We start from the raw sequence: 55257 nt of genomic DNA, 5'->3' as shown, positions 1-55257 counted from the left end.
CCGCCCGACCACACTTGGCGAACCCGCTTCCCCCTTGCGACCATCGCGTCAGGTTCACAGGACGCTGACAAACAGCCCCCTCGTCTCAACGCCACGGACTGCACACCCACGCGAAGAGACCACGAACCTGCAGCGGCACCGCGCGGCAACGCGGACCGCCCCGTGAAGGGGCCGACCACCGTCGGCCCCTTCACACATCCGCTGCCCACATCGAGATCGACGGTGGGCACGGCCAGAGCGGGAAGGCGAACAGCGCGGCCGAGGACATGACGCGCAGGGCCTCCGGCAGCCCGCTGGCCATGGTCATCACTCAAGCCCAGACCGTATATTCCAGCGCATGAGCCAACAGCCGCCTGCACACAACGAGTTCAACGGAACCATCGAGGGCAACCTCGTGCAGGCGAACACCATCGGCAGCAGCCACGCGCCGTCCGAACCGGCCAACCCACCCGGAGCCCAAGCCGACGAAGCACAGGCGGCAGGCGAGCCGTCCGTACGCAACATCGCGAACGGACACTTCAGGGGCGACGTCATACAGGCTGACACCATCCACGGCCTGAACCTCTCCAGCCCGCCTGGAAACGCCCGACCGGCCGCCGAAGAACCGCAAGACACGGCCGATGAGCCCCGCTTCCGCCGCTACCTGCGCAAGCTCCGCCGCAACCACGGCTAGAACCCGGTGCCCCACGCTCGCTCACCCTCACCCTCCAGACCGTCCTCGTCCTGGTCCTCGGACTCCATCGTGGAGAAAGGGGCTCATGGCCGACCGCTACGAACTGGAGACAGCCGTGAAGAAGACCATCCGGCACCCGGGGCCGCGGGCCCCGACCGCTGCCTGACCCACGTGCCGGGGGCACCTGGACGCCTGGGCGCCACCCGTGATCCGCGCGGCCGGCGTCGTCCCCTCAAACGGGCGGGCGCCGCGTGCCGCCGCCGCTTCCATTCAGCGGGATCAGCGTCTCCAGATGCGCGCCCTTGACCCAGGAGCCCAGCAGGTCGCGGTGCAGGGCCACGATGTTCTGGCGTACCGCCAGGCCGAGCGCGGCTTTCGTGAACGTGCGGCACGTGGTGACGAACAGGGCAACGTCCGCGCCGTGCTCGGGGCGGGCGGTGCCGACGAACTTCTGCATGTCCTGTGAGGACACGCTGCGCTCGGGCGCGTACTTCTTGACCTGCACCACCAGCTTGCGGCCGTCGGAGAAGTATCCGACGACGTCGGCGCCCAGGTCGCCGCTCCTGCCGCTGACAACGACGTCTCGACAGCCGTCCCGGCGGCACAGATCGGCGACGTAGCGCTCGAAGTCCTGCCACGTCAGCGCGTCGACCTCGGCCATCGACAGCTCCCGCGCCTTCGCCACCTCCTGCACCCTCCACTGCCGGTCCTCGTCGACCGCGGACCGGTGCGCACGCAGCAGGCCCCAGCCGATCCCGCCCACCACCACGGTGACGAGCACCACCGTCAGCACGGGCCACACCGTCGCCCAGTTCCCGGCCACCCACACCGCGGCGAGGGCCACCGCCACGATGCCCCACCCCTGCACCTGTCGGCGGGTCCCCTTCCGCAGCCGCCGGCGCCGTCGCGCCGCCATCAGCCCCCACTCTCCCGTGCCCGTGAACCGCAGTGTGAAAGGGCTGCCCGGCCTGGGCAAGAGGGTCTGCCCCGCACCGGCCACCGTCGTACTCATCACCGGTCGAACCGGACCGGGCGGAACGACATGCTCGCGGGCAACGACGCACCGTGGCCATGATCGGCGCAATCAGCGGCCTCATAGGCGCCCTGGGTGGTCTCTGCGGCGGCCTGGCCGCCGTCATCATGGCGTTACGCCCCCCGCCAGACGCAACCTCTGGACTCGCCCTCCGCGCCCGACGCAACGGAGTGACAGCACACCGCCGCACTCGGGCTGTCAGCAGATGGCTGGTGATGTGTAGTGGAGTGTCGTCCCGTGATGTTCTGCAACCCGAGTGGCAGGTGGTGTTCACGGGTAGAGCGCGAGGGATAGACGCACGACGGGACAGCCTCTGGACGCCGCTGATGCCACCTGGGCATGTCGCCATCCGGCTGTCATGAACGGGACATCTGCGCATCCTCGTGATGCGCCGGAAGAAGGGCGACCACGCCATGCATAGATCCGCTACGCGGGGACCGCTCCGGATGAGCCTCGCGCTCGGCGCGGCCGTAGTGTCGACCGTGCTCTGCGCAACGGCGGGTGCGGCCGCGCCCGCGCACGCGAGAGGCGGTGCGGCACGCGGCATTGCCGGGCGGTTGGGCGTCGAACGCGCCTGCCCCGTCGTGTACTTCGACCTGGGCGAGACCCTGGTGCGCACCTCAGACGACGGCAGTACCAGCTACCTTCCCGGCGCGGCCGCCTATCTGCGTGCCCTGCGTGAACGGCACATCAAGGTCGGCCTGATCACCAACGTGCCGCCGTCCTGGGGCGCGACCGACGCCGAGCGTGCCGCCCGGCTGAGGAGCGAGGTCGATGCCACATGGCGGGGCTCGGCGCCCTTCGCCTGGAAGGACTTCGACGACCGGATCCTGACGCCTCGTACGGAAACGGAACGCAAGCCGGCGCCGGTGCTGTGGCAGCGCGCGAAGGGCCTCTCCGGCGGTTGCCGACTCGTCTACCAGGCGGAGACGGCCGAGGAGGTCGATGTCGCGGCCTCGCTCGGCTACTTGGCGTACCAGGTCGACCGGCCCCACCGGCCCGCGCATCTCCCGGTCGGGCTCATCGAGCTCCTCGGCCACCGGGCGCGCTGACGCCTACGTCATCCCCGTCGTCCCCTGCCGGATTCCGCCCCGGGGGCGGCGCGGACGACCTCGTCCTCTGCGTCCTCCGCGTCCTCCGCGTCCTCCGCGTCCTGCGCCGCCATCAGCGGGGAGCCGGAGCCCACAGTCTCCTGACTGCTCTTCACCGAGCCGCTGCGCACGACCAGGTGGAAGCCCCCGAGCAAGATCGCCGTCGCCAGCGCGCTGTGCAGCAGCAGGGCGTCCAGATGTCCGGCGGAGACGTACGCGCCCACGGCGACCGCGGCGAGTGCGCACACGGCGCGGTCCACGATGCTTTCGATCGAGAGGAGTGTCGCGCGCGGGGCGTGTGCGGGCATGGCGTCGTTCACCAGCTTGCGCTGGACCGGGTAGGCGAAGCCTGTCGCGGCGGCGAACAGGCAGAGCAACGCCACCACGGACCACGGTCCGCCGTAGGCCATGCCCGCCAGGCTGCCCGCGAGCACGAGGCTGAGCATGGAGACCCAGGCCACGGGCGTGAGGCGGCGGCTCAGCCACTGCGGGCGGGCCGAGCCCACCGCTTCCGCCACCGTCATCGCGGCAAGGACACCGCCGTGCGATGCCTCCGCAATGCCGTGGCCGAGCAGGATCGGCTGGAAGAGGTTGACCTGGCAGATGCGGGAGAGCGTGAAGACGGCCACGCCCTGGACCATGACCAGGGTCAGCCATCGTGAGGAGGCGACACAGCGCAAGGCCGCGCCCGCATCCCGTAGGAAAGCGCCGCCCCTGCGCCCACCGTCCGACCGGCCCGGCCGGTCGGCCGCCGCCGTCGCGCTGACGCGGTCCGCTCCGCCGAGCCGGGGCAGCGCAATGGCGCAGGCCAGTGAGCCCGCCGCGCTGACGGCGCTGAGCAGGTAGGGGGCCGGGTGCGCGAGCGCCATCAGCGGCCCGACCAACGGCCAGCACACCACCTTCGCCGCAAGGCCCAGGGCGCGTGCCGTGCCCTCCGCCTTCAGGTAGTGCTCATCGCACTGCTCGGCCCGCAGCCCGTCGTACAGATAGGCGCTCGCCGCGCCCGAGGTGAGCGAGCGGCCCGCGGCAATGGCGAGGAAGTGCACGAGAAAGCCGGTGTAGGAGGCGCTGAGCACCGGAGCGAGGTTGGCCGCCGTCATGACCACCGCACCGGCCCGCAGGCAGTTGCGGGCACCGATCCGGTCGGCGATCAGCCCCGTCGGAATCTCGAACAGGCAGAACGCCACGTAATAGATGCTCTGGATCCCGAAGATCTCAGCGTCCGTCAGCCCGGCCGTCTTCTGGTAGGCATAGAACACCGGCATCCACCACAGCAGGTTGAACAGAAGCTGGAAGCCATAGTTGAGCCGGATGATGCGGCGCGCGGTTTCCGTCAAGCCGCCGCCCGCGCCCGTGGCGGGACGGCGCATGCGCGGGCTCACAGCGCGTAGGGACGGATCTGGACCAGCCGGAAGTCACCCTGCTCGGTCATCAGCCACTCGATGTCCAGCGGCTTGTCCACATCTCCCCCGCCGCACCGCGAGCCGCTGAAGTGAGACTGCAGGAGCCGCCCGGTCAGGGACAAGTCCACGAGCCGGGCCCGGGTCGCGGCGGGCAGCGGCTCTCCGAAAGAGCCCAGGGCGACCGTACGGCCTCCGCCCTCCACCGTGTTGTACAGGTACTGCTGCGGCAGCACCGAGCCGTCCACCACCTGCTCCGGTGAACCCGGCGAGCAGTTGAGGTAGACGTTGCGGAAGTCCTCGCCGCGCGTCGGGTTGCAGGTGACCAGCACGCCGCCGAGGGAGGCGGGCACGTACTCCTGGATGATCACGCCCATGTATGTGTCGTCGAGGGAGATGCCGACCTGGTGGCGCAGGCGCACGCTGCGGGGCGAGAGCAGGGAGGCCCACACCTGGCGTACGGCATCCAGGAGTTCGTCGGTGTCGTGGACGGTGGTGACGGAGTCGTAGAGGCCCGCGGCGGAGAACCCGGGCAGGTCCTCGGCGTTGGAGGAGGAGCGCACCACCAGACGGCTGCCCGGGGCCGCGGCGGCGGGGAATGCGTGACTGATCTGCCGGGTGACGGACTCAGGGAGGGGCGTGTTCCGGATGAGGTGCTGGAGCTGCAGACAGAGCGCGTCCAGGACGTCGGTGGCGTCGAGTTCCAGGGCCATCTTGAGCTTGCCGATGCCCTGCTGGAGGGGAGCGCAGGAGGCGAGGAATTTCTGCTGCAGTGCGAAGGGGAGCGCCACGCCCGCCGGGGCGCTGACCGTCGAAGCCACGAACCGGGCCGCGGCGGCGCGCAGTTCGTCGGTGGCGGGCTCCTCCAGGCCCAGCCGTGCCGCGAGATGCCCGCAGAGGTTGTTACGTGGCGGGCGCGGCTGCCGGTAGAAGGCGGTCAAGTCGGCCGTGCGGCTATCGAGCACGTGGTGCAGCTCGCCGAGGTTGGCCGCCTTGGTGCCGTACCGGTCCCGGTCGGTGCCGCGGAGCCGGTGCAGGGCCAGGACGGGGGTGTCCTCCAGCAGGGGCGGTTCGAGACGGATGCGCTGCTGGTGCCAGGACGGGGTCTCAAGGACCGGTTCGTCATCCAGGCGTTTCAGGGAGATCTCGTCCTCGCACACCCGGTAGCGGACCCACGCCCCCTCCAGCGCGTCGCGCTCGACGAGTTGCGCCAGATCGCACACGATCGCGTTGGGTATCCCCCACCCGGAGGCCAGGACGTTCGTGTGGGAAAGCGGTGTGATCGGCGCGGTGTTGAGGAATCCGGCCACCCTCGGCACATCGTCCGGCAGACAGGGCATGGCGACGATGTCCCTCCAGCCGAGCCCGGCCTGGGCCGCCGCGTACTCCTCGTGCGTACGGAAGAACCGCAGCCGCCCGACGGCCTCGCCGGCGTTCAGCGGGGTCCTGGTCCTGGTGCCGAAGAGTTCGTGGCTCAGGATGCGCGGCACGCGCTGCTCGCTGATCGACGCGAGTTGCTCCTCCTGCCCGTGGTTGGCGGGCTTGAGCAGCAGCGGCAGCCGGCCGTCGACCCGCAGGCGTAGATACTCGTAGAACCAGGCCAGGAGGTCACCGTGCATGGTGTCGGCCTCGGTGGTCTCAAGGACGAGGAAGGGGCGTTCGCGGCCCTCGGCGTCCTGCTCGGCGTGCAGGGACAGCACGCCAAGGAGGAAGCGGCGTTCGGGGTCGGTGTAGACGGAGGCGTTGAACGCGTCCAGTTCGGCGTCCAGGGCGCTGAGTTCCATGCCCAGGACTCGGGTGGCGATGTAGTTGACGTGGAAGGAGTGGGCGGCGGTGTCCAGCAGATGCCAGGTGTCCTCGGAGCGGTCGACGACGACCTTGAGGTACTGGTGGCCCGCCAGGACGCCCGAGAGGGTGCGGAAGAGCGGCAGGGAGAGGTTCTCGCCGACGACGGTGCGGTCCGTGGCCGGTTCGGGTGCGCCGGTGAGCAGTTGGGCGGTCATCGGGAAACCTCCTCGGGCTGCGCGGCGGGCAGGACCCGGGGCAGGGCGTCCACCAGGGTCTCGAAGTCGCGGAGCACGGTGCGCGGGTCGGTGGCGGAGAGCAGGCACAGGGCCGCCATGGTGTTGGCGCCGGCGGCCGGGTCGTAGACCGGGACGGTGCTGCCGTCGGTGAGGGAGCTCTCGGCGACGACCGACAGACGGCTGCCCCGGCTCAGCGGCACGCGGTCCGCTACCACGGGGAAGTCCCATGCCTTGCGGCCGGGCCATGCCTCGCCCGCGCTGTCGACCGCGAGGACGACGAGCGAGCCTGCCGCCCCGCGCGCCTGCGCCGGGGTGAGGGCGCGCTCGGGCCAGTGGACCGAACGGCCCAGGAGATGGTCGACGAGCATGCCGATCAGGTCGAGGCCGAAGACCTCCTCGATCTGCGGCACCGTCATCGCGCCACCGAACCGGGCTGCCGTCTCGATCAGCCACATCCGGCCGTCCGCCCCGAGCTTGATCTCGGTGTGGGTGCCGCAGTCGCGCAAGCCGAGCGCGTCGACGGACTCCCGGGCCAGGGCCACGATCCGGCTCTGCACGTCCGGGGTCAGCTGGGCGGGGGTGATGCCCGCCCGCTCCGTGAACGGTGCGACGGTGGGCATCCGGCCGCTGACGCAGACCGGGTGGAAAACACCCCGCGCCACGGCGCCCTCGACGCTGACGTAGTCGCCCCAGCCCGCATCGTCGAACCATTCCGACGCGGTGCCGGTGACGATCTGCTCAACGACGAAGTCCGCATCCGCCTCGGCCACATGCAGCTCCGCATAGCCCAACTGGGCCGATTCGGCCATCACCTCGCGCGAACGGCACCAGGCGGCGGACACCTCGCGCGGGCAGCGGATGATCTGATGCGCGGTGGAACCCGCACTCCAGGCCGCCTTGAGGAGGAGCGGGAAGGGCAGGCGGGTGGCCGCCTCATGCAGGTCGGCCTCCGTGGTGACGGGCCTGAACTCGGGCTGGGGCAGGCCGTGTTCTTGCCAGGTGCGCCGCATCAGGCGCTTGTCACGGGCCAGCGCGGCGGCGCCGCCCACGCCCGGCAGGCCGAGCGCCTGGCACGCCTCCGCGACGGCGACGACCGCGTACTCGGAGAAGGTGAGCACCGCGTCCGCGCCAACCGCCTTCGCCCGCGTGACGATCAGGGACACCAGGTCGACGCGTTGCGCGGCGGCGGGTGTCACCACCGAGGCGCACAGCGTGCGGGCGTCACCTGCCACGGCGGGAGGAAGAGCGCTGAGCGCCAAGAGGTGCACCTGCGCCTTCGCGGCCGTCCTGGACAGGACGTGACCGAGCGGCGGACCACCCTTGGCATGCACTAACAGCACCTTGCTCACTGCGGTTCGTCTCCGTTTCATCCAGTTGGTATGTGTCGCGTACGAACCGGTGCCACGCGCCGAACGCGCACAGACACCGGGGAGATGGAGCGGGGCGTGTTCACCCGCACTTCCAAGGGGAACAGGCGCCGGACACCTGTGAGGCCATCCCGGAGGCCCGGCGTTCAGGCAAATGCCTGAGTCGGCCCCACGGCACGCGTCGCGAACACGTACGGCCCGCCCACGAACTCCCTTGCTTGCGGAGCCACTTCGGCCGAGAACCGAGCATGCGCGAGCAGAGGACGGGATACGCATCGCGTGGTGACTGTGCGTCAACCACACGTATACAGACGGAGAAACAGCTGTGGACGATTCCAGCCTCAAGGCTCTGCTCGAGGAACTTCCCGTGTTCTGGTGGGAGGCCGACCAGCCCTGGCAGGTGCGGGAGAAGGGCGGCGGAGCCTTCGCCGACACCGGTACGGCACAGCGCTTCCTGGACCGGATCCGCCAGCACGTCGCGGATCCGGGGCATCCGCCGCGGGACGGCCGCTGGCTGGCCCGGTTCGACGGCCGGACCTTCAACGTGAGCTGTCCGAGGGACGCCACCCGCGCGCACCGCCCAACCCGCGGCCTGGCCGTGGAGGTCGCCACCCACCCCCAAGCCCCGCGCCGGTACGCCGCCTTCGCCGACCTCGCCGACCTCGCCCCGGCGGCCGCATTCATCCGGGACCGGCACGGACGCTACCTCTGGGCCAACCACGCCTACGCACACCTGTACGGCACCACAGCCCAGGAGCTCACCGGCCGGTGTATCGAGGACTTCGACGCCCCTACGGAGGCCGTCCACTTCCGCGCACTCGACCAGGAGATCCTGACCCGGGGCACGCCCGTGCGCCACACCCTTCACTACCGCCGACCGGACGGCAGCGCGGGCCACGCCATCGGCCACCGCTTCCCCGTCCGGGAGAATGGGCAGACCTGCGTCGCGGGAATCTACGTGGACATCACCGACCACCTCCGGGCCATGGCCCAGCGCCAAGAGGCCGAGGAGCACCTGCAGGCGCTGCGCGACCACACCGGCCTGCCCTGCGCACTCCTCTCGGCCTGCGGTCGTGTGGTCGAGGCGAGCGCAGCGGCCGCCGAGCTGTTCGGCCTCGCCCTGCCCGACCTGGTCGGCCGCCGGGCGCACACGCTGCTTGCGCCCACTCCCGACCTGGACCGGCTGCACCGCAGATGGCGGGGGCTCATAGCCCGGCGCACCAGACGGGTCGAGACCCACGTGACCCTCGACGGTACGCAGGGGCTACAGCGCCGCGCTCGGCTCCACCTGACGACAGTGGGCCATTCCGCCGACCGGGCCCGGCACGTCTGGGCCGTCGTCACGCACCAGAGCCTCGCCCACGAGGCCCACCCGTCCCTGACCGCCGCGCAGATCCGTATCCTCACCCTCTTGGCGCAGGGCAGCAGCAACAGCGACATCGCCACCTCACTGAAGCTGTCCCGGCAGACGATCGACTACCACCTGGGCCGCCTGCGCGACCTCCTGGACGCCGCCACCCGCCCCTCCCTCGTCGCACGCGCCTACGTCCTCGGCATCCTCTCCCCCGCCGCCTGGCCCCCGCGCTCGGCCACGGCGGGGCATCCGATGAGCACGGTCTGACGTCCGGAGATTTCAACCCACGCCGCTCGCGCCGGCGATCGCCGCGCTGCAGCCGTCCGCGACGGTCGCGGCCACGCCCCGACCCGACCCGCAGCGCACAGGTCTCGCCCGTGGCCAACCCCGCCGGGCATGCCGCCGAGTTCGTCGATTCCTGGCTGCGGCGCAGCAGCCAGGACCCGGGCAGCCCGGCGCGGTTGCCTTCATGAGTCCCGAACGCCATCCACCACATGTTCAGGTCCCCTGGCGGATGAGCTCGTCCGGGGCAGTAGCGGTCCTGGGGGTGGGAGCGAGCATCGCCAACGCCTGCGTGGCAGCAGGGCGTTTGTCTGGGTCCCTTTCCAGCAGTCCGGTGATCAACCGGGTCAGTCGGCCTGCGCGGCGCGGAGGGCGGGGAGGCTCAGTCAGAGCGGCGGTGGGGTTGCCCGGCGGGAACGGGAGAACTCCTTCGACGGCCTCGTAGAGGGTCACCCCGAGCGAGAAGAGATCAGCCCGTCCGTCGGCCTCTAGCCCTTGTAGTCGCTCGGGTGCCATGTATCCCGGCGAGCCGATGACCATGCCGGTGGCCGTCAGGCTCGCATCCGTTCGGCCCACGGCGATACCGAAGTCCGCGAGCAGCACCTTGCCATCCGGAGTGAGCAACACGTCCCTGGAGCCGGATGTCGTCCTGATGGACATTCGAATGCCCCGCTCCGACGGCCTGACCGCCACGGAGCGCCTCACCCGCTCGCCCCGCCCACCGCACGTCGTCGTGCTGACCACCTTCGACCTGGACAAATACGTCCAGACAGCACTACGTCACGGGGCCGTCGGTTTCCTGCTGAAGGACGCCACCGCGGATGACATGATCGCTGCGGTGCGCAGCGCGGCCCGCGGCGACGCGATGCTCTCCCCCGAAGGTGACCCGCCGCCTCATCCGCCGCTTCACGGAGGACGACGGCCCCTCCGCCGAGCGGCGGCGCCTTCGGTCCGAGGCCCGCAGCCGCCTGGAGGCCCTGACCGAAAAGGAGCGCGAGGTCCTGATCGCTCTGAGCGGCGGCCTCTCCAACACGGGTATCGCCGAGGCCCTGCACGCGACCGAGGCCACCGCAAAGACCCACATCAGCCGGATCCTGTCGAAGCTCTCCCTCACCAACCGCGTCCAGGCGGCGATCCTGGCGCACCATGCGGGGCTCGTGGACTGAGGCATGTCCGGCGGATCAGCTCAGACGTAGGTCGATCCAGGAGACGGTGTCGCCCTCGCGCAGCAGATAGCGTTCGAGCTCGACGAAGCCGTGCTGTTCGGCGCAGCGCAGCCCGTCTGGGTTGGACGCGAGCACAACGGTCTCGATCACCTGAGCGTCCAGCGCACGGGCCTGGCCCAGGGTGCGTTCGTAGAGTCGGGTGCCGAGCCCGTGGCGGCGGTGCTCGGGCAGAACACGGGCGATGACCGTCGCCGTGGCGCCGTTGTCCTTGGTGGGCGGGCGCACGGTGGTGCAGCCGATCAGGACGTCGCCGAGGTAGGCGACCTCCATGTGGTTGCGGTTGGCGCGGGCGGGCATGGACGTCGTCGAGCGACAGCACGTCGCCGGGGACGACCCGTGGGGCATCGAATTCAACCAGCCTCAGCAGACCCGCGAGCATGACTCAAATGCGGTTTCTGAATCAACCAGTCTCCTTGTTGCGGGTGTTAGGGGCTTTTGGTGCACAGGTCGGACAGTGCAGGAGTGAACAGAGATTCCGAAACTTCGGCGGACATGAACCAGAGCGAGCCGTGTCGGCCAGCCTTTCCCAAGGGCGGTGAATATCTGCTGCCTCTTCGCAGGAAAGCCACGCTGGCCGAAGCCCTCGATCGTTGCGCCTCCAAAGTCCCCGTCGTCGCGTGCGATACCTGCGACCGCCTCAGCCCCCGGGGCCTTTCCCTTTCGCACCCGATCCGCCCGTCATATTTTCGAGGCAAGTTCCGGTCATTGCCTCTCTGTGCTCTTGACGGTTCCCTGGGCAGGCATGGAGTATTGGCACTCACCAGTGGATTGCACTGGCCGATGGGGGACTGCTCGCGCACCAAAGGAGCACCAGCGGAGTTCACTCCGCCATTTATCGCGCCGCTGAGCGGCGCCAGCCGGATTCGCCAAGGGGGCATTGTGACGTCTTCCGACATTGAAGTCGAACAGAAACAAAGGGTCGCTGATTCACTCCAGTTCATCGAGGGTCTCGAGCTCGAACTTCCGGAAATGAGCTATTTTCCCGCAGGCATGGCGCTGCAGGCGGAAGAAGAGTCGGCGGCGGTTGTCGCGGGATCCATCGTCGCTTTCACCGACGGCCTCAACGGCCAGCAGAAGTCCGATGTCCTCAACTCGACGCTGCTCGCGCAGCTCGCGGCGAACAAAAAGTTCGACAGGGAGAAGGACACCGCCAGGTGGTACGGCTTCTACCGGTCAGTGCTCGAGCAGGTCGGCTGGGTCGTGCCGTCCTTCTCGTTCGCCAGGCTCTCGGCGGCCGGCTCCCGGTTCACCGTGGACCGGGCCGCCATCGCGCTGCTCCAGGCCATCGCCACGGGCCGCGAAGTCGCTGTGGCGAAGGCCGCCATCGCGGCGCTGAACGCCCTGACGGACAGGGACCGTCGCGTGGTGCTCTTCGAGAGCAGCTCGCACAGCGCGAATCTGGGCAACTTCCAGATCGCGGCGTGCGGCGTCTCAGCCGGCGACACCGTTGTGATGAAGATCGGCGCGTTCCACTTCCAGACCAACGAACGCGTCACGCGCGTGCTGTTCTTCAGCTTCCCGCGCGCCAGTACGACGATGTACCAGGCCGGGCAGACGCTGGTGCTCAACGAGGACGTGTACGCGCAGGTCCGCGCGGCGGTCATCGCCAAGCTCGGTGACAAGGCCAATCAATTCATCGACGAATTGGAGATCTAGGGCGCCGGACGGATACCCGGAAGCTGACCTCGTGATGGACAAGTCCGAGCAGGAGCGCCTGGCGGCGCTGGATGCAGTGACGGACTGGGACCTGGGGCCTGAACCCGTAGCACCGGGCCCCTTGCTCCCGGTCCCGCGGGGCGGTGCGGGAGCCGCGGTCGACGGTGGCGCTCTAGTCGTCCTCTCGGCCGCGGTTTCCGAAGGGCACAGAAGAGATGTGCTCCATTCCGTTCTCCTGGCTCAGCTGGTGGCCAACAAGAAGTACGACCGACATGCCGACGCGGGGAATTGGTACCGCTCGTACGGGGAAACCCTCGAACGGGTCGGCTGGGTCATCAAGGAACACGAAGGGCTCACCCGATACATTCCCCGTAAATTCCCCTATCGTTTGGGTCCCGCGATCCTGGAACTGCTCGCCCGTATATCCGATGCACCGTCGATGGAACGGGTGACCACGGCGCTGAAGGTTCTTACAGCGCTCCCTGAAGAAGATCCAGCGGCGGAACTCTTCGAAAAGGAGAGCCATGCCGAACGAGCCGGGAATTTCCAGGTTGCCGCCGTAGACGAGACGGACGGTCTTGTAGTCGTGCGGCTCGCCAGATTCCGTTTCCGGGTCGAGGATGAAGCCTCAGAGATCGGGCGGCTGCTGCGTACGGAATTCTATGCCGACGCCGCATTCTTCCGCGGGTCACAGATACTTCATCTCAACGACGAAGTGTACGGGCCGCTGCGCGACGGGATCGCCGCGAAACTGGGGGCCCGCGCCGATGCGTTGATCGTGCCGGTAGGCGGGCTCATCCACTAGTCGCTCCTTGGCTTCCGTTGACCGGTGAACGGAAGATGCGGGAATGCGGCGGCACCCTCCTGGTCGGAGTGCGAACGTTAGAGCTCGTAACAGGATCTTGTGAAGGTGTCCTGGTCGGGCGTGACCGATGTGATGATCTGGCCGTTCGCGTCGTGTGACAACTCGACCGTGGATCGTCGACGACGCCTTGTGGGCGCGGATCGAACCGCTGCTCCCGCCCTGACCCGAGCGGTCACCAGGGCCGAAGCCGGTGGAGGACCGGCTGTGCCTGCAGGGCATCTTCTACGTCCTGCAGGCAGGACATCGCCTGGCAACTCCTGCCGCTGGAGCTGGGGTTCGACTCCGGACAGACATGCTGGCGGCGCTTGGACCGCTGGCAGAAGGCCGGCGTCTTCGAGCAACTGCACCACCTCCTGCTCTCGGAACTGCACGCGGCTGGCAAGCTCGACTGGAGTCGCGCCTGTGTGGACGGCTCCCACATCCACCCCGCTCCACGTCACCACGACCGCCACCAACGTCCACGACATCACCTAGACCCTCCACCCCAGATCGACCGCGCTGCACGCAGTGCTGTCGGTGAGTTGGACTGGTTCAGCCTGTCAGCCGGGCTAGGGCCAGCGCATGCGCGCGCTCGAGGCAGTCGGCAGCAGGGCAAGGGACATCCGGCTGCACACCGACGCCTTCCCAATTCGTTCCGGAGACAGGGTTGATGGCACGGCCCACTGGAATGCTGACTTCCAGGTGCGGATGCACCGTCCAACCGTCTCGCGGGTGCGCGCCGCCGCGGGTGGGCTCGCCGACGACAACGGCGCGGCCGAGTTGCTGCAGGTCGTACGCCAACTCTTCGGCGGCAGAGAACGTTTGGCTGCTGGACAGTACGTACAACGGCTTGCTGCCACCGAAGCGCGCGCCGGGTACGTGCGGCAGGGTCCAGGACTGTTCGGTGCGCTCACGCTCGCCCCAGTACATGGTGTTGAGGTGGGTGCGCTCGTCCAGTAGGTAGCTGCAGATGAAGGCGACCGTATCCGGGTCGCCGCCCAGGTTGGCGCGAAGGTCCACGATCAGTGCCCGGGCTCGGGAGGCCAGGGTGAGCGCGGCGCTCAGCGCTTGGGCGGTCCACTCCAGTGGAAACAGCATCGGTGCCAGCTCCACGACGGCGACCCCTTCGTCGAGCAATTCCACCCGGGGCACACCGCCCAGTGAGGTGTCGAAGTCCCGGCGCATGGCCCCCATGACGGCCGCTCCTTGCTTGGGAGGCACCTGGTCGGCGTGGTACTTCAGGCTCAGGTGCTGGTCGCCGTTGACCGACTGCAGGTCTGTGGTGACCAGCCCGGCCAGCTCCTCGGCTCCGTCGACGTCATAGGCGCCTTCGGCAAGGCGTCGTTGCAGCAGGCCGGCGAGCTGCCCGGCTATTTCAGGGAAAGCGTAGTGCTCCGTCACGAGCCGGGCTGTGTCGTCGATGACACAGGCCGACGCAAGCTTTGTATGAGTCGTCATGGCAGGGAGTAGAGCACCGATCTTGCGAAATCTGCAGAGGACCCGCCTGTTCCACCTAGCGGCACCAACCTCATGAGACCAGCAGACCCGGCGTACTCGGACAAGCCGCACCCATCAACACCCTACCCAATCGCCCCAGATCAGCGCGCTGCGCGCAATTCTTCCTGCTATCGAAGGACAGTTGAGCGCTGGCTTTGTCCATGAGTACGGGCTCTGGTCCACTTCTTGTGGCGCGGCTCCTGATCGTGCCCGAGCGGTCCCAGGGCCTCCGTGATCCGTTGGACTTCGTGGCGCCACTGAGCGGCGTCGGCACTGTCCACCCAGCCGGTCAGCATTTCTGATCCGTCTTGGAGCACACGCTGCAGAGCGAGCACGGCTGCTGTACGGAGAGCCGACGGCAGCTGCGGCAGAGGTTCTCTGGGGCCGTCATCAGGGTCGATCACAATCCCGCTGCCCGGGATTGTGCTGGCAACGAGAGCCGCAGCGGCCACCGCTTCGGTGCCGTCGCCGCTATCCACGTGTGCTCCGGAACCCGTGACTCGCTGGAGTGCTTGCTCGAGCACTTTGATGACCTTCTGGGGGGTTAGTCCCTCGAGTTCATCGACGAAGTCGGCAGCGAGGTCGCTGTCGAATGGACCTGTTCCCCACGTTCCCATGCACGGCTCCTGGTATCGCTCTCGCGGACGAAGCCAGCATTTCAGCAGCCACTGACAACGCTCACGTGGCCAAGAGGACTCGTTTACGGAGGAGTTCGAATCCTGCCCGGCCGAACATTTGACGCTTGAGCATCTTGATCCGGTTGACGTGGCCTTCGACGACGCCTGAGTTCCACGGCTGTGTGAGGCCGGCGATGACCGCGTCGAGGTCGCGTTCGAGGTGCTGAGCGAACCGGCTGAGGCTGGGCAGATCGGTGGCAGCGCGAGCGGACTCGATCCACTCCGGCAGTCGTTCGCCCTCCAGCTCGGTGACCATGTGGGCGAAGCTGCGGACGTGCTCGGTGAGCACCGTCAGTTCGGGACAGCTGGCCAGGACCGCCTCGAGCTGGAGCCGGTCGCGTTCTGTGAGCGCGTCGGGGTGGGTGAGGATCCAGCGGGCGACGGCGCGGGCCGACGGTGGCCGGGGCCCGATGGGCTGGGGCTCGCCCCGCAGGGTCTTCCTGACGTAGTCGCGGACGCTGCTGTAACCGTGCGGGTAGCCCTGTTCGCTGATCTCCTTCCATAGCTTCCAGGCGTTGGTGCAGCCGTCCCGCCAGCGTTGGTCGAGGTAGGGCTTGAAGGCATCGAGCCTGGTCGCGCGGTTCTGCCACTGGCCGGTGAACAGTTCCTCCGGGGTGCTGGCGCGGGAGAAGCGCACGATGGTGTTGAGGCCCGTGCCGAGCTGCCGGGCCACGGACCGTTTGCTGTGTCCGGCGGCCAGGAGTGCGTGAACGGTCGCGTGCTTGGCACGGGTTCGTTCGGCGAACCGGTGGCCCGTCGGCCAGGGTGACGACACCGTCGGCTCCGCTTCCTCTTGCGGTTCGTCCGGCGGCGCGGGCATGGGGCGCAGGCAGCCGCGGTGCCGGTAGACGCACTTCTCGGCGGCTTCGCCCAGGTTGTGCCACAGGTGCCACCGGTCGGCAATCTGGAGGGCTTGTGGGGCGCCCCGGGTCGCGCCGTCGGCGAAGAAGGGAGCACGGTCGCGGCGGATGATCTCGATGCCGGGTCGCTCGGCGAGCCAGGCCGCGAGCGTGTCCGCCTCCCGGTCCGGCAGGAGGTCGATGGGGCGTCGTGTTTCGACGTCGACGAGCACGGCCCCGTAGATACGGCCCTTGCGCTGGGCGTACTCGTCCACTCCGATGACGCGGGGCGCGGCGACGGGCGGCTCTGGGAGGGAAGTGACCAGTCTCAGCAGGGTGTTCCGGCTGACCGGCGTTTCGAAGGTATCCGTCATCCGGGCCCCGGCCCGGCCCGCGAGCGCGAGACCGACCGAGACGAGTATCGATCGCAACCGTTCCGTTCGTCGGCCGAAGCGGCGGGTGAGCCCCGGCACCTGCTCGACGAAGGTCCTGCGTGGGCAAGACTCCTCTGCGCAGACGAACCGCCGCACTCTCAACGCCACCACAACGAACTTGCCTGCTGCTGGGAGATCCTGAGGAAACCGCAGGTAGGAACCGTGTATTCGTCCTGACTGGCACCCGCACCCCGGGCAAGCCGCCTGTGGGACCGTGCTCTGGGCCCCGACCCGGACGACCGTGTCGGTCACCTCGACCGACTTCACCAACACGTTCTCCCGTGAGGAGAACAGCAACTCTTCGAGTTGCGGCCGTACTTCGTTCACGGAGCAGCCCTGTCGGCCACTCGGCACACCGGCCGGGCGATTTTCGGGCTTTCTCAGCCAGCGGCCCGAGGAGATCGACAGTCACGCTACGCACGCGACCACACCAAGTGGGCCAGAGCCTGAGTTCCGGCAACGGGTGGGCGGGCCGGTGCCGGCAATGTTGATGAGTTTCAGCAACACCGTGGGACGTCATGCCTTGCTGGCGGCCTACTTGCGAACGCGCCCCCTCACTCGGGTCGACGGACGGGCAGTCCTGCCCGAGCACGCCAGTACTCCGCGTCCCGAGGATCGGCCAGCCACCCGGTCACACGCTCGGTGCCGGATTGGAAGGCACTGACCATTGAGGTCTCGTCGTCGACGACAACTCTGACAGCGTCGATGTCATGGGTGGCGTGCTCGGTGTCGCACCAGCAGGCCACGTTGACTGCCGCATCGACGGCGAGTTGACCTTGCTCCGTCCATACGACCTGGAGTAGGAACTCCAGCTGGTCAATTCCGTCCCCATGCTCAATAACATTCAAGCCAAGGATGATGGGTGTCCCCGACTCCGGGCCCCGGAAGACCACGTGCTGCAGTTCCCATTCCCACTCTGTTCTCTCTCCACGTGCTCGAGCCCCGTCAACGGCACGGGCCGCATGCTGCAGGGACTGCACGTCAGTGGACGACAAGGCAGGGAAGAGGGTGGTCAAAGGGACGTTGTCGAAGGTGCCTCGACGCATGGGGCATGGGCCGATCATCTGTGCTCCCCGGCTCAGGCCGCAAGGCGCTTCTTTCCTCTGTCAGGTGCCAGCTGGCTGCCCGGCCTCGCCGCGGGTGTGGGCAAGGCGGTAGGAGTCGGTGCCGGTCTCTGTGCGGCGTGTTTCGCCTGGGTGTCACGCGCTGGTGCGCGCCCTGGTGACCACTTCGGCGCTCAGACGGTGACAATCATCGCGCTCAACTCGACGCTCACCCCCCAGATCGCCGGGGGATGACGGAGCCAGTTGCCGCGCTTGGTCACACCCACCCCGCTGGGCTGAACAGAGGGCACCGTCTGGTGCGAACGCTGTCACCCATCGTGACAGCCATCACTACGGACATATGCCACATGAAGGATCTTGCTGTCACACCGATGTGAACCCATATATTCATCTCAGTTGCCCCGCCTGAGAGTTGAGTATCCAGATGCCAGCCAGAGCGGTGTGACGGATGGCACCACGACGCCAGAGCACTCTCAAAGCCGTCACCAGAGCTTCATCAATCGCAGCACCTAGACAGGAAGGAACACCATGAGGATCGGCGATCTTTCTCGGCGAACCGGTGTCTCGCCTCGACTGTTGCGCTACTACGAGGAGCAGGATCTACTCCACCCGGAGAGGTCGGGCAACGGATACCGCGTATTTGGCGAGGATTTGATCAGCAGGGTGCTGCAGATCAGAGAGCTTCTGGATGCAGGGCTGTCCACCCGAGTGATCCGGATCGTTCTCCCCTGCCCGGGCGCGGCATATTTCCCTCCAGCTGAAGCTGCTGCAATAGTCCGCGTCGAGAGCGCCAATGTGCAGCGAAAGATGGAATCTCTACTCCACAGTCGCAGCATCCTATGCGCATATCTAGCCCACTCCGGCGAGTGCAAATCCTAAGGTGCCACAGAGGTCATCACCTGGTTTACGGAACGCCTGAGCATCGCCGCATGCGCACTCTGCAGCCCACACGCATCTAATCCCCCCGCAAGGCGGTTGGGTGATAAAGGTGCGGCCAGAAACGAAAGGCAATTCATGAAGAAGACCATACTGCGCGCTACCGCAACCGCAGGGGCAAGCATTCTGCTTGCATCCATATGCACAGGGGCGGCAGCGTCAGCGGAACAGGAAAACGAGCATGACACAAAACTTTGTGCTGCCATCTTCGCAGGAAAGGTGAAGACTGCGGACGAGTGGAAGAAGTGCCGTGACAGCGCAGCCCGACAAAGGGAGAATAACGAGAAGAACAACAAATCTCCTCGAAACTCCCCGAAGTCCGATGAAACGTCAACGGCTGACGGATGGCCCCTCACCGAGTACTACGGGCCGAGGGACTGGCCCTCTGCGCTCAACGATGAAAGCACGTACAAGGCCACGGGAGCTTCGACCGCTCTCATGTACTGGGCCCAGATAGACAAGAAGGAAGGGTTCAGGCCCAAGGCTAAATCCAACCTGCCCAAGGACTTCTACAGTCCGTACAGGCTTAACGAGGACTGGAACTACCTTATGAATATAGCCGTTCGGCAGCCCGCCGAATACGACGCCAAGGAGCTTCGCCTCAGGGTCAACGAGATGCTGTACTACACATACGGCACTGGAATCTACTACCTCCACGGATATAAAGGGTGGGACGACACCACCTTCCCTAGCTCACCCGGCGCAGACGGGGACCAATTCGTCAAATACATGTTTGACCAGGTTTACGCAAGTCGGCCAGCAGCTGGAGCCAACGCCAAGCTGAGGAAATACACCACCGCGATAGTCAGCGGCATCATTGATACGGACTTTGTTTCCGCACCCGATAATTACCCTGGCACCGACAAGGATAAGGGCCATGCTAACGACGTGATCAGCCACGCCCTGAACTCCACACCAGACCACAGCCGCCAGCAGCTGTGCGAGATCTATCGCGACCTCCAGAAGGACCCGATCAGCGGCGAAGGATACAAATCCGGACAGTGGGGAGCCAAGCTCGGCTCCATGATCGGGCGAGCGATATATTGCTCCTGACTAAGGCACGGCTTTAGGCGCTGCAATCGGCCGCGCCCTCCACACACCGAACACGGTACCTGTGCCCGCCATGACAACCCGCAACTACGGCGTCGTGCTGCACGCAACGCAGGCGCTACCGGGACAACACCCTGCCGAGCAGATCGGCGAGGGCTGAGGTAGAGCAACTACCCCGCCGGACACGGCGGGTGGACGAGGTCCCCGTACCTGAGCGGGGACCTCGTCCAGCAGAGCCTCCGCAAGGGCCGCGCGCGGAGGGTTCTTGCCTCAGATCGTCTGATGAGTGGCAGGGTCCTGCCCCAGACCGTCCGAGGAGCTGACCGTCCTCTGAACAGGACTACTTGACAGGGAAGACACCCGAAAACGTGCCTGCGTTTCTGCGGGTCGGTCTACCGCAGCCGGTAGCTCTTCATCGTGATCGCCATGGGCAACATCATGACGGGCGGCACTGACAACGACGACGTCCCACACAATCGCCCCTCCTGTGACTGTGAGCGATAGATGTCACCTGGGAGCGGCAACTGGCACCGTGACGCGATCCCTGAGTTCCGGCGCGGCAAGATCGCAGGATCCTGCCTGCGGCGCCCCGGGCTACTCCACCCGCCGCTGCCACTCTCCAGCCTCGGGGACCCATCGGACGATGACGGCCCGCCCATGTCGGTCAGCTGCGGCGAGGGATTCCAGGTCCGTCTCTGCGAGCTTGGCCAGAGCCTCATCCGTAGGGCGGCCGCGCATCTCCAGCCAAGTGTTGGTCTGGGGCTCCCCCACGACATACAGGGCCGCTTCCGTAGTGGTGCTCTCGGTCAGCTCCTCGCTCTCGCGCCCCACAGCGCGGCCGAAGAGCCGCCGAACCCAGGCGTAGACATCATTTCCCGCCTGCGTCGCGAGGGCCTGAACGAAGGGAACAGCGGCCGCGGTCCCCACGATCACCGCCGCATCATCCACCCCCAGATCGATGGCCACCGTGTCCGGGTCACGGTCGTCCCCCCGTGCACGGTTCCCCCTTTCCCACTCTTTTTCCTGCGCCTTCGCCGCTTCCTCCCCGGCCTGCACTGCGCGGCGAGCCCGGTCGATCAGCTCGTCATCCCCGTTCCCTTCCTGGGACAGGATGCCCAGAAGATGGTCAAGCTCGCGCCAGTCGAAGGGCGACCCCAGCTCGATGGCCAGGCAGTGCCACTGCACAGCATCCCGGGTGTCGCGACTGTAGAAAGTGCCCAGGTCGGCGGCCGCATCCGCGTCCCCCTTCTCCACGGCCAGCGTGACGAGGAGTTCGTGTGCCTCGTCTCTTCTGCCCGTCCAGGACCGCATCTCGTGAGCCAGCCGCCGGAGAAGGTTCTGGCTCCGCAGCAGAGCTTCGGCCGATGGCTGGTAACGGGAGTCGGTACGGGCGAGCGAGAGTGTCAGGTCAGTAAACTTCTTCAGGGCGCGGCCGTTTCCTGCCTTGGCCAGCGGGGCCAAGGTCTTCAGTGCCTTGCTATGGCGCCCCTTTTCGATGTGCGACTCGGCGAGTAAGAACGCTGCCCCCTCATCCCCGTTTTCCGCCAGGCGGCGCAGATCCTCCAGAGTGCGTGGCACTGCCATATGTACCCCCTTGAGTCGACTGGCGTGGTCACGGCGACCCTAACCACGGGAGGGCGTTGGCGGGCGGGGCTCCACGAAATGTTCAACGCAGGCCCCGTTCAGACCCTCCAACTCGACAGCACAGGGGCAGAGCCGTCGCTGGCTGCGGCGTTCACTAGCGGCCCCACCGAGGCGAGTTGAGTCGGGCCCGGTTTGTGGATGATCGGTGAAGCTGGGGCGTCGTAGTGTGGCCCCGTCGGGCGGCTCGATTTGGGACCGCCCGGAGGGATCGCTCGATCAGAGAGAGGGGGATGAATTGGTGCAGCAGTGGCCCGAGGGCCCCGCAGCTGATCCGGCAGCAGCACGAGAGCGGTATAGCTCCGACATGCGGACAGCTCGTGGAGCGATGCGAGAGGTGTTGCGTGCTGACCTGCCTGCCGCGCACTTCGGACTGGGGATCGTGATCGTGGTGAGTGTGGTCGCGGGCTTTGCCGGGGGAACCGTGGTCGGTGCCTGCATTGGTGGAGCGTTTGCCATGCTGTTCCCCGCGACACTGTTGGTCATGTTCCTGCGAGGCGGGCGCGGAGTGGACGCGCTGCGGCGGGCATACCTCTTCACCTTCGGGTGGGCGAACTGGATCTAGTGCCGCATCAGGCAAGGTTTGCCCTGTCGACGTGGGCGCGTAGGCACCGGTCGTCGGCGTGCCGGTTTCGCCAGATGATGTAGCGGCGGATCATGCTGCCTTGTTCCTTGTGGGTGGCGTGGTCGGTTCCGTCGAGGGTGAAGTAGCGCAGGGCGGTGAACTGGCCGTCGGCGTTGAAGTTGTGGATTACATCCCGGACCCGGTCGTCGCTGGTGAACGACACCTCGGCGATCTTCGTCACCGGCAGTTCCTGCGCGGACAGCAGCACCATCTGGGTCCGCCGCCACGTCGCCAACGCCCCGGTGCCCCTGCGGATGATCCGCAGCAGCCGCCTGCCCTCGTCATCATCGATCTCGCGTACACGTACTCGTTCCGCCACCCGGACAGGATGACGATCATGCGCCGCTCAGCGCAGCCATCCAGACTTCGCGGCTCGCAACGCCCGGTCCGTGTTCGCCGATCACCGCCATCCGCCACTACTTGGTGATACCGTATAGCGGTAGTCGGTAGTACGGAGTACCGATTGGGCTGAGGAGGAATCGCGATGGACGACCTGACGGAGATGCTGAAGGGCACCCTCGAAGGATGCGTGCTCGAAATCATCGGCAGCGAGGAAACCTACGGGTATGCCATCACCCGTCAGCTGAACGAGCTCGGCTTCACCGACGTCATCGAGGGAACGGTGTACACCATCTTGCTGCGACTGGAGAGGAACGGGCTCGTCCAGGTGACGAAGCGACCATCCGGGGTTGGCCCGCCGCGCAAGTTCTACGCACTCAACGACGCCGGACGTGACGAACTGGCGAAGTTCTGGACGAAATGGCAGTACGTCTCATCACGCATCGACAGGCTCAAGGAGGGCGGGAAATGAACTTCTGGGAGACCATCACAGGCAGCGATCTCACCAGGGAATGGAAGGCGTTCGAAGCCCGGGCTCAGGCCCTGCCAGATGAATACCGGGCGGCGTGGGAAGAGGTCAAAGCCGGCCTCTTCCCCCATGGAGACTTCACCGGCCGGAACCTGATGCCGATCCTCGACGCGGCCCTGGGGCTGCTCGAAGAAACAGCGGCGGACGGGCAGGGCGTTCACGAGGTGCTCGGCGACGACATCCCGGGCTTTTGCACGGCGCTGGCCGGTGGCGAAGGGGCTCGCACCTACCGCGACCGGTGGCGCGAGCAGTTGAACAGGAACGTCGCAAGGAAACTGAGCCGGCTGGGAGGCTGACGTGAGCATCCAAGACATCATCGAAGGCAAGAAGCAGTGGCGGGCACACGTGGCTCGGGTCAAGGCGCTTCCGCCGGACTACCAGATCGTCTACAAGGAGATGCAGAAGTACCTGTTCAAGGTCGGACCGATCGACATGATGGACGGGCCCCTGCTCCCCGGGATCGTCGACTTCTTCGAGGAGGGCGCCGCGGCGGGCAAGGGAGTCTTGGAGCTCGTCGGCAAGGACGTCGCCGCGTTCTGCGACGACCTGGTCAAGGACTCACGCACCTATGCGGACGTCTACCAGGAGTCCATCAGCGGGAAACCCGGCACGGCCGAGAAGTAGCACCCGTCGCCTCATACTCGTGGGCATAGCCCGCACACGCGGTTCGTTCACCTCGGCGCAGCGCGAACAGCCGCGGGCCGACCGGACACCAGAAGCCGCCGCCGACCCGTCCACCGAGGTGGTCGAGTCCGTCGGCGAGACCTGGCTCTGCCCCGCCAGCGCTGGCAGCGCCCCCCGGCGAGCAGGTCTCCGGCGACGGACCGCTCGACACCATTCCCCAAGACGACACGACTGACGCCAGCGCGCGCCGCGAACTCCAGGGCAAACATTGCCTGTTGCGGCACTAGCAGTGTCGGGATGCGCAGGTGCCCGTTGTTCGTCGTCGCGAACAACGGGCACCGGATCCGTCAGAGTTTCGCGAGGCCACATGCAAGGGCCGCGTGGCGCAACTTCACGTCCTCGAACTTGAGTATCCCGACACATGCCGCGTACCCGTTGGCTCCGGCGAACGTCCCCGTGAAGCACCCCCACTTCATGCCCACAGTCACGTCATAGCCCCTGACCTCCAGGTACAACGTGCACTCGTCTGCGCCCTTGGTCTGCACATCATCTGTGCCCGGCGCCGGCTGCTGCACCGTGGCCGTGTCGTCACCGGGCTCTGCGGCTTGGGCCGGCGCGGCCAGGAACATTGCGGCGACCAGGGCGACCAGTGCGACGAGCGCCGCTCCTGCCGTCTTCTTCGCGCGGGACATGCAAACACGCTCCTCTGCGTGTTGCTTATGCGGTCTCACAGAACGCTAAGGACGCACGCGACGGCATCGGAAGACGCTTCGCCCGAGCCCGAAGCACCACGTGATCGTTCCACTTTGGCCCAAGGTTTCCCGAGGGGGGGCGATGCTGGGACGAACCCCAGCCCGTCGCCGTGAACAGCTCAAATCCGCCCCCGCCTGAGCTGACTGACCTCGCTGGTCGCCACACCCCGTCTCCTGACCACTTTCAGGAGGTCAAGAGTTCGCCGCTCAGTTCACGCACACGTTGCCCCGCGCGCCCGTGACGGTGCTGCCCATCGGGGAGTTGGGCACGGCATCGCGTGCAGTGACGATCCGTCCCCCACGGAGACGCGAGCGTGGGCCCGGACCCATTGTCTGCCTCCGGCCGACCTTCTGGCTCAGACTCTGCGTCGGGTTCGTAGCGGGTGAACAGAGCGTCGCCGCCTTCGGCAAGCTGACGGCACCCATCGGCTTTCGCGGCCCAGGTGAACAACACCGTGTCATGGATAAGAGCAAGTTCCGCCTCTCCGCAGCGCCCGTGATTCGCCTCGACCCGGCGCACCAGACCCCGCCACACCGCCACGTCCTTGTCGGTGAATTCGGGCAGCCCCCCCCTCCTCCTCGCCCCCCGCCAGCACGTCCCTTGCGGGTGGCGTGGAAGCCGGTGATGATCACGGGATTGCGTACGTCGCTGTCCAGGCTGCGGAAACCGAGGTCCGCCAGGGCCCCGAGGCCGGCGGCGCGCAGGTGGGCCAGGACGTGATCCTGGCGGGCGGCGGTGTTGTCGCGGGTGCGGCCGGGCCGGGCGGCGGATATCCAGATCGATGCCGACCCCTCTCGTCGGTCAGGGCGAGGAAGTGCAGGCCGTGATGGTGGTGTTTGCCGGAGGGGTTTCGCCGGTCGGCCTTTCCGGTGCGGCGCTGGGTGGCAATGAGGGTGCCGTCGATCAAGACCACCTCCCCGCCCTGCCTGGCGCCCTTCTTCAGGGCGTGGTCCAGGCGCGGCGCCTGCGCGGCGAGCAGGGCGATCAGCTCGTCGCGCCAGCGGCGGACGGCCGCGCGGTGATCCGTTCCAGCAGCTCGGGATACAGCATGCACCGGATCCTAGAAGGCCGCCCGGTCACGGTGAGTGCGAACCGAGAAGCTGTTCCTGGAGCGAGAGATGGCGCAACCGTCTTTGCCGTGACTGGTTGCCAGGCTATTCACTGGCCTGGGCACGGATGGGGATCTTGGTGATGTCAGGGCGTAACGGGGAGGCTAGCGAGGTGCCGCGAGTACGTCCGAGAGCACGTTCTCAAGCGTGACCCGGGCCAGCTCGTGTCTCAGGGTCTCCTCGATGCCCTCGTAGATGCCCTGCATCGCCGGCTGGATGCCGTGACCCACCACGCATCCCTGGTCCGGGGTGGTGCGGTGCATCGCGAACAGCGGGCCGGGTTCCACTGCCTCGTACACGTCGAGCAGGGTCATCGACCCCAGCTCGCGCGCCAGCGACCAGCCCGCGCCCACGCCCCGCCGGGACTGCACGAGCCCGGCCCTGCGCAGCTCGCCGAGCAGCCGTCTGATCACTACGGGGTTGGTGTTCGCGCTGGTCGCGATCTGCTCGGAGGTGGCGACCTCGTGGCCCTGGCGCTGGTAGAGGCCGATCCAGGCCAGCGCGTGGGCGGCGATGGTCAGCCTGCTGTTGGCGCTCATGGTCCCTCCTGTCGGTCGCAATGCTTCATGTTACGACAGCACAGTCGTAACAGCTAAGGTTGCAACAGCCTGTCGTAACAATTAGCGTTGCGACTGCCGGGAAGGGCCAATCAACGAGGTGAGAAGAATGAGCAAGCCACTCACGGGCAAGGTCGCCCTGGTCACCGGGGGGTCGCGCGGACTCGGAGCCGCGACGGTACGACTGCTGGCCGAGCAGGGCGCCGACGTCGCCTTCACCTATGTCAGCTCCGAGAAGCAGGCGCAGGCCGTCGTCGACGAGGTGCGCGGCAAGGGAGCCAAGGCCGTCGCCTTCAAGTCCGACCAGGCGGACATGAGCCGGGCGCCGGCGCTGATCGACGACGTGGTCGCGCACTTCGGCGGCCTGGACATCCTCGTCAACAACGCGGCCATCTCCGCGGGTGGCACGGTGGACGATCCTGCCGCCGACACTGCCGCACTGGACCGGATGCACGCCACCAACTACCTCGGCGTGATCGCCGTCATCCGGGCCGCCTCCCGAGTGCTGCGCGCGGGCGGCCGCATCGTCACGGTGAGTTCCGGAGTGGGCTCCCGGGTCGGTGTCCCGGGAGCTGCCGACTACGCGGCGACCAAGTCAGGGATCGAGAGGTACACCATGGGGGTCGCACGAGACCTCGGGCCCCGGGACATCACGGCCAACGTCGTGGAGGCCGGAATCATGGAGGGCGGCATGGAAGCGCCGGACCCCGAGACCCTCAAGACCCTGGTCAGCTCGCTGTCCATGCAACGCCTGGGGCACCCCGACGAAATCGCCGCGGCGATCGCCTTTCTGGCCAGCCCCGCCGCGTCGTACGTCACGGGCGCAGTACTGGACGCCCACGGTGGCTACAACGCCTGAACCCGAACCCCTGCAGCACGCCCCGGAGGACATCGCGACTTCGGGGCGCGCGCCAAGGAGAGCGGCTCCTGACGAACGATCTTCTCCGCAGACTGCCGCCCACGACCAGGGTGAGTCCCCCGAGTACGGGTCACACCAGCCCTTCGGCCTGCCCCTTCAAGTTGGCGGAGGCTCACTGCTGGCCCTCAGTCCGATCGGGCCTGTCATCTATCGTGCCGCGTCGTCCAAGCGTTCGTTGCCCAGTTCGCGGTCACCGTCAGCCCTCGGCGCGGCCCGGCTCGGTCCTCCGCATCCTGCGGGCCATGTCCAGTTGCGCACGGATCACCGCCTCGAACAGGGCGTCCGGATCTCCGTCAGGTCCGGCGCTCGCGGACAGCAGCGCGGCGACGAGGCTGGCCAGGACGGTGACCAGGTCGGCTGCGCCCACCGGGCCACGCACCTCGATCAGTTGACGTACCGCGTCGTCGATGCGGTCCATCGCCTCCTCGCCCTGGAGGAACAGGCCGAGCCGGTCGGCGAGCTCCCTGGTCGGCGACGTGGCGGTTCCTCCATGCTCGACCACCGGACCGTTTGATACATCACGCCCAGGTCTATCCCGTGATAAGACCCGGGTCTGACTCCCACCGATCCAGGTAACTACAGAGATGTAGGGGGAGCCCGCAGGGCAAGGCCCTGCGCTTCTCCAGCCCAACGCGAACACGCGCCGATACAGCGGCGTGAGCGGAATGCCCGCACTTTCCACCCAAGACCGGGGGTGACGGGCAAGCCCATAGGTACTGGTACTCATGCGCAGGGTTGGTGGCGTTGCCTGCTGTCGCGGGGTGGCTGCCGGCTCGACACCAGAGCGGGTCACCGCGGGAAAACGCGGCTCGTGCTGCTGTCTGCTGCCCCCGCTCTGCCTGTCGCGTGGCGGCTTGCAGCAGCCCTCCTGTCGGGGAACTCGGGCCAGGATGTGGGATGGGCACCGATCTGGCTGGCGGCAGTGATATGGAATGGCGACGACGGCCAGACCGGCACCAGCCACGTCCTCGGCTAGAGAGCTGTCAGTGAAGGCCAGCACAATGCCGCCATGAGCTATGACTTGGCTGTGTGGGACGGTCTGAGCCCTGCTCACAATACGGCGGCGCTCGAGGTCTTCGAGGATCTGTACAGCAGATTCATGAGAGGTGAGAGCCAGTTGCCGACTCCACGTATCAAGCAGTACGTGGAGGGGCTGGTGACCCGATGGCCTGACCTAGGTGACGACGATGAGGATGAGGACGCGAGTCCTTGGTCGGACGGACCATTGATCAACAACGCGAGCGGTCCGCTCTTGTATTTCGGCATGGTCTTTAGCAAGTACCAGGAGACCGCCTCGTTCGCCGCCGACCTGGCCCGGTCCTCCGGCCTTGTTTGTTTCGATCCGCAAGATCGGCGTCTACTCACCTGACTCTTTGCCTTCCTGATCACGGCTGGGTGTCGAAGCGGGTTCGGAGGAGTTCGAACGAGGCCAACCGGGAAGACCCGCCCCGCACGCCGCTCGAAGGCCGGCTGTCGGCGTACGCGGCCCTTCCCCTGCCCGCTACGCGCGAACGTCCTCGGCTGCTCAACCACCGCATGGCCGGGGCCAGCCGATAGCCAGCCAGTCTCGGAACAGGGCGATCGGGCCAGGGCGGGGCGTAGCGTGGCCCGATCGCACAGCTACGCCCATAGGGCGCTCTTGACGGACCGTCGTGTCCCGCGCCTTGAGAAGTCGGGTGGCCCCGGCTCCCCGGCCTGCGCACGACCACCTTCAGGTTGGGGACGTATTGCTGTACCTCACTGGCCACGTTGGGGTGTATACCGACACCGGTCGGCCGCCGTCGGCATACTTCACAACGACGAGACGGACGTCCACGCGCTCGGAGCGCACCAACCGTGGGCCGGGCATCCCGCGCGCATCCCGTACCAGTGGGTGTCCGAGCGGCCCCGCCCACGCAGGTGGACGATCAGCGGCAGGGTGAGAGCGGGCAGGGCGTCAGGGGGGTGTCGCGCAGGTAGCGGGTGATCTGCTCACGGGACTTGATGCCGCGGAAGCCGGCGATGTCCGAGGAGCCGTGGCCGCGCGGCCGCGTCGCACGCAGGCGGACCGGCGCACTCTCGGTCTCGCCGCTGCCCCCGCCTTCCGCGCCCGTGAGGGACACCTGACCGTGCCCCGCAAGCATGTCGAGCTCCCGGACGACGGCCAGAAGGTGAAGCCTGGAAGCCAGCTCGACAACGCCCGCCGCCGCGCGCTCCAGTTCACCGACGAGGTACATGCCGAGCTCACCGTTGCTCGGCATGTCCGGGTCGCCCCATCGATGTCTTGGGGAGTCACTCCCACCCTCAGTAGTGCGAGGTTCTGGGGTTGATGTTCCGTCCCTAGGCTGCAGACAGATCAGGGATGGCGAGGCCGTCAACGCCACGCCACACGGTCTTGGACCGTGCGGGCCGCGCAAACCGGTCCGCACTCACCGACAACATGGGGGAAGAAATGTTGACCAGCAGGAAACTGCGCACGGCAGCCATCGCCGCGACCGCCGCCGGGATGCTGATGACCGGAGCAGTCGCGGCCGGCGCCACCGAAATGGGAGGCAACTCCGTCGGCAGCTGGCACGCCTACGCCGAGTCGGACTGGACCGGAGCGGACAAGGACTTCTCCGGAAACACCGGGGACTGCAACTACGTCGGCGCCGGCTGGAACGACCACATCCGCTCCGCCCGCGCCAACGGCGACAACGTCAAGGTAGAGCTGTGGGACAACGCCGACTGCACCGGAGGTTCGATCACCATCGACGGAGGCGGCTACCACAGCATCGGCGACTGGGTCAGCGCCTACCGAGTCACCAGCTAACACCCCAGGAGACCGCCGGCTGACTGACCGAGCACACCACGAAGGCCCGCACCACCAAGTTGGTGCGGGCCTCCGGCGCCCCAGAGACTGCGTACGTCATCGTGATCTGAACTGGCCTCGGCGACTTACGCCGGCAGCGCCTCCAGTCCGTGCAGGCACTGTCGTCCCGATAGCCTCTGGTCATGCTTGACTCGGATCACGCCGTGTACGAGGCGTACTTCACCCGCTCCCTCTTCCAGCTGCTGTCGGGGGCAGGATGGAAGCGGCTGACCGCGTTCCGCGTCGACGGCGAGGGCGTGCTGCTCGGAGGTGCGCCGGCCCGATACAAGGCGCAGACGGCGTTTGTGCCGTGGCAGGACATCACATCGGTCGTGGTGTGGCAGCAGCGTATGGCCGGCCCGTCGATGGACTACATCGGTGTCCATCGACGGACGGGAGCACCACCCCTGCCCGGTATGAACGCCAAGCTCCGGCCGGATCAGACGGCTCAACTCGCGCCTCACGTCGAACATGAGCTTTTCCTCGCCAGCCGTCCCATCAACCTCTGGCGCCTCGACCCGCAGGGCCTTCAGGCCGCCGTCGACACATTCGCTCCCGGGATACCGGTGCTGGTCTACGAGCAACAAGACGCCCGATAGCCGCCGACAGGCGAACAAGATGAGCGAGACCGCAGACGCCGCCCCCTCACGGACGGCACGGCTGTAGCCGCTGTCACGGTCCCTGCACACGATCTCCGCGCCGGGGTGTGCGGTCAGCCAGGCCGCCAACGTCTCGCTGGTCCGGTCCAGCAGCACGTCGATGACCGTGGACTTCTCGACGTCCAACACGTTGGTCGCGTACGTCCGCGACCGGCGGAACGCGAAGTCGTCGACGCCAAGCACCCGTGGACTGCAGGACGGAACGGGCGGTGCGTGCAACTGCCCGAACAGCCGGGCCCGTCCGCGAGGCGCACCATGGCTGCGACGATCACCAGGCCGACCAGCAGCAGCCACGCCGCTTCGGCAGCGAGCGCTCGCACGTCCTGCACCAGTTCTCTCCTCCCCCCTGGCCGCCGCTCAGCGCGGGACATCTCTAGCTCATCCCGAGCCGCATGGCAGCCCATCAGCCACAGCGGTAGCTCCTGGGGCGTCATACGCCCCCGCCACGCAGCGGCAGCGAAGGCTCCCCGTGCAGGCTGGGCCACGGTCCGATCACCTCGGAGGCGACGATGCGCACTCGTCCCTCCGTAACAGGAACTACCTACGGCGGCACCAGACCAGGCAAACGATCCCGGAGCGGAAAGATCAGCAGGTCAACCGTCACCGCGATCCGGCTCTGGCTGCACCCGTAACCACCGCCCCACGTGTCCGATTTGCGCCCTGTTCATCCTCCCTGATCCTCCCGAAAGATGAGGGCTTGCCAGGAAAGCGCACCTGTCGAGTGAGGAATCCACGATGGCCAGGAACGCGAAGAGCCGCACGACACCGCAACTGGGCTCCGAGGGCCGGAGCCCCGAGGACGTCACGGCACTGCTCGCCGGGGCCGCCGATCCGGAGCAGCGGCTGGCCGTCCACCAGGAGCTCTACCCGGACGTGATCAACCTCGCCACGGCGGAGAACGTGCTGGTCTATCCATCACTGCGGGACAACGTCCTCGACGGACTCGGCGTCCTCGGGCAGCAGGACCTCAAGTACGCCCCTTCGTACGGCAGCCCGGACATCCGCCAGAACATCGCCGAATTGCTCAGCCCGGCACTCTCCCCGGACCTGAAGCGCGAGGACATCTTCGGCACATCGGGTACGTCGGCCGCCCTGGAGTGCCTGGCATTCGCGCTCAAGGACGGCGGGATCCTGCGGAGCGGCGACCGGGTGCTGCTGCCCGCCCCCTACTGGCAGGGTTTCAACTGGAGCTTCGAGCAACGCCCCGAACTGGTCACCGTTCCCGTACACCTCCAGGAGAGGGGCGCTGAGAATTTCGAGCTCACCCTGGCAGATCTGCAACATGCCTACCGGACCCAGCCGGAGCCGCCGAAGCTGCTCATCCTCACCAACCCCAACAACCCGCTGGGCGACAACTACGGCAAGGACCTGCTGGAGAGCATCTACCGGTGGGTGCTCACCGAGACCGGCATGCACATCATCTCCGACGAGATCTACGCCCACTCCCAACTCGCCGACGCCCAGCCGGAGTTCGTCAGCGCCCTGGCGCTGGACACCTACCAGAACAACCCGGAGGCGCAGAACCGGGTCCACGTCGTATGGGGATTCGCCAAGGATTTCGGGATGTCGGGCTTCAAGGCCGGAGTTGTGATCTCCAAGTCGCCGATGGTCCATCAGACCATGCAGGGCATCAAGGACAAGCAGAACTCCCTCTCCTGGTTCAGCCCGTTCGACTCGCTCAAGCACTTCGTCATCGGGAAGATGCTGGAGACCACCAGCGGAGGCAAGAGCTACCCTCTCGAGCTGATGAAGCAGTACCGGGGCTGGCTGACGACCGCGTTCCAGGAAACCCGCCAGGCCCTCGATGACGGCGGAATCCCGTACCGCTACCGCGAAGGGCAAAACGCGGCGCAGTTCTTCTGGCTCGACCTGCGTGCCTATCTGCCGCCGGCGGGCACGGCGATCCCGTCAGAGATCGGGCCGCATTTTCCGCAACTCGACCGCGTACCGGAGCCGTTCGCCGAGAAGAGCGCGGAGGCCGAGAAAAAGGGGACGGTCGCACTGCCGATCCTCTTCCCGAACATCTCCAGCGAGGAGGAGTGGCTGCGCTGGTACCTCGCCACGTACGCCCGGGTGCAGCTGCTCCCCGGGCAACTCCTGTCGTGCGCCGAGCCGGGCTACTTCCGCCTGTGCTACACGGCCGTCGACACCGCCGACGTCATCGCTTCGGTAGGAAGGATCGCCGACCTCCTGGCCTCGTGAGGGAACCACGGCCACTGACGCGCACTGCAAGGGCGGTCGGCGAAGCAGGCACCCGATCCGTCCTGGCCCCACACGTTCTTACCGGCCCACCGCCTACACCCCTGCTTCGCCCTCCGGCATCCAGCCCCTCAACGTCCCCCAGCAGCAGACGCTCCAAGCCCCGCACGACCCACCGGACAGGGCCTAGTCTCCCGTGTCTGAGAGCCTGGACTGGAAGGCTCATACACGGGAGCTCAGGTGGGGCCAGCCAAGGCGTCGTTCGGCCTCGGGGATCTCACCGTCCCGCCGCGGTGGTGCGCCTGATCCCCGGGGCACCCAACGTCTGCCGTCATCTCCGCGATCCGGGCTTCCCGGACTGCCAGCACGGAGATGATGGTGCACACCGGGACCTTCGAGCCGAGGAGCCTGCATCATGCCTGCAGCCGTCTGGATCCTGATGCCCACGTACACGGACGGACCCTACGAGCTGCTCCGCGCGGCGTGGATCACCCGCGTTCGACAGACCGAGCGGCCGCCGCAGGTCAGCGTGCTCGACACCCGGGGAGACGAGCACCTCCTGGCCCATGGCGGCGATGGAGGCGAAGCAGGTACCCCCACCCTCCCCATCGACTTCGGCCTGCAGTTGATTCAAGCACTCGACGACGCCCGTCGTGTGGCCCAGGACAGCGACAGCGACCGGGTCGTCGTGGCCCGGCACACCGAGGACAGCTGGTCGTGGGAGACGTATCCCCTCGCCGAGGTCCCGCCCGCACAGGCACCACCGCCCGAACCGCCGCCCCCGGGACTGCACTACCCGCCACCCCCGCAGTGGAAGCCCCTCGACGTGGCCAGCCTCCAGCAGCTGGGACCGCGCGAGGACGGGGAGGATTCTTAGCCGAGGAAGCTGGCAAAAGCGGCTCACCCGCTTCGTAGATAGTGGCGCCGGGGGCCTCACCCACCCCCTGCCCGGCCGGAGCACGGCCCCGTGGCCGTGAAAGGGAGGACTCCGGCCCGCCCAGCTACCGGCAGATTCCGCCCACCGGCCCACACCGCGAAGGCGTACTGCCGCGGCGCGCGGAGTACCCGAAAGCTCTCCGGCCCCTGCCGGGCCACTGCGAGCGAAGACCCCTGTGCGTACTGATGCCTCACCGTGGCGTGTGTACGAGATCAGGAGAGGTTCAAAGACGGGTTCTCACCGGTCTTGCATCAGGTGGCTCAGCAGGGTCATCACTGCGGTACCGGCCAGGAGGGCGGTGCCGGGTCAACGTGTGCCTGCGGTGGGAACGGATCGGGCGTCCTCAGGCCATCAGTTCGGGCCCGAAGTAGTCCCGCAGGCAGGCGATCTTTCCGTCGCGGATGCGGAAGATCTGTACCAACGAGACAGTCACATCCTCGCCGTCGCCGTCGCCGTCGAAGACCGTGTCGATCTCGGCGATGAACACGTCGGGATCGGAGGTGGTGTGCAGCACGTACCCGGACTTCTCCAGGTTCGGTACGCGGTCGCCCTTCGCCTGTTGTTCGTAGTACGCCGTCATCGCGCTACGGATCTCCTCACGCCCTACCAGCCTCCTGGGGAAGGCGGCACCGGCAGGCATGAGCGGGGCCTCGAAGACACCGTCCGCGGTGAAGTTCGCGGCCAGGGCGTCAGCGTTGCGGGTCATGGCACCGGCGTAGACGTAACTCTCGAAGATCTCCTGCGGCGTTCGGGACACGGCGGCCTCCCTGGACTCGGACGCAGAAGCCCACACCATCACAGTCACGCCGTCGGGAAGGCGATTTCCAGGAACGATCACGCTTCGCCGGACGACCGGCCTCCCGTCGCCGCGGCCAGCACGGGCGATCTCACACGCCCCAGGGCGGACCCGAATCGGCCGGGCCATAGAGAGGTGCACCGGCCCACCCAGCGTCGACCGGAACCCAACCGGACGTGTCGCGGCTCGCCTGGGCTGCCAATCCAAGAACCACATCGCATCGGGACTGCGACTGAGCACCCCAGTTGGCGCCGTTCGCCATGTGAAGTGCTCCGAGTGGCTGGGTTGGACGGCCTCGTCCTGGAACTTGGCGGCCGTGCCCGTGATCAGGCGGTCATCGGCCGAGCTCAAGCGACAGCTCGCGTACGGCCCGTGTCACCGCCCCGGGCGAACAGGCGCCGTCGCCCTTCGCCGTCAGGCGGTCCCGTCGGGATCAGGTCGGTGAACAGGACTGCACAGGCGCGCAGTTGCTGCTGCGCCCCGTGGGAGGACTCGGATGTCTCGGTGAGGAGTACGGCCACCTCCCACAGGGCTCGGTGGCCTATGAGTCTCGGGGCGCCGAGCGGTCCTCCCGTTCCGCGCCGCCACGGATCGCACGTTCAACCGGATTGACCTCGACGGTGAGCACCACCAGCGCCAGGAGGCAACCGGTGCAGCACAGGACATGGGCCTCACGGCCTCCGGCAGCACGCCTCAACACCAGTCCACATCAGCCATGGTCATCACTCCAGCGCAGACCGCATGCTCCAGCCCATGAGCCAACAGCCGGCTGCACACAACGAGTTCAACGGAACCATCCAGGGCAACCCCGTGCAGGCGGGCACCATCGGCAGCAACCACGCGCCGCCGGAGCCGACCAACCCGCCCGGATCTCAAGCCGACGAAGCACAGGCGGCAGACGAGCAGCAGCCCGTACGCAACATCGCGAACGGGCATTTCACGGGAGACGTCATACAGGCTGACAGCATCCGCAGCCTGGGCCTCTCCCACCCGCCTGGAACGCCCAACCGGTCGCCGAAGAACCGCACGACACAGCCGATGAGCCCCGCATCCGCCGCTACCTGCAGATACTCCGCCGCAATCGCGGCCAGGACCCCACTCTTGGACTTGTCGCTGTCCCTCAGGCGAACGGGTCCCTGTTGGAAGGGTGTGGCTCCTTTGGAGGGACACCCGTTGGGGAAAACCTCCCCGGTGCTGAGCCCCATGCCTGGGCACCACCGGGTACGGCAGGATGACGAGTTATGAGACGTGGGGGACCTAGCCGAGTGCCGGGGCGTGCGGGTGTGTATCCGCTGTTGTTCATGCTGGGGGCGGCCGGGGCGTTGGCTGTGGCCTGGTCATTCGATCTGAGTGTGGCCGAAACCGCGGTGACGGTGCTGCTGGGCCTGGCGCCGGGCTTCTTGGCCTGGGAAGCATTCCGCGTCGCGGTACCCCCCGTGGATCTGGATGTGGTCGCCAAGAAGCTGGCTGTGGCGGTCAAGAACCAGTGGGAGGACGAGGCGAAGGTCCGCCGCGTCAACGATCCCTACCCGCTGCCGGTCACCTGGCGGCCCGCGGACGACGACCTGGCCGAGCCCTGGCCGCTGCTGACGGACTTGGCCCGCGGCTGGCCCGGCGGGCCGCCCGGCGATCCCGACAGGTGGCCTCAGGATGCGGTCGGACTGGCCGGCCAGGATGGCCAGATCGGGGAGGTGTTCACCGACCGCGTGCCCACCCGGCGCCTGGTGATCCTGGGTGAGCCCGGCGCGGGCAAGAGCGTGCTGCTGATCCGGCTCCTGCAGGACCTCATCGAACGCCGCACCGACGGTGACCTGGTGCCTGTGCTGTTCTCGCTGGCCTCCTGGAATCCCAGCCAGCCGTTGAAGACATGGCTGGCTGAGCAACTGCGCCGCGCCCACCCCGGCCTGCGCGCCCCGGCCCCACCCCCGGTCACCACCACGGCCACGAACAGTCCCGGTGACCTGGCCCAGGCACTGTTGGACGCAGGCCGCATCCTGCTCCTGCTCGACGGGTTCGATGAACTGCCGCCCGCCCTGCACCTGGAGGCGCTCGACGCCCTCAATCGAGCGCTGCCGGCCAAACAGCCCCTGGTTCTGGCCAGCCGCACCGCCCCCTACCGGGCGGCTCTCACCCGGCCGGATGCCACGGTGCGCCTCAACGGCGCCGCCGCCATCCAGCTCCTCCCCCTCGTTCCTGAGACCGTGGCCGCCTATCTGCGTCGGGACGCCGGTGGGCTGCACGCCCCCGCCGCCCGCCGCTGGGATGCCGTGATTGCCCGCCTGGGCACTGACACCCCGGTCGGCCAGGCGCTGACCACACCGCTGGCGTTGTTCCTGGCCCGCAGCATCTACACGCCTCGCCCCCACGCCACGCCCGAATCCGCTGCGGCGCCGCATCCGGACCATCTGTGTGACACCTCGGCCTTCCCCGACCGCACCGCCGTGGACACCCAGCTGTTCGACGCCTTCGTCCCCGCTGCCTACGCACCCGACCACCCCCGCCCGCTCCGGTGGAAGGCCGAACAAGCCCATCGCACCCTGGTCTTCCTCGCGCGATTCCTGCAGACCCACCGCGACGGCAGCCCTGACCTGGTCTGGTGGGAAATCCACCACGCCCTCCCCACGTACACCTACAACGTCGGCGCCGGTCTCGCGCTCGGGCTCGCGCCCGTGCTGATGAGTGGGCTCACAGCCGTGAGCGGGCTCATGGGCATGCTCGGGCTCGCATCCGGACTCCTACTGGCAGGGCAAGGACGCGCCCCGATTACCCGGCTGCGCTGGTCACCTCGCAAGTTCTTCGTGGCCGGGCTCGCGTTCGGGCTCATGGGCCTCTGGGGCGGGCTCGTGCGTGAGCTCGAGCGCGGGGGCGGGCTCGAGCCCGCAGTCCTGCTCACGGTCGGGCTCACGGTCGGGCTAGTGGCCGGGCTCGCGGTCGGGCTCCAGACAGAGCGACCTGATCTGGCCACCACCACCGCGCCCGGCACACTGCTTTCCTCAGATCGCCGTGCCTTCGTGCTCGCACTCGGGCTCGTGCTCGCGATCATGCTCGCGGTCGGGCTCGCAGTCGTGCTCACGCCCGGGGTCCGATTGACCCTGGGCCGGTTCGGTATCGGGCACGGGATCGCGCTTGTGGGCGGGCTCGGGATCGGGCTCAGCTACACAGCCTGGGGGCACTTCGTGGTGGCCAGGGCATATCTGGCGGCACGCGGCAAAGTCCCATGGGCGCTGATGGAGTTTCTGCAGGACGCGCACGAGCGGGGCGTGCTTCGGCAGGTCGGGGCGGTGTACCAGTTCCGACACATCGATCTGCAACGCCACCTCGCTCAGCAACGGCCATGAATGGATCGAACAGGCCCGCCCACACCTCAGATTTCAGGCACAGGTTCTGACCGCTTCGCAGCCTCGACCGCACGGTTCGGGAGTCGTGCCCTTGTGTCCCACGGACGCCGCAATCCGATCGCCGGGCACAACGCGTTGAGTAGCCCGTGACCAAACACTCCGGCCGATACGACACCCCCGTGACGGGCTTCCGTGCACCCGTGCGGCCGCCCGACCCGCGCCGCCAGGGATACTGCCCCACCTGCCAGGCGCTCCAGGGCGAACGCTGCTTCGGCCGGGTGGCCAACGGCGTTCACCGCAAGCGGCTGGAGGCGAACGGCATCGACCCGGTGACGCTGCCACCACCGCCCCGCGCCCGCAAGCGCCGCCTGCGGTGACATACCAGCTTCGCGCCCCGGTGCGAGTGGGCGAGCTTCTGTTCCGTGACGGGGGGGCAGAGTCGTTCACCCGAGTGTCGTGAACGGGGGCGTTTTCGGGCAGGAGCGGGATGGCTCGTGCGCGAGGCGGGGTATCTCCGGTCGATTGTGGTGACCTGGGCTGGCCGGCGGAGCCTGTCGGGCATCTGCGGGCCGGAGTTGCGATGACCGGTGACGTGTCGGCCGGTCCGGCCCGCGCTGGGAGGCTGTGCCGTGAGCCAGACGGTCGGCGCACGAGCTGCAGGGCTCAGCGATACAAGTTCCACGGAGTGCCGGGAATGCGGCACTGACGCTCCCGCAGCGCGATCCGGACATCCAACCAGGCGTTATAGAGCACCGCCTCTTCCTCGCTGGCGACGCCGTCAATGATCCTGTCCCGCCAGTAGTGCAGTTCATGCTCGGGCATGAGGGCGACCCATTCGAGGTAACTGGACAGCGCCTCCCCCCTCTTGAGAGCGACTGCTTCGAGGACCGGCCTGTGCTGGGTAATGGTGGCGGAATCCGCCTTGTCCATGCGCAGTCGCCACCGGTGCTCCATTCCATCGCCAGTGCCATGCTCGACTATCCAGCCGGTCTCGTCCTCGTCCCTATTGCGCTTGAAGAGTGCCATCTGCGTCCCCTTCACACCGTTGTTGTCGACAACAACCACAGTATGGCTCTGCGCCGCTGTCGCCTCCCGCCTGTTCCACAGACCCTTCACCAGCCTGGAGATTGGATGGGTGTGGCTCCCTTGGAGGGACAGACTGAGCTGGGAATTCGCCAAGTCGATGGCGCGCAGCGCACGTGACCCCAAGCGAACGCCGCAGCTCGTCGCGTCAGTCACGGTCAAGGAGGCCGTCACTTCAAAGGAGCCACACCCAAGAACCGTCACCTGTACGGGCTTGCCGTCCGCACCATCGGCGGACATGCCCATCCACTCCCGGCCGACGTCCAGGCGCGTCTTCTCACACCGGTGGTGCAACCGATAAGCCACCCGGTCACGGATCGGATTCTCTATCTGGGAAGTCAGCGCCGGATACGCCATCTCTCCATCCTCGAAGGACTCCCCCGCGCCCTGCAGACAGCAGTCAAGAAGGGCTGCCGTGAGCGCCGTCGGTGGCTCCGCCGGCACAGTCCCCGTCAGGCTCCGGGCCAGAAGCATCGATGCTCCGAACGTCGGTCATAGCGACGGAACTTACTGCCCAGGTACGACAATCCCGGACCCGATCGCCTTCCGGGAGATGCGGCTGGTGAACTGACCGCATAGGTTCACCGGGTTCAGGTCGAACCGAACTTGCCGCACGTGCTGGCAGAATCTCTCGCATGTTTGAAGAGAAGATAGGTGTGCTGTCGCAGATGATGGCCGCGCACATGGCCAGGCCGTTTCCGCCGAACTTCCGCGGCAGGGTCATCGAGGGCAAGGACATGGTGCTGCTCGATGCGGACGCTTACGGCTATGTCTCCTGCGCCTTCGACGGCCCACTCGATGAGCAGCGTCACGCGGGCTTGCTGAAGCTCACGGCTGTGTTCGAGACGGTTCTTCCGGCCATCGACGACGAGTACGCGGCCAAGTACTACGCCCACGTGCGCGACATGGCCGCCCTCGCCGCTGAAATCGAGACCTTGCGCGGCAAGCAGACCCCGCACTGAGAAGGTTCGCGAAGGTGCGGGTCAAGGCCGTTGGATGTGCGGTGACGTCCCCTCCGCCCGCTGGAGGCGCGATGGCCCAGCCGCGAAGCCTTACTCTGCCAGATGGTCGTAGCGGACCTTGGCCGCGAGGGGCACCGCCCAGTACGGTCAGGTGCCGAGGAAGACATACCCGCGCTTGTCGTAGCGGGTGGCGACGGCTCGGACGCGCTTGAGTTTGTTGATCGCCCGCTCGACTGTGTTCCGAGCTTTGTACCCGGTCTTGTCGAAGCCGGAAGGCCGGCCACCGCTTGAACCCCTGCGCAGGCGGGCCGACTTGGTGTCGCTCTTCTCCGGGATCACGTGTCGGATACCGCGTCGCCGCAGGTACGAGCGGACCAAGCCGTTGCTGTACGCCTTGTCGGCGCCGACGCTGTCCGGTAGCCGCCGCGACCTGCCGGAGCCGATTCGGGGAACGCGAATCTTGTCCATGACCGGTTCGAACTGGGTGCAGTCCACCCGCTGGCCGGGTGTGATGGCCAGGGAAGCGGGCGGCACTTGCCGTCCGCACTCAGGTGGAGCTTGCAGGTCAGCCCGCCGCGCGAGCGGCCGAGGGCCTCACCTGGAGCACCGCCTCCGCCAGGAAGCGGGCACAGGCTCACGTGCGCCCGCACGTGAACTGATCTTTGTGCGGCCCCCTTTGAGGAACCGGAGGTGCCGACGGTGGGCCCTTTTGGGCCCGGCGGCGTGCTGGTGGGCGCGCATCGACGTGGAGTTGGCGTCGAGTTCCAGTCGATGCCGCCCGCAGCGTCGACGCCGGCCTGGACGTACTGGGGCAGCCTCTCCCAGGTGCCGTCGGCCGACCACAGCATGTGCCGTCGGTGAATGGTCTGCCATGGGCCGAAGCGTTCGGGCAGCTCGCACCACTGGCAGCCGGTGCCGAGCCGGTGGATGATCCCGTTGATCAACTGACGGTGATCCCGCCACCGGCCGCACCGGTTGTTGCTCCTGGGCAACAGCGCCTCCAGCACCGCCCACTCGTCATCGGTGAGATCACCCCTGCCGAGCATGACCAGAACCACGAACCGCCCCTCGAAGGGACACGACCTTCAGCGGGCGAAAGCCCCCGGTCAGCGGCCCGGAAAGGATTTGCCCCGACTGAGGAGGAGCTACTACGGTCACGCCAGCGCGAGAGACGCGTGATCTCGGGATGGGGAGGTTGATGAATATGGCCGCCGTCGGCCCTCATCAGCATGCCCTCATCCGGCCCGCGCGCTAACAGAGCGCGGCCCGGTCATTCCTATGACCAGGAGAGACACATGTCTTCCCCTTCTTCATCCGTCCACGCCGATGTGGTCACCAAGCGCCTCGCCCTTCGGCCCTGGACCATGAGCGAGGCCGCCGCAGTCCTCGAGGACACCCGGTCCCCGCACTGGGCCCACGACTTTCCCGCCGACGGTGATCGCGTGGTCGCGGGCCTCTTCGACCAGTACCCCGACTGGCTCGGCGCCTATGGCCACCGTCTGATCATCGAGCGCAACAGCGGCCTGGTGGTGGGCTCCATCGGCCTGTTCTGGCCGCCCAGTGAAGGCGTCCTCGAGATCGGGTACGGCGTCGTGGCCTCCCGCCGCGGCCGGGGCTATGCCCCCGAAGCCACCCAGGCCCTGGCCGAGTTCGCCCTCACCGCGCCCGAGGTCCACACCGTGTGCGCCGACGTGGAACTGTCGAACCCGTCCTCGGTCCGCGTACTGGAGAAGGCCGGCTTCCACCGGTCGGCCACCGAGGAGAACCTGGCCAAGTTCAGGATCACGAGCCCGGATCCGCGCTAATCCCCGGGGTCCTGGGGGCGATGTCCTCCAGGACCCCAGCGCGCCGGCTGAGCCCCCCGGCAACCAGTGTGATCGGAGAGACAGAACCTAGCCGGTTCGGAGTCGAGGCTCCCTTTTCCAGCTGGTCGGCCACTCTCCTCAACTCGTGGTTGTACAACGCGGGTTGGGCACGTTGGACGGCTACTGCGGGGGTCTACGCAAGAGTCAACTCCTCGTGTGACGACCGAACAGGGGCCTCTGGATAATTTCGACGTCGATCGTCGCGTTCGGGCTGGATTGACTACCCGGCGGACAGTGCGCGGCGGGAGTCGAAAACGGGAGGAATCAAGTGCGTTTGCGTAAAGCGGCTCTGTCCGCTGTCACCGTGCTGGCGGTCGCCGCCCCTGCGGTGCCGGCTGTGGCAGCCAGCCAGACTGGCACATCCCCCACCATCTCTGGCGCCTGTCATACAAGGTGGAAGAAGGTCGCGTCAGCCAATGTGTGGTGTGACGGACACGGTCCGGCTCGATACGGGGCCAGCATCCTGTGCAAGAAGGGCTCGTCCTACAAGCAGTTGGACTACGGTCCCGGCCCGTGGATGGGTGATCAGCGCGGCATCAGCATGTACTGCCCCGGTGGCGGCTACAAGCGCGTGAAGCAGTGGGGGTGGCCTGCGTAGCGTGAGTGGGCGCGCGGCGCCTCTCCGCGTTGCACCTGTCGTTCGGCGGTCAGGCTGTTCGTCTTCATTGACGGATTAGCCGCCCGCACATGAACGCGCCTCCCTCCGGAATGGGTGGGGGCGCGTTTGTGTAAGCGGTCTTGCGCCCTTGTGACCCGTCTGGACTGCGTCGACGCTGGTCAACAGGCGGGGCGGCGCGATGCAGTCAGGGGGCTGTCGTGCAAGAAGGGGCGAAGAACGCTGTGGGCTGGCTGCTGTTGCGGCTGGCGGCGGTGCTGGAGCGCCGTCCGGGCCAGGGGGCAGCGTCGCATTCAGTCTGCGTGTGGCTTGCCGACGGCGACGAGGTTGATGCGTCCAGTGGTGTCGCTGATCAGCAGGATGGTGATGGCGCCGGGGAGGGTGGCGGGGGCGCATCCGGACGGGGCCTTCGGCGTCGAGCTTGATGCCGCTGCCTGGGCTCGGCTGGGGTGAGTTGGCCGAACGTCTTGTGTCTGCGCGGACGACGGCGGTTGTAGAAGGTCTCGATAAAGGTGAAGAACTCGGTGCGGGCGGTGTCCCGGTCAGGGCAGATGTGGGTGCCGATGTCTTCCTTCAGCAGGGCCCCGAAGCTCTCCGCCGCGGCGGTGGCGAAACACGATCCGGTGCGCCCACAACTTTGCCGTAGTTCCAACGCCCGTATTCGGTCCCGAAATTGCGTGTGCCGCGCGTCGTTGACGCGGCACACAACGGCGAGTTCGTGTCATGAGGGCTCCGTCAGGATCGGACCGTGGTCCGGTCGTCGAGGACATCATCGGCGGCTCAGGAGGACCGAACGCCGGAGCACCGGGCCGCGCGGCGTCAGGCCCCGGAGCGCCAGGCCCCGGAGCGCCGCCTGCGGCGTCCGGCATGGTGGGTCTGACCGGTACTCAGACGTCACATCTCCCCCGGTTCATCATTCCTGGCTCGACTCCGCCGTCACAGAAGCCGTGTCCAACCGGTGCAATGGAGCTCGTCCGTGCGGCACGGAAACCGCACGCTCGACGAGGAGGCGCACCATGACAGCGCACACCCGCGGCAAGCGCGGTACCCCGGCTCCCACCCCTGACGAGGTCGGGGCGATGTACGACCAGTACGGCGAACTGCTCGCCATGACGCTCGGTTCGAGCGCCGTACACATCGGCATGTACGTGCCGCACGGCGGACCGGCACCCGTCACCACGCTGGTCGGCCTGGCGGATCTCGCGCAGGACCGGCAGACCGACTTCCTCATCGATGCGTTCGCCCCCGCGCCGGGCTCCCGCGTCCTGGACATCGGCTGCGGCACCGGCGGTCCCGCACTGCGCCTCGCGGAGCGAACGGGCTGCCGGGTCACCGGCATCACGGTGAGCCAGAGCCAGCTCGCCCACTGCCAAGAGCGGCGCGGTGCGCACCCGGCGGGCGAGCGCGTGGAATTCGCGTACGGCAACGCGATGGAACTCTCCCACCCCGACGCGTCGTTCGACGCCGCCTGGTCCATCGACTGCGTACCCCACCTGGCCGACCGCCCCTTGGGGCTACGGGAGGCGCTGCGCGTCCTCAAGCCCGGCGGACTCTTCCTCCTCACCGAGTTCACCTCGCGGGGCACACCCAGTGAGGAGGAGTCGGCGGCGTACGAGACCCTGTGGACCTGTCCGCCGCTCACCACCTTCACTGCGCTGCTCGGCGACATCGAGGAGACCGGCTTCGATGTCGTCCGCATACAGGAGATGACCGCCAACGCGGTCCTGTGCAGCGAGCTGATGTGCACCCTGTACCAGGACCGGCGCGACGAGATCGCGGACCGCTTCGGCAAGGAGGCACTCGCCCACACCGATCCCCTGATGGGCCCCTTCCGCTCCTTCTCACGGAACCACTTGGCCTATCACTTGGTGGTGCTGCGCAGGCCGACTGCCTGAGGAACCTCCAAGGCCCCCCGGCGTCAGTGTCGTCGTCGGCTGTGCTGCAGGCTTGCCGAGCGACCTGCTGACCGCTCCAAGAAGACGAGCCTTGCTGTGGCTGGGATCCCGCTGATGGATCTCGCCTGACGGTGGACATCCAGAATTCCCCAACTGCGGACCGCAGTAGAAGCATCTGCCGTCGCCGCTCTCCCCAAGTGTTTCCTCTTGCCCAGCGGGCGCTTCGAGGCGATCTGGTGGGTGTGCCGGAGCCCGGGGCGTTGTGGCGGTAGGCGGCCCGGGCCTGCCGTCCGGTGATGACTTTGATGGGGATCAGCAAGCCCCATTTAGGCAGACCGCTGTTTTTTTTGGGGGAGGCGAAGGCGACGGGCAGGGACAGGCCGGGGCGGCTTTCGGAAGACGGAGACCGTCTGGGCGCGCGGGAGACGGGGCAGGGCGGCGGAGTCGATCGGGAGGGTGCGGTCGACGGATCCGGCGGCCGCAATAGACGGGCCGGGCCGGTTCGGCGACCGCGGTGTCGATCAGGCACGGCACTGACCGCCATGCAGCGCTACCGTGACCAGGTGATGGCCGAGACCACGGCATGGTGCAGCGGCGCACCGGCGGCAGGATCCTGCTGTCGGCCCACAACGACCACGCAGGCTACGCGGCCTCCGATCCCACGACGTACCCGAAGGCCCAGGGCTCGTTGGCCGGGGACAGCACTCCGACTGCGCCTGACGCCACCGTCCCGGTGGCGGACGGGTACCGGCTGGATGGCTGTCCAGCCGGTGCCATGGCCGACCTCCGGCGCCGTCGGTGCACTTCACCCACGAAAGGAAGGCGCGCGGCCGCGCCGAGAACCCCTACCGGAGAACCGCCGTGCCGCCCTTCGCTTCCTGGCGGCTCGGTCCGGCCGCGTAGGCCAGCGGAGGGGCGATTGCCTGGGCATCAGCTCCTTCGCCGACCCACAGCGCGATGAACAGCGCGGCGGTCGCTTCCAGGAGCCCCGCACGTTCGAGACCACCGCCGGCCACGGGGTCACAGCCCACGTCCCGCACCAACTCACGTACGCGCACAAGGGCCCTCTCGTCGTCCCCGCAGACCGGAACGGCCAGTGGTCGCCCATCGAAGACGGGTGGCCGCATGCGCCACACGTCCTGGTGGCAGAGGTTGAAAGCCTTGACCACGTGGGCTCCCGGCACCGCCGCAGCCAGCAGCTGCGCGGCTGAGGGGCCTCCTTGCGTGAGCAGCCGAAAGCCCGGCCCAACGGGGTTGGAGCAGTCGAGCAGCACCTTGCCTTCCAGGGCCGTGTGCAGCTCCCGTGCCACGTCTGCTCCCGCCCCGAAGGGCAGCGCAGCAAGCACCACCTCGCCGGACTCGGCCGCCGCGCGCAGACTGGCAGGCGTCGCGCTGCCGTTGATGCGCGTCGCGAGCCGCTCCGCCTTGCGTGCGTCCCGCCCCCCGATGGTCACGTCGTGCCCGGCCCGCACCCAGTGGGTGGCGAGCGCGTCGGCCATGTTGCCCGTGCCCAGTACGCCGATTCTCATCACGTGATCCCTCTCCGCGCCTGCTTCGACCGTTCGCATCGACGCTAGAAGGCCGTTCGGGCACCATTCGGTACGTGACCACCGACGCCTTCCTCGCCGACTGCCGCGCCCGCCTCGCTTTCGACCTGCTCTCCAACACCTGGAACGCCGTGGTGCTCTGGGCATTGCGCGACGGTCCCAGGCGGCCGGTCGAACTACGGGAGCGGATCGGGGGCATCAGCTCCAAGGTCCTCACCGAGACGCTGCGCCGACTGCAGTTCAACGGACTGATCGACCGGCAGGAAGTCCCCGACGCACCATCACGGGTCGAGTATCAACTCACCGCTCTGGGGCGGACCTTGCTGGCGCCCATCGACGCCGTCGGCGCATGGGCCTTCGAGTACGGCGATGAGGTGATGGCCGCCCAGGAGGCAGCATGCGCTTCTCCCCCGCAGTCCTCTCGTCCCGCTTGCTGAGGCGTGGCTGTCGGAGCGGGCGTCCGGTCAGCGGTCCATCCAGTCCGGCACCCACACGTCGTCCGGGGTGCGCGGCCCTGAGGTGCGCAGGTGGTCGTGCAGCGCGGCCAGCACGGGGTGCTGGTCTCCGGTCCGGGACAACAGCACGTGCGTGTACACCGGGGTCGGTTCGCGCAACGGGATACGCCGCAGGTCGTGGGTCTGGGGCCACAGGTACCGGTCTCCGCTGCCGATGAGCGTGGCCAGCGAGGCCGAGTCGGCCAGCGCGTCCATCAGGGCCTCGTCACCGAAGTGGGGGCCGAGCGCGTCGATGCTCAGGCCAAAGGCGTCGGACAGCGCCTGGTAGAACGCTGCCCACTCCGTGCCTGGTCTGATCCCGGGGATCCAGATGCGGTGGCCGGCCAGGTCCGCAGGCTTGATCCAAGGTGCGTTCGCCAGGGGGTGGCAGGGCCCGACCAGGAGCTCCAGGGGTGCGTCCAGGAGTCGTTCGGCGCTGATCCCGGCTGGGGCCTGGTCCACCGGCAGGGCGCGGAAGGACGCGTCGACTGTTCCTTCGAGTACCGCCTGGGCGGCCTGGGCGGCGTTCTCGTTGCTCAGTGTGACCGCGTCCAGGTTCATCTCGGGGTGTGAGCGGTAGAACCTGTAGACGGCCTGGGCCGGTGCGATGCGTCGGTTGAGGACGTCGACGCGCAGGGGCCGGCTGCCGGGGCGCACGGCCTGCTCTGCCTGCTCGAAGGCTGCGAGGGCCTTTTTGGCGTGGGGCAGGAGGACCTGCCCGTCCAGGCTCAGCCGGGATCCTCGTGAGGTTCGCACCAGGAGCGTGACCTTGAGGTGCCTCTCAAGGGTCGCGATCCGCTTGGAGACCGCCTGCTGGCTGATCCCGAGCTCGTCCGCTGCTGCCTGGAACTGGCCGGTCTCGGCGACGGCCACGAACGTCCGCAGAGCTTCAACATCCACGCCTTCAACCTACTTCCACAACGATTGGTTGTGTCTGGCAGGTGCTGCCGTTGTTTGATGACTCGCTCGTCGGGGTGGTGGGATTCCCGTATGTCTACCCGCACAGAGCAGGTCATGTACGTCCAGACAACCGAGTTCGAGCGCCATGCAGAGCGGATCGCAGAAGTGACCGACGCGACGTCGAGACTGAACGTGCTGCCGTTCAGCGACAGCAAAGGTCGTGCTGAACTACTTTCTGTTGTGTTCGGTGGCCCGCTCCCGGAGTCGGTGACGATCTACCCGCCGTTCTTCACCGAGTACGGGCTGAACACGACGTTCGGGGAGAACGTCTTCGTCAACCAGGGATGCACGTTCATGGACAAGGGCGGGATCCGGATCGGCGACGGTGTCATGATCGCCCCGAAGGTCAGCCTCATCACCGGGGGTCACCCTCTACCGCTCGCCGAGCGTCGCGCGTACCTCTCCTTCGCCCCGATCGTCATCGAAGACGACGTCTGGATCGGGACGTCTGCCGTGGTCTTGCAGGGAGTGACCATCGGTGCCGGCGCGGTGGTCGCTGCCGGCGCGGTGGTCAGTCGTGATGTTCCCGCCCGCACCCTGGTCGCGGGAGTCCCCGCCCGGGTGATCAAGACGATCGACTGAGCCCGGCCGGGGCGCCGGCCCGGGGTGAGCAGCACGTCTGCGGCCTGATTTCGTCTGTGCCGTTCCAGCGTCGATGGTCGGCTGATCGGTCGGGCGTGCGAGGGTTCGTCATGTTGATCGTGATGGCGGGGCTGCCCGGTGCGGGGAAGAGTTCGGTCGCCGAGGCGTTGGGGCGCAAGGTGACTGTTCCGGTCGTGTCCGTGGACCCGATCGAGGCGGCGATGTGGCGTGCGGGGGTGGCACGTGACCAGCCCACGGGTCTGGCGGCGTATGTCGTGGCCGAGGCCGAGGGTGTGCTCGGTCTGGGTCAATCCGTGACCGTCGATGCGGTCGACGCCGTGGAGGCTGCGCGGGGACAGTGGCGGTCGCTGGCGGATCGTCATGGTGTGCCGGTGGTGTTCATCGAGTAGCGAGATCTCTGGGGCGTGGGGTGGTTCAGGCTGCGTGGCCTTCGGGGCGTTCGACGAGATGGCCGCGCTCGAAGCGGGCTCCGGCGCGGACGAGAGCGACGAGGTGAGGTGCGTTCACTGCTCGCCGGCGGGGAGCAATGCTCATGAGGAACTCAACGTGCCGCCCATCATGAAGGTGCACTGGCGGAGGTGAATGGCCAAGAGGTCGATGCCTCCGGACCCGGTCGCACCCCCGGCCACGGGAAAGCTGCTGAGCCGCCGACCGGGCTGGCCGGTCGGCGGCGAGGCAGGGCGGGGGCGAGGGGTCAGGGTGTGGCGGTGAGGGTGGGCCAGAGGGCGGTCGCGGTGAGGGGGCGGGCCAGGCGGTGTGCCCAGTAGGTTTCGTCGCCGTCTTCGTCGCGCCAGGACCACAGGCGGGTGGTGGCGAGGTGGAGGGGGTTGAGCCGGGTGATGCCGATGGCGCCGTGGAGTTGGTGGGCGATCCGAGTGATCTCGGTGACCGAGGCGGATGCCTGGGTCTTGGCGGCCGCGACGGCGACGTATGCGGCCGTCCCGCCGCTGTCCAGCGGCACAGCGGCGGCCTGGACGGCGGCCCGGACCAGGGCGGCCTCCTCGATCAGCTGCGCCTCTTCCTGCTTGACGGCCTGGAAGCGGCTGAGTGGACGACCGAACTGGGTGCGGGCGCTGGTGTGAGCGACCGTCAGATCGACGCAGCGTTCGGCGGCTCCCGCGATCAGCGCGGCGCGGGCCAGGGCCGCGCGGAGCCTGGCCTCGTCGAGGAGTTCGAGGGTGATGCGGCGCACCTGCGAGGCGGGGATCTCAAGGGCGGTGAGGTGCAGGTCGTCGCGGGGTTCCTCAGCGAGGTTGGTGCCGGGGGTGAGGGCGGCCTGGTCGGGGGTGAGGGTGAACAGGACGGGGCCGGAGGGGGCGGTGGCCAGGACGACCACGGCGGTGGCGGCGCGGGCCCAGGGGACGCGCCGGAGGACGCCGGTGACCAGCAGGGTGTCGTCCTCGCCGGAGCATCCCGCCGAGCCGACGGCAGAGGCGGCCGGGTGGGCGTAATGAACGGTGAGCTCGGGGGCGATGGCGTAGCTGAGCGGGCCGTCGGGGACAGGGAGACGGGCGCGGTGCAGCAGCGGGCGGGCGACCAGGACGGTCTCGGCGAACGGCCCGGGGACGGCTCGGCGCCCCGACTCCTGTGCGGCAGCGAGGAGTTCGGCGGTGGAGGCGTCCGGGGAGGGGAGGGCAACAGCGTCGGGGGTGGTGGTGTTGGTGACGACGGCGATGGTGTCCGGGTCGGCGAAGAAGGTGGTGGTGTTGTAGTCGTCGGCGGGGATGACGGGGGCGTTGGTGTCGATGGTGTGGGTGTTCATCGGTGCTGCTCCAGACCGCGAGTGATGATGCCGCGAAGGATTTCGTTGGTGCCGCCGCGCAGGGTGTAGCCGGGGCTGTGCAGCTGGGCGAAGGCAAGGAGTTCGGCGTGGGTGCCGGGGGTGGCGTGCGGGTCGGCCGGGGTCGGCACGATGCGGCGCACGGTGTCGGTCAGGGTGCCCTCGAGGCGGGTGCCGAGGTCCTTGACCAGGGCGGCCTGGATATCGGGAGACGCCCCGGCGTCCAGTGCGGCGGCCACGCCGAGGGACAGCTGGCGGATGCTGTGCAGACGGGCCGTCAGGATGCCGACCTGGATGAGCTGTTCGGCCGTGGCCGAACGCTGCTCGAGCTCGCGGAGCAGGGAGACCAGCAGGGGGAAGGCGGACAGGTAGCGTTCCGGGCCGCTGCGTTCGAAGGCGAGTTCGCCGGTGACCTGCTTCCAGCCGTCGCCCCGCTGCCCGAGCAGCATGCCGTCGGGGACATGGACGCCTTCGAGGTGGAGGGCGTTGAAGCGGTGCTCGCCGCTCATCAGGTGGATCGGCTCGATGCGTACGCCCGGGGCGCGCAGGTCGACGATGAACTGGCTGAGCCCGGCGTGCTTGTCCTCGGCCTCGTCGGTGCGGGCAAGGACGATGGCGTAGTCGTTCACGTGGGCGCCGCCGGTCCACATCTTGGTCCCGGTCAACTGCCAGCCACCGGAGGCACGTTCGGCGCGCGTGGCGACCGAGGCGAGGTCGGAGCCGCTGCTCTTCTCGCTCATGCCGATGGAGAAGAAGCACTGCCCGGCGGCGATCCGGGGCAGGAAGAAGCGGCGCTGCTCCTCGTTGCCGTGCTGGAGGATGGAGGGGCCTGCTTGCCGGTCGGAGACCCAGTGGGCGCTGACCGGGGCGCCGGCGGCGAGCAGTTCCTCGATCACCACATAGCGCTCCAGGAAGCCGCGGCCCGCGCCGCCGTACTCGGTGGGCAGAGCCATGCCGACCCAGCCGCGCCCGGCGAGGCGGCGGCTGAAGCCGGAATCCCAGCCCGCCAGCCAGGAGTCGGGGCGGCCGAGTACGGTGCCGCGGGCACGCTCCTCCTGGAGAAAGGCGCGGACCTCGGTGCGGAGTCGACGGGCCGATTCGGGCAATGCGACATCAGGGAATGCGATCGGTGAAAGCGTCGAAGGAGACGTCGAAGGAGACATGGTTCATTCGCTCCCGGGTTGGTGAATTGATCGATGCACTTCTTTGCGTGACGGAAACGGGTCAGCCCGTGGGGTGCAGCAGGGAAGGGTCGAAGTCGGCTTCGCGGAGCACCTCGTCGGTGTGCTGGCCGATGCCCGGGCAGGGCCGCAGGCGCGGCTTGGGGTCGGCCGAGTAGCGCACCGGGCGGCCGATGACCCGGTAGCGGCCCTCGGTGGGGTGCTCGGCCTCGTACAGCAGGCCGCCCCCTCGGGCGTAGGCGGTAGTGGCGGCGGAGGCCAGGTCGAGCACGGGGGCGGCGGCGATGCCCGCCCGGTCGCAGAACTCCTGCCACTCGGCACTGGTGTGACGCGGTGTCAGCTCAGCGAGCAGCGGATAGAACGCGTCGGCGTTGCGGGCCCGGTCGGGCCCGGTGGCAAAGCGCGGGTCGGAGGCCAGCTCGGGGCGGCCGACGAAGGCGGTGAAGTCCCGCCAGTTGCCGTCGCTGTGCGGCAGGATGCACATCCAGCCGTCGGCGGTGCGCAGGGCGCGGCGCTGCGTGCTGAGCGAGCGGGCCGAGCCGAACTCCCCGTCCGCCTCCAGGGCGGCCGCACCCAGGTGCTCGACCAGGTTGAAGGCGAGCATGGTGTCGGCCATCGGGACTTCGATGTGCTGTCCGGTGCCGCCGTGTTCCCGGTAGTGCAGTGCGGCCAGGACCGACTGGGCGATCTGCATGCCGCAGATCTTGTCGGCAAGGACGGTGGGAACGTAGTGCGGTTGGCCGGAGACCTGATGGTTGAGCCAGACCAGGCCGCTGGCCGCCTGGATGATGTCGTCGTAGGCGGCGTGGGTGCCGTGGCGGCTGTCGCTGCGGAAGCCCTGGGCATTGGCGTAGATGAGGCCGGGGTTGACGGCCGCGACGTCGTCGTAGCCGAGGCGGAGCTTCTCCAGGGCCTGCGGGCGCAGGTTGGTGATGAAGACGTCGGCGGTGCGCAGCAGGGCGAGCAGGGCGGCGCGGCCGTGCGGGGCCTTGAGGTCGATGGCGGCGCTGCGCTTGTTGCGGTTCAGGTTGAGGGCCGGGCCGCCCATGCCGGGGTGGCGCCGTGGCGGGTAGTGGCGCGTCATGTCGCCGGTGGGCGGCTCGACTTTGATCACGTCCGCGCCCAGGTCGCCGAGTTGCTGTGCGGCGTACGGGGCCATGATCACGCTGGCCAGTTCGATGACGCGGACTCCGGCGAGGAGCCCACGGCCGGATGGAACGCTCGGGCTTTCGGGCATCTTCCAGTGCCTCCAAGGGAGTTGGACGGGGGGTGGTGCGGTGCCGGTCTAGCGCCACTGGAGTGGGGCGGAGCCGAGCGGAGAACGCCGGCCGGCCTGGGGGACCCTGCGCCCGCTGTACGCGAACGGTGTCGCCGGTTCGGTGAGCGGGCCGAAGTCGGTCGCGGTGGTCGACAGCGCTGCGAGCGGCGCGCGCCCGGGCCGGGGCAGGTCGATGACGTCCTGCCGTGCGAGGAGTCCGAGTTCCTGCACCCAGTGGCACACCCCGGCCAAGGTCACACGGATCCGCCAGGAGCCTCCCTCGGTCGCGCGTCGGCGCAGGGCCGTGGCGACGGCGGCGGCTCCGAGGTAGGCGGCGAGGTAGTCGTTGAGGAGGTACGTCGGCGGCAGCGACGGGCGGTCGGTCCACTCCTCGATGGCGAATCCGGTGGCGGAGCAGGCGAGTTGGTCGAAGCCGCCGCGTTCGCCCCAGGGACCGTCGGCGCCCCAGGCGTGGTACTCGAGGGTGATGAGCCCGGGGCGGCGCCGGAGGAGTTCCTCGGTCGACGCGCCGTGCCGGGCAAGGCCCCGGTAGGCGTGCACGAACACGTCCGCGTCCTGCAGCACGTCGTCGAAGGCTGCGCGGTCGTGTGCGTCGCGCAGGTCGCAGTAGGCGTTGCGCTTGCCGCCGCCGGTCATCGCGATCATCGGGATCGGGTCGGGGCGGTCGGGCCGCGTCACGTGCAGCACGTCGGCGCCGAACTGGGCGAGGAGGCGGGCCGCGACGGGGCCCGCGATGACGTGGGTGAGGTCGAGGACCCGTACACCCGTGAGCGCCTCGTCCCCCTCCCCGATCGATGCGAGTGGACGGGCCGGTCCGTCGCCGACGCGCTCGATCTCGACGACGGGGCGCTGGGCCACGTGCCGCCCGGCAGGGTGCACGAGCCACTCCTCCCGGCTGCGTACCACGCAGGCGACGCCGCCTCGCGCGCAGATGGCCTCCTCCAGCGTGAAGGCGTCCCAGTCGGCCGCGGCCCGCGCGATCCCCACCTTGTCGAGGCCGCAGCTCAACACGGACTGGACGGCGTCCCGCAGGTGCGGATAGGTGGTGATGAGGAAGATCCACCGGCCGTCGCGGGCCCGGTAGAAGTCGTTGTTGCCGAGCAGCGTCGGATCGTCGAGGAAGGCGGTCAGCGGGCGTCCGCAGAGCGTCGTGTGGTACGTCGCCATGAGCTGGTCGATCGCGGCCCCGGCCTGCACCTCCACCTTCTGGTGCGGGTGACCGCGCTGTTCGCCGAGTACGGCGGTCTGCCGCCCGAAGACACCGATGGCGGCCGACATGGCATCGGCGAGGCGGTGCACCGAGGGCACCAGGGGGTCGGCCCCGTGGACGGTGATGTCCTCGGCGCCCCGGGCCGGATCAGGATCGCCGAGGGTGTGCAGGAGCTGGGAGAGCATCTCGTCGGTGGACGACGGAGGTGTCGGCCCGGTCGTGGTGTGCGTGTTCGAAGTCATGCCGGGATGCTCGTTCCCGACACCGCATGAGCACCCGAATTCACGGATATCCGTGAATCGATGCGAACGTCACATCCGCCTCTCCTGGAGGTGTGCGAGGAGCCGGGCCGCCGCCCGGTCCAGACTCAGCCGCTCCGAGCGGCCACGACGCCGGTGCGTCAGAACGAGGGCACCCGTGACGGTGGATCCCTCGGTGACAGGGATCGCGAGCGCGCTGACCTCGGGATCGGCCAGACCCTCGCTGCGGCTGATCCGCGACGCACGGATCGCAGGAAGAGCGCGGCGGAACTCCGCGACCGCCTCGGGGTCATGACGGGCGAGCTCGTCGAGCAGCCCGCGTCGCTCCCCCTCGTCGGTGAAGGCAAGGAGCAGACGGCCTGCGGCGGTGCGCAGCAGTGGCCGGGCCATGTGCTCGTCGGCGAGCGGCACGAGGCGCGGAATCTCGTCCTCGCCGCCGCGCGCGAGGTGCACGGCGTCGAGCCCGACCCGCACCGTGAGCAGCACCGGAGTACCCGCGATGCGGCTCAGTCCGTCGAGCTCGGCCTGACTGATCCGCGGGACGACCCGGCCCGCGATGAGGTTGAGGACATGCGGGGCGGGCCCGAGCCTGAAGCGCCCGTGCTGCTCCAGCAGAAAGCCGGTCGCCGCAAGGCCGTTGACCAGGTCCTGCACCGAGCTCGCCGGCGCCCCGACCGTCCGCGTCAGCTCGGCCACGGTCATCCCGCCCGGCGCCCGCGCGGCAGCCTCCAAAATCCATACGACCCGGTCCACGGTACGGTGACGCCGCCGTCGGCCGTGCTCGCTCATCCCGCCCCACCTTGTCCTTCTTGTACGCCGCCGGCCATGAGCGCCGACACGGCCCGTCGATCCTTTCCCCGCACCATCCCGACGAGCAATCCGGCCCCGGACCCCGCAGACGCCACAAGCTCGGCCGGCGGTCGTCCGCGCCGGATCACCACGGACGACGAGGCATACACGTCGACGTCGCCCAGAAGCGGCCCAGGGGGTTAGGCATGCCCTTCACTCGCTGGAGCCGCCCTCACCGCACGGAGCATGATCAACCCACCCGGCGCACGTTCACCGCCAACGCACTTGGCACGTCGCCGATGTCTTGCCCGAGCTGGACATCAAGGTGTCCGCCCGTACTGGTGTCAGCTGCTGGAGGGCCGCGCCTGCTTTCGCACGCGGAAGCGGAGCATCGTGACGGCGCCCGACTGGGTGTTGCTGAAGGGTTCCAGGTCGATCCTGTCGAGGCTCGGGGGTGAGAAGCGGACACCGTCGCCGAGCAGCACGGGTAGGACGTACACCAGGATCTCGTCGACGAGCCCGCGCTGCAGGCACTGGGCCGCCACGTCGGCACCGAGGATCTCCAGGTTCTTGCCGCCCGCGGCGCCGCGTGCCGTGGCAACGGCTTCCTCGATGTCACAGGTGAGGAACGTGACGGCAGGGTCCGGCTCGTCGGGAGGCTCGTGGGTGAGGACGAACTGTGCTCCCCCGTCGTAGGCGGTGTCCTGGCCGGCCATACGCTTGGCGACCTCGTACGTGCCCCGGCCGATGAGCATGGCGCCCGTGGCCGCCATGACCTCCGGGAACGCGTCCGCAGTCAGGTACTCGAAGATCCAGTCCATCGCGTGGCCAGGACCGGCGATAAAGCCGTCCAGCGACATCGCCCTGTTCACGACCACTCTGCCGGTGCCGCTGCTCACATCGCTCATGCGTCTTCTCCAAGGATTTTGGAGGCCCGAGGCCGAATCATAGTTCGGGCGATGGGGAGGGCGGCGGAGTTGCAGGCGTGCCTGCGGTGGCCCCGCGCGAACAACCGGTATCCGGATGTGCTGGTCGCGCAGCGTCGGGAACGTATCCGGGTACGGAGTGAACGACACGTGGGGTCGTCCCCGGTCCCGGGCCGCGTGACCAACCCGGTGATCGACTGTGATCACCGCACTAGAGGAGCACCGCCATGTGGTGGTCGGATGTGCGGCCGTGCAGTGGGCTTGGCTTTCCGGATGCCTGCGGACAGAGCATGAAATGTGCACACGAGCGGGGGCGGCCTCCGTGAGACCGCCCCCGCATGTCCGGAGCCCCGCAACGCCCCCGCCGCCCGGCGAAAGACCAGGCCGGACGGCGAGATCCTGCTGGAGTACTAGGTCGTGTCCGCAAAGTCATGGCAGCCAGAGTCGCAGGCAGGCGAGGGTGACCATGGCTTGGTAGTGGGTGGCTCGTTTGTCGAAGCGGGTG

At 68.0% G+C, this 55257-nt stretch carries 53 protein-coding genes and 4 pseudogenes; 28 read left to right on the top strand and 29 right to left on the bottom strand.

Features of this window, described 5'->3' with window-relative positions; translation table 11 throughout:
• Positions 1 to 337: 337 nt before the first annotated feature.
• On the top strand, positions 338 to 673 hold the full coding sequence (locus ACFWYM_RS39745) for a hypothetical protein (protein WP_384848799.1): 336 nt from the start codon (positions 338 to 340) through the stop codon (positions 671 to 673).
• A 232-nt stretch (positions 674 to 905) separates the two neighbouring features.
• On the opposite strand, the gene ACFWYM_RS39740 is transcribed toward ACFWYM_RS39745, so the two are convergent.
• Positions 906 to 1589: a restriction endonuclease gene (locus ACFWYM_RS39740; RefSeq protein ID WP_384848797.1), complete on the bottom strand. Its 684-nt coding sequence runs from the start codon at positions 1587 to 1589 to the stop codon at positions 906 to 908.
• Between the two features lie 563 nt (positions 1590 to 2152).
• Here ACFWYM_RS39740 and ACFWYM_RS39735 point away from each other — a divergent pair.
• Positions 2153 to 2758 (top strand): hypothetical protein, encoded by a 606-nt coding sequence (locus ACFWYM_RS39735; protein ID WP_384848794.1) that lies wholly within the window; start codon positions 2153 to 2155, stop codon positions 2756 to 2758.
• A gap of 8 nt (positions 2759 to 2766) precedes the next feature.
• Here ACFWYM_RS39735 and ACFWYM_RS39730 read toward each other — a convergent pair whose 3' ends face one another.
• From ACFWYM_RS39730 to ACFWYM_RS39720, 3 genes are read right to left on the bottom strand one after another with little or no spacing between them, the layout of a single operon-like run.
• The gene (locus tag ACFWYM_RS39730; protein WP_384848791.1) at positions 2767 to 4167 is read right to left on the bottom strand and encodes an MFS transporter; all 1401 of its coding nucleotides are present in this window, start codon (positions 4165 to 4167) and stop codon (positions 2767 to 2769) included.
• Positions 4168 to 4175: 8 nt separating this feature from the next.
• Positions 4176 to 6200 carry a PEP/pyruvate-binding domain-containing protein gene (locus tag ACFWYM_RS39725; RefSeq protein ID WP_384848788.1) on the bottom strand — a complete coding sequence of 675 codons (2025 nt, stop codon included), beginning with the start codon at positions 6198 to 6200 and terminating at the stop codon, positions 4176 to 4178.
• Positions 6197 to 7570 (bottom strand): acetyl-CoA carboxylase biotin carboxylase subunit family protein, encoded by a 1374-nt coding sequence (locus tag ACFWYM_RS39720; RefSeq protein WP_384848786.1) that lies wholly within the window; start codon positions 7568 to 7570, stop codon positions 6197 to 6199. Before ACFWYM_RS39720 ends, ACFWYM_RS39725 begins: the two co-directional genes overlap by 4 nt.
• 343 nt (positions 7571 to 7913) lie before the next feature.
• Between ACFWYM_RS39720 and ACFWYM_RS39715 the strand changes: the two genes are divergently transcribed.
• A complete protein-coding gene (locus ACFWYM_RS39715; protein WP_384848783.1) occupies positions 7914 to 9209 on the top strand; it encodes a PAS domain S-box protein in 1296 nt (431 codons plus the stop codon).
• Between the two features lie 231 nt (positions 9210 to 9440).
• Here ACFWYM_RS39715 and ACFWYM_RS39710 read toward each other — a convergent pair whose 3' ends face one another.
• Positions 9441 to 9884, bottom strand: coding sequence for a protein kinase (locus tag ACFWYM_RS39710; protein ID WP_384848780.1), 444 nt, complete (start codon positions 9882 to 9884; stop codon positions 9441 to 9443).
• Between ACFWYM_RS39710 and ACFWYM_RS39705 the strand changes: the two are divergent.
• Together ACFWYM_RS39705 and ACFWYM_RS39700 are read left to right on the top strand one after the other, a co-directional pair.
• Positions 9877 to 10008: pseudogene (locus ACFWYM_RS39705) on the top strand (response regulator); the annotation flags it as partial. The gene ACFWYM_RS39710 and the pseudogene ACFWYM_RS39705 sit on opposite strands and share 8 nt — an antisense overlap.
• Before the next feature lie 97 nt (positions 10009 to 10105).
• Positions 10106 to 10390, top strand: coding sequence for a response regulator transcription factor (locus tag ACFWYM_RS39700; RefSeq protein WP_384848777.1), 285 nt, complete (start codon positions 10106 to 10108; stop codon positions 10388 to 10390).
• Positions 10391 to 10405: 15 nt separating this feature from the next.
• Here ACFWYM_RS39700 and ACFWYM_RS39695 read toward each other — a convergent pair whose 3' ends face one another.
• Entirely contained in the window at positions 10406 to 10747 is a 342-nt protein-coding gene (locus tag ACFWYM_RS39695) for a GNAT family N-acetyltransferase (protein ID WP_384848774.1), read from the bottom strand.
• A gap of 195 nt (positions 10748 to 10942) precedes the next feature.
• Between ACFWYM_RS39695 and ACFWYM_RS39690 the strand changes: the two genes are divergently transcribed.
• From ACFWYM_RS39690 to ACFWYM_RS39680, 3 genes and pseudogenes are all read left to right on the top strand, one after another.
• Entirely contained in the window at positions 10943 to 12106 is a 1164-nt protein-coding gene (locus tag ACFWYM_RS39690; RefSeq protein WP_384848771.1) for a hypothetical protein, read from the top strand.
• A gap of 31 nt (positions 12107 to 12137) precedes the next feature.
• Positions 12138 to 12911: a hypothetical protein gene (locus tag ACFWYM_RS39685; RefSeq protein WP_384848768.1), complete on the top strand. Its 774-nt coding sequence runs from the start codon at positions 12138 to 12140 to the stop codon at positions 12909 to 12911.
• A gap of 251 nt (positions 12912 to 13162) precedes the next feature.
• Positions 13163 to 13621, top strand: a pseudogene (locus ACFWYM_RS39680) (transposase); the annotation flags it as partial.
• Here ACFWYM_RS39680 and ACFWYM_RS39675 read toward each other — a convergent pair.
• The 4 genes from ACFWYM_RS39675 to ACFWYM_RS39660 all read right to left on the bottom strand — a co-directional run bounded on the left by ACFWYM_RS39675 (position 13503) and on the right by ACFWYM_RS39660 (position 17245).
• Positions 13503 to 14408 carry a S41 family peptidase gene (locus ACFWYM_RS39675; protein ID WP_384848765.1) on the bottom strand — a complete coding sequence of 302 codons (906 nt, stop codon included), beginning with the start codon at positions 14406 to 14408 and terminating at the stop codon, positions 13503 to 13505. The pseudogene ACFWYM_RS39680 and the gene ACFWYM_RS39675 overlap by 119 nt on opposite strands.
• 167 nt (positions 14409 to 14575) lie before the next feature.
• On the bottom strand, positions 14576 to 15064 hold the full coding sequence (locus ACFWYM_RS39670; protein ID WP_384848762.1) for a DUF4259 domain-containing protein: 489 nt from the start codon (positions 15062 to 15064) through the stop codon (positions 14576 to 14578).
• Between the two features lie 61 nt (positions 15065 to 15125).
• On the bottom strand, positions 15126 to 16649 hold the full coding sequence (locus ACFWYM_RS39665; protein ID WP_384848839.1) for an ISL3 family transposase: 1524 nt from the start codon (positions 16647 to 16649) through the stop codon (positions 15126 to 15128).
• A gap of 302 nt (positions 16650 to 16951) precedes the next feature.
• Positions 16952 to 17245, bottom strand: a complete 294-nt coding sequence (locus tag ACFWYM_RS39660) for a hypothetical protein (protein WP_384848759.1) — start codon at positions 17243 to 17245, stop codon at positions 16952 to 16954.
• A 744-nt stretch (positions 17246 to 17989) separates the two neighbouring features.
• Between ACFWYM_RS39660 and ACFWYM_RS39655 the strand changes: the two genes are divergently transcribed.
• Positions 17990 to 18340, top strand: coding sequence for a MerR family transcriptional regulator (locus ACFWYM_RS39655; RefSeq protein ID WP_384848756.1), 351 nt, complete (start codon positions 17990 to 17992; stop codon positions 18338 to 18340).
• Positions 18341 to 18475: 135 nt separating this feature from the next.
• A complete protein-coding gene (locus tag ACFWYM_RS39650; protein WP_384848753.1) occupies positions 18476 to 19450 on the top strand; it encodes a hypothetical protein in 975 nt (324 codons plus the stop codon).
• Between the two features lie 591 nt (positions 19451 to 20041).
• Here ACFWYM_RS39650 and ACFWYM_RS39645 read toward each other — a convergent pair.
• Positions 20042 to 21031: a hypothetical protein gene (locus ACFWYM_RS39645; RefSeq protein WP_384848750.1), complete on the bottom strand. Its 990-nt coding sequence runs from the start codon at positions 21029 to 21031 to the stop codon at positions 20042 to 20044.
• Positions 21032 to 21425: 394 nt separating this feature from the next.
• Here ACFWYM_RS39645 and ACFWYM_RS39640 point away from each other — a divergent pair, with 394 nt between their 5' ends.
• The gene (locus ACFWYM_RS39640; protein ID WP_384848747.1) at positions 21426 to 21653 is read left to right on the top strand and encodes a hypothetical protein; all 228 of its coding nucleotides are present in this window, start codon (positions 21426 to 21428) and stop codon (positions 21651 to 21653) included.
• A 163-nt stretch (positions 21654 to 21816) separates the two neighbouring features.
• Here ACFWYM_RS39640 and ACFWYM_RS39635 read toward each other — a convergent pair.
• Positions 21817 to 22032: pseudogene (locus ACFWYM_RS39635) on the bottom strand (IS630 family transposase); the annotation flags it as partial.
• A 165-nt stretch (positions 22033 to 22197) separates the two neighbouring features.
• Between ACFWYM_RS39635 and ACFWYM_RS39630 the strand changes: the two are divergent.
• Genes ACFWYM_RS39630 through ACFWYM_RS39620 form a run of 3 tightly spaced genes read left to right on the top strand, consistent with a single transcriptional unit; the run spans position 22198 to position 23205 of the window.
• Positions 22198 to 22524: a PadR family transcriptional regulator gene (locus ACFWYM_RS39630; protein WP_384848744.1), complete on the top strand. Its 327-nt coding sequence runs from the start codon at positions 22198 to 22200 to the stop codon at positions 22522 to 22524.
• Positions 22521 to 22877, top strand: coding sequence for a DUF1048 domain-containing protein (locus tag ACFWYM_RS39625; protein ID WP_384848741.1), 357 nt, complete (start codon positions 22521 to 22523; stop codon positions 22875 to 22877). The genes ACFWYM_RS39630 and ACFWYM_RS39625 overlap by 4 nt, the downstream gene beginning before the upstream one ends.
• Before the next feature lies 1 nt (position 22878).
• Positions 22879 to 23205 (top strand): DUF1048 domain-containing protein, encoded by a 327-nt coding sequence (locus tag ACFWYM_RS39620; RefSeq protein ID WP_384848738.1) that lies wholly within the window; start codon positions 22879 to 22881, stop codon positions 23203 to 23205.
• 347 nt (positions 23206 to 23552) lie between these two features.
• Here ACFWYM_RS39620 and ACFWYM_RS39615 read toward each other — a convergent pair whose 3' ends face one another.
• The 3 genes from ACFWYM_RS39615 to ACFWYM_RS39605 all read right to left on the bottom strand — a co-directional run bounded on the left by ACFWYM_RS39615 (position 23553) and on the right by ACFWYM_RS39605 (position 25606).
• Complete coding sequence (locus tag ACFWYM_RS39615) at positions 23553 to 23897, bottom strand: hypothetical protein (protein ID WP_384848735.1); 345 nt, start codon at positions 23895 to 23897, stop codon at positions 23553 to 23555.
• A gap of 689 nt (positions 23898 to 24586) precedes the next feature.
• On the bottom strand, positions 24587 to 25012 hold the full coding sequence (locus ACFWYM_RS39610; protein WP_384848732.1) for a hypothetical protein: 426 nt from the start codon (positions 25010 to 25012) through the stop codon (positions 24587 to 24589).
• A 159-nt stretch (positions 25013 to 25171) separates the two neighbouring features.
• A complete protein-coding gene (locus ACFWYM_RS39605) occupies positions 25172 to 25606 on the bottom strand; it encodes an Rrf2 family transcriptional regulator (protein WP_384848729.1) in 435 nt (144 codons plus the stop codon).
• A gap of 127 nt (positions 25607 to 25733) precedes the next feature.
• Between ACFWYM_RS39605 and ACFWYM_RS39600 the strand changes: the two genes are divergently transcribed.
• Positions 25734 to 26483, top strand: coding sequence for an SDR family NAD(P)-dependent oxidoreductase (locus ACFWYM_RS39600; protein ID WP_384848727.1), 750 nt, complete (start codon positions 25734 to 25736; stop codon positions 26481 to 26483).
• A 256-nt stretch (positions 26484 to 26739) separates the two neighbouring features.
• Here ACFWYM_RS39600 and ACFWYM_RS39595 read toward each other — a convergent pair whose 3' ends face one another.
• Positions 26740 to 27045, bottom strand: coding sequence for a hypothetical protein (locus tag ACFWYM_RS39595; protein WP_384848724.1), 306 nt, complete (start codon positions 27043 to 27045; stop codon positions 26740 to 26742).
• Positions 27046 to 27552: 507 nt separating this feature from the next.
• Here ACFWYM_RS39595 and ACFWYM_RS39590 point away from each other — a divergent pair.
• The gene (locus ACFWYM_RS39590) at positions 27553 to 27912 is read left to right on the top strand and encodes a hypothetical protein (RefSeq protein WP_384848722.1); all 360 of its coding nucleotides are present in this window, start codon (positions 27553 to 27555) and stop codon (positions 27910 to 27912) included.
• 538 nt (positions 27913 to 28450) lie between these two features.
• Here ACFWYM_RS39590 and ACFWYM_RS39585 read toward each other — a convergent pair.
• The gene (locus ACFWYM_RS39585) at positions 28451 to 28783 is read right to left on the bottom strand and encodes a hypothetical protein (protein ID WP_384848719.1); all 333 of its coding nucleotides are present in this window, start codon (positions 28781 to 28783) and stop codon (positions 28451 to 28453) included.
• A gap of 191 nt (positions 28784 to 28974) precedes the next feature.
• Here ACFWYM_RS39585 and ACFWYM_RS39580 point away from each other — a divergent pair, with 191 nt between their 5' ends.
• Complete coding sequence (locus ACFWYM_RS39580; RefSeq protein WP_384848716.1) at positions 28975 to 29334, top strand: peptidase inhibitor family I36 protein; 360 nt, start codon at positions 28975 to 28977, stop codon at positions 29332 to 29334.
• A 182-nt stretch (positions 29335 to 29516) separates the two neighbouring features.
• Positions 29517 to 29972: a hypothetical protein gene (locus tag ACFWYM_RS39575; RefSeq protein WP_384848713.1), complete on the top strand. Its 456-nt coding sequence runs from the start codon at positions 29517 to 29519 to the stop codon at positions 29970 to 29972.
• Positions 29973 to 30014: 42 nt separating this feature from the next.
• Here ACFWYM_RS39575 and ACFWYM_RS39570 read toward each other — a convergent pair.
• A pseudogene (locus ACFWYM_RS39570) lies at positions 30015 to 30215 on the bottom strand (transposase); the annotation flags it as partial.
• 552 nt (positions 30216 to 30767) lie between these two features.
• Here ACFWYM_RS39570 and ACFWYM_RS39565 point away from each other — a divergent pair.
• A complete protein-coding gene (locus tag ACFWYM_RS39565; protein WP_384848710.1) occupies positions 30768 to 32234 on the top strand; it encodes an aminotransferase class I/II-fold pyridoxal phosphate-dependent enzyme in 1467 nt (488 codons plus the stop codon).
• A gap of 412 nt (positions 32235 to 32646) precedes the next feature.
• A complete protein-coding gene (locus tag ACFWYM_RS39560) occupies positions 32647 to 33108 on the top strand; it encodes a hypothetical protein (protein ID WP_384848707.1) in 462 nt (153 codons plus the stop codon).
• A 403-nt stretch (positions 33109 to 33511) separates the two neighbouring features.
• Here the strand turns inward: ACFWYM_RS39560 and ACFWYM_RS39555 are convergent, their stop codons facing one another.
• Positions 33512 to 33925, bottom strand: a complete 414-nt coding sequence (locus tag ACFWYM_RS39555) for a nuclear transport factor 2 family protein (RefSeq protein ID WP_384848704.1) — start codon at positions 33923 to 33925, stop codon at positions 33512 to 33514.
• 1322 nt (positions 33926 to 35247) lie between these two features.
• Between ACFWYM_RS39555 and ACFWYM_RS39550 the strand changes: the two genes are divergently transcribed.
• Together ACFWYM_RS39550 and ACFWYM_RS39545 are read left to right on the top strand one after the other, a co-directional pair.
• Complete coding sequence (locus ACFWYM_RS39550) at positions 35248 to 37302, top strand: NACHT domain-containing protein (RefSeq protein WP_384848701.1); 2055 nt, start codon at positions 35248 to 35250, stop codon at positions 37300 to 37302.
• Positions 37303 to 37481: 179 nt separating this feature from the next.
• Positions 37482 to 37679: a hypothetical protein gene (locus ACFWYM_RS39545; protein WP_384848698.1), complete on the top strand. Its 198-nt coding sequence runs from the start codon at positions 37482 to 37484 to the stop codon at positions 37677 to 37679.
• 286 nt (positions 37680 to 37965) lie between these two features.
• Here ACFWYM_RS39545 and ACFWYM_RS39540 read toward each other — a convergent pair whose 3' ends face one another.
• Positions 37966 to 38742: a hypothetical protein gene (locus tag ACFWYM_RS39540; protein WP_384848696.1), complete on the bottom strand. Its 777-nt coding sequence runs from the start codon at positions 38740 to 38742 to the stop codon at positions 37966 to 37968.
• Between the two features lie 278 nt (positions 38743 to 39020).
• Here ACFWYM_RS39540 and ACFWYM_RS39535 point away from each other — a divergent pair, with 278 nt between their 5' ends.
• Positions 39021 to 39347 (top strand): hypothetical protein, encoded by a 327-nt coding sequence (locus ACFWYM_RS39535; protein WP_384848693.1) that lies wholly within the window; start codon positions 39021 to 39023, stop codon positions 39345 to 39347.
• Positions 39348 to 39494: 147 nt separating this feature from the next.
• Here ACFWYM_RS39535 and ACFWYM_RS39530 read toward each other — a convergent pair.
• Positions 39495 to 40393, bottom strand: a protein-coding gene (locus tag ACFWYM_RS39530; protein WP_384848836.1) for an IS5 family transposase whose coding sequence is annotated in 2 segments (ribosomal slippage) — positions 39495 to 39868 and positions 39868 to 40393 — 900 coding nt in all. Because the reading frame shifts where the segments join, the coding sequence is not laid out codon by codon here.
• Between the two features lie 249 nt (positions 40394 to 40642).
• On the opposite strand from ACFWYM_RS39530, the gene ACFWYM_RS39525 reads away from it, so the two are divergent.
• Positions 40643 to 41152: a GNAT family N-acetyltransferase gene (locus ACFWYM_RS39525; protein WP_384848690.1), complete on the top strand. Its 510-nt coding sequence runs from the start codon at positions 40643 to 40645 to the stop codon at positions 41150 to 41152.
• A gap of 1692 nt (positions 41153 to 42844) precedes the next feature.
• On the top strand, positions 42845 to 43723 hold the full coding sequence (locus ACFWYM_RS39520; RefSeq protein WP_384848687.1) for an SAM-dependent methyltransferase: 879 nt from the start codon (positions 42845 to 42847) through the stop codon (positions 43721 to 43723).
• Between the two features lie 845 nt (positions 43724 to 44568).
• Here ACFWYM_RS39520 and ACFWYM_RS39515 read toward each other — a convergent pair.
• Positions 44569 to 45252, bottom strand: coding sequence for an NADPH-dependent F420 reductase (locus ACFWYM_RS39515; RefSeq protein WP_384848684.1), 684 nt, complete (start codon positions 45250 to 45252; stop codon positions 44569 to 44571).
• A gap of 74 nt (positions 45253 to 45326) precedes the next feature.
• Here ACFWYM_RS39515 and ACFWYM_RS39510 point away from each other — a divergent pair, with 74 nt between their 5' ends.
• On the top strand, positions 45327 to 45707 hold the full coding sequence (locus tag ACFWYM_RS39510) for a winged helix-turn-helix transcriptional regulator (protein ID WP_384848681.1): 381 nt from the start codon (positions 45327 to 45329) through the stop codon (positions 45705 to 45707).
• 27 nt (positions 45708 to 45734) lie between these two features.
• On the opposite strand, the gene ACFWYM_RS39505 is transcribed toward ACFWYM_RS39510, so the two are convergent.
• A complete protein-coding gene (locus tag ACFWYM_RS39505; RefSeq protein WP_384848678.1) occupies positions 45735 to 46664 on the bottom strand; it encodes a LysR family transcriptional regulator in 930 nt (309 codons plus the stop codon).
• Between the two features lie 114 nt (positions 46665 to 46778).
• Between ACFWYM_RS39505 and ACFWYM_RS39500 the strand changes: the two genes are divergently transcribed.
• Both ACFWYM_RS39500 and ACFWYM_RS39495 read left to right on the top strand, forming a co-directional pair.
• A complete protein-coding gene (locus ACFWYM_RS39500) occupies positions 46779 to 47306 on the top strand; it encodes a sugar O-acetyltransferase (RefSeq protein ID WP_384848675.1) in 528 nt (175 codons plus the stop codon).
• A gap of 110 nt (positions 47307 to 47416) precedes the next feature.
• Positions 47417 to 47716, top strand: coding sequence for an AAA family ATPase (locus ACFWYM_RS39495; RefSeq protein WP_384848672.1), 300 nt, complete (start codon positions 47417 to 47419; stop codon positions 47714 to 47716).
• Positions 47717 to 48021: 305 nt separating this feature from the next.
• Here the strand turns inward: ACFWYM_RS39495 and ACFWYM_RS39490 are convergent, their stop codons facing one another.
• The 6 genes from ACFWYM_RS39490 to ACFWYM_RS39465 all read right to left on the bottom strand — a co-directional run bounded on the left by ACFWYM_RS39490 (position 48022) and on the right by ACFWYM_RS39465 (position 54734).
• Entirely contained in the window at positions 48022 to 49089 is a 1068-nt protein-coding gene (locus tag ACFWYM_RS39490; RefSeq protein WP_384848669.1) for an acyl-CoA dehydrogenase family protein, read from the bottom strand.
• Positions 49086 to 50213: an acyl-CoA dehydrogenase family protein gene (locus ACFWYM_RS39485; RefSeq protein WP_384848666.1), complete on the bottom strand. Its 1128-nt coding sequence runs from the start codon at positions 50211 to 50213 to the stop codon at positions 49086 to 49088. The genes ACFWYM_RS39490 and ACFWYM_RS39485 overlap by 4 nt, the downstream gene beginning before the upstream one ends.
• A gap of 118 nt (positions 50214 to 50331) precedes the next feature.
• On the bottom strand, positions 50332 to 51525 hold the full coding sequence (locus ACFWYM_RS39480; RefSeq protein ID WP_384848663.1) for a CaiB/BaiF CoA transferase family protein: 1194 nt from the start codon (positions 51523 to 51525) through the stop codon (positions 50332 to 50334).
• A gap of 48 nt (positions 51526 to 51573) precedes the next feature.
• Complete coding sequence (locus tag ACFWYM_RS39475; RefSeq protein WP_384848660.1) at positions 51574 to 53019, bottom strand: CoA transferase; 1446 nt, start codon at positions 53017 to 53019, stop codon at positions 51574 to 51576.
• Between the two features lie 69 nt (positions 53020 to 53088).
• Entirely contained in the window at positions 53089 to 53826 is a 738-nt protein-coding gene (locus tag ACFWYM_RS39470; RefSeq protein WP_384848657.1) for a helix-turn-helix domain-containing protein, read from the bottom strand.
• A 344-nt stretch (positions 53827 to 54170) separates the two neighbouring features.
• Positions 54171 to 54734 (bottom strand): dihydrofolate reductase family protein, encoded by a 564-nt coding sequence (locus ACFWYM_RS39465; RefSeq protein WP_384848654.1) that lies wholly within the window; start codon positions 54732 to 54734, stop codon positions 54171 to 54173.
• Positions 54735 to 55257: the final 523 nt, after the last annotated feature.

Source organism: Streptomyces sp. NPDC059009 (genome assembly GCF_042740175.1).
Classification (GTDB): domain Bacteria; phylum Actinomycetota; class Actinomycetes; order Streptomycetales; family Streptomycetaceae; genus Streptomyces.
This window is presented reverse-complemented; position numbering and strand designations above follow the sequence as displayed.

Coding starts and splice junctions, on each gene's coding strand:
- ACFWYM_RS39590 (WP_384848722.1), top strand. CDS start 27,553: ATGAGCTATGACTTGGCTGTGTGGGACGGTCTGAGCCCTGCTCACAAT.
- ACFWYM_RS39625 (WP_384848741.1), top strand. CDS start 22,521: ATGAACTTCTGGGAGACCATCACAGGCAGCGATCTCACCAGGGAATGG.
- ACFWYM_RS39500 (WP_384848675.1), top strand. CDS start 46,779: ATGTACGTCCAGACAACCGAGTTCGAGCGCCATGCAGAGCGGATCGCA.
- ACFWYM_RS39745 (WP_384848799.1), top strand. CDS start 338: ATGAGCCAACAGCCGCCTGCACACAACGAGTTCAACGGAACCATCGAG.
- ACFWYM_RS39490 (WP_384848669.1), bottom strand. CDS start 49,089: ATGAACACCCACACCATCGACACCAACGCCCCCGTCATCCCCGCCGAC.
- ACFWYM_RS39605 (WP_384848729.1), bottom strand. CDS start 25,606: ATGAGCGCCAACAGCAGGCTGACCATCGCCGCCCACGCGCTGGCCTGG.
- ACFWYM_RS39645 (WP_384848750.1), bottom strand. CDS start 21,031: ATGGCAGTGCCACGCACTCTGGAGGATCTGCGCCGCCTGGCGGAAAAC.
- ACFWYM_RS39740 (WP_384848797.1), bottom strand. CDS start 1,589: ATGGCGGCGCGACGGCGCCGGCGGCTGCGGAAGGGGACCCGCCGACAG.
- ACFWYM_RS39525 (WP_384848690.1), top strand. CDS start 40,643: ATGTCTTCCCCTTCTTCATCCGTCCACGCCGATGTGGTCACCAAGCGC.
- ACFWYM_RS39585 (WP_384848719.1), bottom strand. CDS start 28,783: ATGCCGAGCAACGGTGAGCTCGGCATGTACCTCGTCGGTGAACTGGAG.
- ACFWYM_RS39710 (WP_384848780.1), bottom strand. CDS start 9,884: ATGTCCATCAGGACGACATCCGGCTCCAGGGACGTGTTGCTCACTCCG.
- ACFWYM_RS39475 (WP_384848660.1), bottom strand. CDS start 53,019: ATGACTTCGAACACGCACACCACGACCGGGCCGACACCTCCGTCGTCC.
- ACFWYM_RS39535 (WP_384848693.1), top strand. CDS start 39,021: ATGTTTGAAGAGAAGATAGGTGTGCTGTCGCAGATGATGGCCGCGCAC.
- ACFWYM_RS39650 (WP_384848753.1), top strand. CDS start 18,476: ATGAAGAAGACCATACTGCGCGCTACCGCAACCGCAGGGGCAAGCATT.
- ACFWYM_RS39600 (WP_384848727.1), top strand. CDS start 25,734: ATGAGCAAGCCACTCACGGGCAAGGTCGCCCTGGTCACCGGGGGGTCG.
- ACFWYM_RS39695 (WP_384848774.1), bottom strand. CDS start 10,747: ATGCCCGCCCGCGCCAACCGCAACCACATGGAGGTCGCCTACCTCGGC.
- ACFWYM_RS39615 (WP_384848735.1), bottom strand. CDS start 23,897: ATGTCCCGCGCGAAGAAGACGGCAGGAGCGGCGCTCGTCGCACTGGTC.
- ACFWYM_RS39480 (WP_384848663.1), bottom strand. CDS start 51,525: ATGCCCGAAAGCCCGAGCGTTCCATCCGGCCGTGGGCTCCTCGCCGGA.
- ACFWYM_RS39470 (WP_384848657.1), bottom strand. CDS start 53,826: ATGAGCGAGCACGGCCGACGGCGGCGTCACCGTACCGTGGACCGGGTC.
- ACFWYM_RS39520 (WP_384848687.1), top strand. CDS start 42,845: ATGACAGCGCACACCCGCGGCAAGCGCGGTACCCCGGCTCCCACCCCT.
- ACFWYM_RS39495 (WP_384848672.1), top strand. CDS start 47,417: ATGTTGATCGTGATGGCGGGGCTGCCCGGTGCGGGGAAGAGTTCGGTC.
- ACFWYM_RS39735 (WP_384848794.1), top strand. CDS start 2,153: ATGAGCCTCGCGCTCGGCGCGGCCGTAGTGTCGACCGTGCTCTGCGCA.
- ACFWYM_RS39670 (WP_384848762.1), bottom strand. CDS start 15,064: ATGGGAACGTGGGGAACAGGTCCATTCGACAGCGACCTCGCTGCCGAC.
- ACFWYM_RS39730 (WP_384848791.1), bottom strand. CDS start 4,167: ATGCGCCGTCCCGCCACGGGCGCGGGCGGCGGCTTGACGGAAACCGCG.
- ACFWYM_RS39515 (WP_384848684.1), bottom strand. CDS start 45,252: ATGAGAATCGGCGTACTGGGCACGGGCAACATGGCCGACGCGCTCGCC.
- ACFWYM_RS39575 (WP_384848713.1), top strand. CDS start 29,517: ATGCTTGACTCGGATCACGCCGTGTACGAGGCGTACTTCACCCGCTCC.
- ACFWYM_RS39565 (WP_384848710.1), top strand. CDS start 30,768: ATGGCCAGGAACGCGAAGAGCCGCACGACACCGCAACTGGGCTCCGAG.
- ACFWYM_RS39690 (WP_384848771.1), top strand. CDS start 10,943: ATGAACCAGAGCGAGCCGTGTCGGCCAGCCTTTCCCAAGGGCGGTGAA.
- ACFWYM_RS39560 (WP_384848707.1), top strand. CDS start 32,647: ATGCCTGCAGCCGTCTGGATCCTGATGCCCACGTACACGGACGGACCC.
- ACFWYM_RS39655 (WP_384848756.1), top strand. CDS start 17,990: ATGAGGATCGGCGATCTTTCTCGGCGAACCGGTGTCTCGCCTCGACTG.
- ACFWYM_RS39725 (WP_384848788.1), bottom strand. CDS start 6,200: ATGACCGCCCAACTGCTCACCGGCGCACCCGAACCGGCCACGGACCGC.
- ACFWYM_RS39540 (WP_384848696.1), bottom strand. CDS start 38,742: ATGGCGTATCCGGCGCTGACTTCCCAGATAGAGAATCCGATCCGTGAC.
- ACFWYM_RS39580 (WP_384848716.1), top strand. CDS start 28,975: ATGTTGACCAGCAGGAAACTGCGCACGGCAGCCATCGCCGCGACCGCC.
- ACFWYM_RS39630 (WP_384848744.1), top strand. CDS start 22,198: ATGGACGACCTGACGGAGATGCTGAAGGGCACCCTCGAAGGATGCGTG.
- ACFWYM_RS39675 (WP_384848765.1), bottom strand. CDS start 14,408: ATGACGACTCATACAAAGCTTGCGTCGGCCTGTGTCATCGACGACACA.
- ACFWYM_RS39465 (WP_384848654.1), bottom strand. CDS start 54,734: ATGAGCGATGTGAGCAGCGGCACCGGCAGAGTGGTCGTGAACAGGGCG.